General features: G+C 64.1%; 53 protein-coding genes (1 of these 53 running past the window's edge). 26 read left to right on the top strand and 27 right to left on the bottom strand.

The genetic code is table 11. From position 1 onward, the window contains the following. On the top strand, positions 1-678 hold the 3' portion of the coding sequence (locus E1809_RS14275; RefSeq protein ID WP_133204906.1) for an iron ABC transporter substrate-binding protein. 378 nt of this gene lie to the left of the window's left edge; only the last 678 of its 1056 coding nucleotides appear in the window; its start codon lies off the left edge, out of view; its stop codon occupies positions 676-678. Between the two features lie 78 nt (positions 679-756). Here E1809_RS14275 and E1809_RS14270 read toward each other — a convergent pair whose 3' ends face one another. Continuing rightward, positions 757-1389 carry a hypothetical protein gene (locus tag E1809_RS14270; RefSeq protein ID WP_133204905.1) on the bottom strand — a complete coding sequence of 211 codons (633 nt, stop codon included), beginning with the start codon at positions 1387-1389 and terminating at the stop codon, positions 757-759. A gap of 276 nt (positions 1390-1665) precedes the next feature. On the opposite strand from E1809_RS14270, the gene E1809_RS14265 reads away from it, so the two are divergent. Then, positions 1666-1869, top strand: a complete 204-nt coding sequence (locus E1809_RS14265; protein WP_133204904.1) for a cold-shock protein — start codon at positions 1666-1668, stop codon at positions 1867-1869. A gap of 2 nt (positions 1870-1871) precedes the next feature. Here the strand turns inward: E1809_RS14265 and E1809_RS14260 are convergent, their stop codons facing one another. From E1809_RS14260 to mscL, 6 genes are all read right to left on the bottom strand, one after another. After that, complete coding sequence (locus E1809_RS14260; RefSeq protein WP_133204903.1) at positions 1872-2606, bottom strand: maleate cis-trans isomerase family protein; 735 nt, start codon at positions 2604-2606, stop codon at positions 1872-1874. Between the two features lie 8 nt (positions 2607-2614). Next, positions 2615-4042: an amidohydrolase family protein gene (locus E1809_RS14255; protein ID WP_133204902.1), complete on the bottom strand. Its 1428-nt coding sequence runs from the start codon at positions 4040-4042 to the stop codon at positions 2615-2617. Between the two features lie 7 nt (positions 4043-4049). After that, complete coding sequence (locus E1809_RS14250) at positions 4050-4865, bottom strand: aspartate/glutamate racemase family protein (protein WP_133204901.1); 816 nt, start codon at positions 4863-4865, stop codon at positions 4050-4052. A 2-nt stretch (positions 4866-4867) separates the two neighbouring features. Beyond that, positions 4868-5581, bottom strand: coding sequence for a GntR family transcriptional regulator (locus tag E1809_RS14245; protein ID WP_133204900.1), 714 nt, complete (start codon positions 5579-5581; stop codon positions 4868-4870). A gap of 100 nt (positions 5582-5681) precedes the next feature. Then, positions 5682-7040, bottom strand: coding sequence for an MFS transporter (locus tag E1809_RS14240; RefSeq protein WP_133204899.1), 1359 nt, complete (start codon positions 7038-7040; stop codon positions 5682-5684). Positions 7041-7923: 883 nt separating this feature from the next. Continuing rightward, complete coding sequence (gene mscL / locus E1809_RS14235) at positions 7924-8355, bottom strand: large conductance mechanosensitive channel protein MscL (RefSeq protein ID WP_133204898.1); 432 nt, start codon at positions 8353-8355, stop codon at positions 7924-7926. A gap of 286 nt (positions 8356-8641) precedes the next feature. On the opposite strand from mscL, the gene E1809_RS14230 reads away from it, so the two are divergent. After that, positions 8642-9694 carry an FUSC family protein gene (locus E1809_RS14230; protein ID WP_235835605.1) on the top strand — a complete coding sequence of 351 codons (1053 nt, stop codon included), beginning with the start codon at positions 8642-8644 and terminating at the stop codon, positions 9692-9694. A 34-nt stretch (positions 9695-9728) separates the two neighbouring features. On the opposite strand, the gene E1809_RS14225 is transcribed toward E1809_RS14230, so the two are convergent. Both E1809_RS14225 and E1809_RS14220 read right to left on the bottom strand, forming a co-directional pair. Then, complete coding sequence (locus E1809_RS14225; RefSeq protein WP_133204897.1) at positions 9729-14096, bottom strand: bifunctional nitrate reductase/sulfite reductase flavoprotein subunit alpha; 4368 nt, start codon at positions 14094-14096, stop codon at positions 9729-9731. 289 nt (positions 14097-14385) lie between these two features. Beyond that, positions 14386-15942 carry an MDR family MFS transporter gene (locus E1809_RS14220; protein ID WP_205754194.1) on the bottom strand — a complete coding sequence of 519 codons (1557 nt, stop codon included), beginning with the start codon at positions 15940-15942 and terminating at the stop codon, positions 14386-14388. 111 nt (positions 15943-16053) lie between these two features. On the opposite strand from E1809_RS14220, the gene E1809_RS14215 reads away from it, so the two are divergent. From E1809_RS14215 to E1809_RS14205, 3 genes are all read left to right on the top strand, one after another. Beyond that, the gene (locus tag E1809_RS14215; RefSeq protein WP_133204896.1) at positions 16054-16644 is read left to right on the top strand and encodes a TetR/AcrR family transcriptional regulator; all 591 of its coding nucleotides are present in this window, start codon (positions 16054-16056) and stop codon (positions 16642-16644) included. Positions 16645-16652: 8 nt separating this feature from the next. After that, a complete protein-coding gene (locus E1809_RS14210) occupies positions 16653-17393 on the top strand; it encodes an IclR family transcriptional regulator (RefSeq protein WP_133204895.1) in 741 nt (246 codons plus the stop codon). A 113-nt stretch (positions 17394-17506) separates the two neighbouring features. Then, positions 17507-18694 (top strand): 4-hydroxybenzoate 3-monooxygenase, encoded by a 1188-nt coding sequence (locus E1809_RS14205; protein WP_133204894.1) that lies wholly within the window; start codon positions 17507-17509, stop codon positions 18692-18694. Positions 18695-18789: 95 nt separating this feature from the next. On the opposite strand, the gene E1809_RS14200 is transcribed toward E1809_RS14205, so the two are convergent. The 3 genes from E1809_RS14200 to E1809_RS14190 are packed head-to-tail and all read right to left on the bottom strand — an operon-like array spanning position 18790 to position 22328. Further along, positions 18790-19779 carry an aldose 1-epimerase family protein gene (locus tag E1809_RS14200; protein WP_235835601.1) on the bottom strand — a complete coding sequence of 330 codons (990 nt, stop codon included), beginning with the start codon at positions 19777-19779 and terminating at the stop codon, positions 18790-18792. Positions 19780-19816: 37 nt separating this feature from the next. Continuing rightward, complete coding sequence (locus tag E1809_RS14195) at positions 19817-21058, bottom strand: ROK family protein (protein ID WP_133204892.1); 1242 nt, start codon at positions 21056-21058, stop codon at positions 19817-19819. Positions 21059-21068: 10 nt separating this feature from the next. Further along, the gene (locus E1809_RS14190; protein ID WP_235835600.1) at positions 21069-22328 is read right to left on the bottom strand and encodes an FAD-binding protein; all 1260 of its coding nucleotides are present in this window, start codon (positions 22326-22328) and stop codon (positions 21069-21071) included. Positions 22329-22565: 237 nt separating this feature from the next. On the opposite strand from E1809_RS14190, the gene xylA reads away from it, so the two are divergent. Further along, entirely contained in the window at positions 22566-23756 is a 1191-nt protein-coding gene (gene xylA, locus E1809_RS14185) for a xylose isomerase (protein ID WP_133204891.1), read from the top strand. A 4-nt stretch (positions 23757-23760) separates the two neighbouring features. Continuing rightward, positions 23761-25305 (top strand): xylulokinase, encoded by a 1545-nt coding sequence (locus E1809_RS14180; protein ID WP_133204890.1) that lies wholly within the window; start codon positions 23761-23763, stop codon positions 25303-25305. Positions 25306-25466: 161 nt separating this feature from the next. On the opposite strand, the gene E1809_RS14175 is transcribed toward E1809_RS14180, so the two are convergent. From E1809_RS14175 to E1809_RS14145, 7 genes are all read right to left on the bottom strand, one after another. Next, positions 25467-26360 (bottom strand): arginase family protein, encoded by an 894-nt coding sequence (locus tag E1809_RS14175; protein ID WP_133204889.1) that lies wholly within the window; start codon positions 26358-26360, stop codon positions 25467-25469. A 156-nt stretch (positions 26361-26516) separates the two neighbouring features. Further along, on the bottom strand, positions 26517-27659 hold the full coding sequence (locus E1809_RS14170) for a Gfo/Idh/MocA family protein (RefSeq protein ID WP_133204888.1): 1143 nt from the start codon (positions 27657-27659) through the stop codon (positions 26517-26519). Further along, entirely contained in the window at positions 27644-28342 is a 699-nt protein-coding gene (locus E1809_RS14165) for a ThuA domain-containing protein (RefSeq protein ID WP_133204887.1), read from the bottom strand. Before E1809_RS14165 ends, E1809_RS14170 begins: the two co-directional genes overlap by 16 nt. A 12-nt stretch (positions 28343-28354) precedes the next feature. Continuing rightward, positions 28355-29566 carry a Gfo/Idh/MocA family protein gene (locus E1809_RS14160; protein WP_133204886.1) on the bottom strand — a complete coding sequence of 404 codons (1212 nt, stop codon included), beginning with the start codon at positions 29564-29566 and terminating at the stop codon, positions 28355-28357. 12 nt (positions 29567-29578) lie between these two features. After that, positions 29579-30481 (bottom strand): carbohydrate ABC transporter permease, encoded by a 903-nt coding sequence (locus tag E1809_RS14155; RefSeq protein ID WP_133204885.1) that lies wholly within the window; start codon positions 30479-30481, stop codon positions 29579-29581. Continuing rightward, positions 30481-31383 carry a carbohydrate ABC transporter permease gene (locus tag E1809_RS14150; protein WP_133204884.1) on the bottom strand — a complete coding sequence of 301 codons (903 nt, stop codon included), beginning with the start codon at positions 31381-31383 and terminating at the stop codon, positions 30481-30483. Before E1809_RS14150 ends, E1809_RS14155 begins: the two co-directional genes overlap by 1 nt. A gap of 3 nt (positions 31384-31386) precedes the next feature. Further along, the gene (locus tag E1809_RS14145; protein WP_133204883.1) at positions 31387-32706 is read right to left on the bottom strand and encodes an extracellular solute-binding protein; all 1320 of its coding nucleotides are present in this window, start codon (positions 32704-32706) and stop codon (positions 31387-31389) included. Positions 32707-32987: 281 nt separating this feature from the next. On the opposite strand from E1809_RS14145, the gene E1809_RS14140 reads away from it, so the two are divergent. Beyond that, a complete protein-coding gene (locus tag E1809_RS14140; RefSeq protein ID WP_133204882.1) occupies positions 32988-34025 on the top strand; it encodes a LacI family DNA-binding transcriptional regulator in 1038 nt (345 codons plus the stop codon). A 34-nt stretch (positions 34026-34059) separates the two neighbouring features. On the opposite strand, the gene E1809_RS14135 is transcribed toward E1809_RS14140, so the two are convergent. Both E1809_RS14135 and E1809_RS14130 read right to left on the bottom strand, forming a co-directional pair. Then, the gene (locus E1809_RS14135) at positions 34060-34701 is read right to left on the bottom strand and encodes a hypothetical protein (protein ID WP_133204881.1); all 642 of its coding nucleotides are present in this window, start codon (positions 34699-34701) and stop codon (positions 34060-34062) included. Beyond that, the gene (locus E1809_RS14130) at positions 34685-36163 is read right to left on the bottom strand and encodes a L,D-transpeptidase family protein (RefSeq protein WP_133204880.1); all 1479 of its coding nucleotides are present in this window, start codon (positions 36161-36163) and stop codon (positions 34685-34687) included. Before E1809_RS14130 ends, E1809_RS14135 begins: the two co-directional genes overlap by 17 nt. Here E1809_RS14130 and E1809_RS14125 point away from each other — a divergent pair. Then, positions 36120-36419, top strand: a complete 300-nt coding sequence (locus tag E1809_RS14125) for a hypothetical protein (RefSeq protein WP_133204879.1) — start codon at positions 36120-36122, stop codon at positions 36417-36419. The genes E1809_RS14130 and E1809_RS14125 overlap by 44 nt on opposite strands. 520 nt (positions 36420-36939) lie before the next feature. After that, entirely contained in the window at positions 36940-37278 is a 339-nt protein-coding gene (locus E1809_RS27085) for a RodZ family helix-turn-helix domain-containing protein (RefSeq protein WP_133204878.1), read from the top strand. A 37-nt stretch (positions 37279-37315) separates the two neighbouring features. Here E1809_RS27085 and E1809_RS14115 read toward each other — a convergent pair whose 3' ends face one another. Together E1809_RS14115 and E1809_RS14110 are read right to left on the bottom strand one after the other, a co-directional pair. Further along, a complete protein-coding gene (locus E1809_RS14115; protein WP_133204877.1) occupies positions 37316-38020 on the bottom strand; it encodes an alpha/beta fold hydrolase in 705 nt (234 codons plus the stop codon). A gap of 52 nt (positions 38021-38072) precedes the next feature. Continuing rightward, complete coding sequence (locus E1809_RS14110) at positions 38073-39977, bottom strand: FAD-binding monooxygenase (RefSeq protein ID WP_133204876.1); 1905 nt, start codon at positions 39975-39977, stop codon at positions 38073-38075. Positions 39978-40167: 190 nt separating this feature from the next. Between E1809_RS14110 and E1809_RS14105 the strand changes: the two genes are divergently transcribed. From E1809_RS14105 to E1809_RS14075, 7 genes are all read left to right on the top strand, one after another. Beyond that, complete coding sequence (locus tag E1809_RS14105; RefSeq protein WP_133204875.1) at positions 40168-41643, top strand: fumarylacetoacetate hydrolase family protein; 1476 nt, start codon at positions 40168-40170, stop codon at positions 41641-41643. Beyond that, on the top strand, positions 41636-42301 hold the full coding sequence (locus E1809_RS14100; RefSeq protein ID WP_133204874.1) for a GntR family transcriptional regulator: 666 nt from the start codon (positions 41636-41638) through the stop codon (positions 42299-42301). The genes E1809_RS14105 and E1809_RS14100 overlap by 8 nt, the downstream gene beginning before the upstream one ends. A gap of 36 nt (positions 42302-42337) precedes the next feature. Continuing rightward, positions 42338-43885 (top strand): 5-carboxymethyl-2-hydroxymuconate semialdehyde dehydrogenase, encoded by a 1548-nt coding sequence (hpaE, locus tag E1809_RS14095; RefSeq protein WP_133204873.1) that lies wholly within the window; start codon positions 42338-42340, stop codon positions 43883-43885. Positions 43886-43925: 40 nt separating this feature from the next. Then, positions 43926-45029: a 3,4-dihydroxyphenylacetate 2,3-dioxygenase gene (hpaD, locus tag E1809_RS14090; protein ID WP_133204872.1), complete on the top strand. Its 1104-nt coding sequence runs from the start codon at positions 43926-43928 to the stop codon at positions 45027-45029. Between the two features lie 4 nt (positions 45030-45033). Next, the gene (gene hpaH, locus E1809_RS14085; protein ID WP_133204871.1) at positions 45034-45819 is read left to right on the top strand and encodes a 2-oxo-hept-4-ene-1,7-dioate hydratase; all 786 of its coding nucleotides are present in this window, start codon (positions 45034-45036) and stop codon (positions 45817-45819) included. Beyond that, entirely contained in the window at positions 45804-46634 is an 831-nt protein-coding gene (locus E1809_RS14080) for an HpcH/HpaI aldolase family protein (RefSeq protein WP_165962318.1), read from the top strand. Before hpaH ends, E1809_RS14080 begins: the two co-directional genes overlap by 16 nt. A 132-nt stretch (positions 46635-46766) precedes the next feature. Beyond that, positions 46767-47201: a hypothetical protein gene (locus tag E1809_RS14075; RefSeq protein ID WP_133204870.1), complete on the top strand. Its 435-nt coding sequence runs from the start codon at positions 46767-46769 to the stop codon at positions 47199-47201. Between the two features lie 12 nt (positions 47202-47213). Here E1809_RS14075 and E1809_RS14070 read toward each other — a convergent pair whose 3' ends face one another. After that, on the bottom strand, positions 47214-47801 hold the full coding sequence (locus tag E1809_RS14070; RefSeq protein ID WP_133204869.1) for a TetR/AcrR family transcriptional regulator: 588 nt from the start codon (positions 47799-47801) through the stop codon (positions 47214-47216). 110 nt (positions 47802-47911) lie between these two features. Here E1809_RS14070 and E1809_RS14065 point away from each other — a divergent pair, with 110 nt between their 5' ends. Further along, positions 47912-48265 (top strand): cupin domain-containing protein, encoded by a 354-nt coding sequence (locus E1809_RS14065; RefSeq protein WP_133204868.1) that lies wholly within the window; start codon positions 47912-47914, stop codon positions 48263-48265. A gap of 29 nt (positions 48266-48294) precedes the next feature. Further along, complete coding sequence (locus E1809_RS14060) at positions 48295-49650, top strand: flavin monoamine oxidase family protein (RefSeq protein WP_133204867.1); 1356 nt, start codon at positions 48295-48297, stop codon at positions 49648-49650. On the opposite strand, the gene E1809_RS14055 is transcribed toward E1809_RS14060, so the two are convergent. Further along, positions 49647-50255 carry a TetR/AcrR family transcriptional regulator gene (locus tag E1809_RS14055; protein WP_133204866.1) on the bottom strand — a complete coding sequence of 203 codons (609 nt, stop codon included), beginning with the start codon at positions 50253-50255 and terminating at the stop codon, positions 49647-49649. The genes E1809_RS14060 and E1809_RS14055 overlap by 4 nt on opposite strands. A gap of 236 nt (positions 50256-50491) precedes the next feature. Here E1809_RS14055 and E1809_RS14050 point away from each other — a divergent pair, with 236 nt between their 5' ends. The 3 genes from E1809_RS14050 to E1809_RS14040 are packed head-to-tail and all read left to right on the top strand — an operon-like array spanning position 50492 to position 54165. Continuing rightward, positions 50492-51943 carry an APC family permease gene (locus E1809_RS14050; protein WP_235835599.1) on the top strand — a complete coding sequence of 484 codons (1452 nt, stop codon included), beginning with the start codon at positions 50492-50494 and terminating at the stop codon, positions 51941-51943. A 43-nt stretch (positions 51944-51986) separates the two neighbouring features. Continuing rightward, positions 51987-52742, top strand: coding sequence for a MoaF C-terminal domain-containing protein (locus E1809_RS14045; RefSeq protein WP_133204865.1), 756 nt, complete (start codon positions 51987-51989; stop codon positions 52740-52742). Positions 52743-52752: 10 nt separating this feature from the next. Next, on the top strand, positions 52753-54165 hold the full coding sequence (locus E1809_RS14040) for an aldehyde dehydrogenase family protein (protein ID WP_133204864.1): 1413 nt from the start codon (positions 52753-52755) through the stop codon (positions 54163-54165). Here the strand turns inward: E1809_RS14040 and E1809_RS27410 are convergent. Continuing rightward, positions 54162-54704, bottom strand: coding sequence for a hypothetical protein (locus E1809_RS27410; protein ID WP_235835598.1), 543 nt, complete (start codon positions 54702-54704; stop codon positions 54162-54164). The two genes, E1809_RS14040 and E1809_RS27410, sit on opposite strands and share 4 nt — an antisense overlap. 306 nt (positions 54705-55010) lie before the next feature. On the opposite strand from E1809_RS27410, the gene E1809_RS14030 reads away from it, so the two are divergent. After that, positions 55011-56219 (top strand): aspartate transaminase, encoded by a 1209-nt coding sequence (locus tag E1809_RS14030; protein ID WP_133204863.1) that lies wholly within the window; start codon positions 55011-55013, stop codon positions 56217-56219. Positions 56220-56245: 26 nt separating this feature from the next. After that, positions 56246-56929 (top strand): 4-carboxy-4-hydroxy-2-oxoadipate aldolase/oxaloacetate decarboxylase, encoded by a 684-nt coding sequence (locus tag E1809_RS14025; RefSeq protein WP_235835597.1) that lies wholly within the window; start codon positions 56246-56248, stop codon positions 56927-56929. A gap of 158 nt (positions 56930-57087) precedes the next feature. Here E1809_RS14025 and E1809_RS14020 read toward each other — a convergent pair whose 3' ends face one another. Next, positions 57088-57306: a hypothetical protein gene (locus tag E1809_RS14020; protein WP_133204862.1), complete on the bottom strand. Its 219-nt coding sequence runs from the start codon at positions 57304-57306 to the stop codon at positions 57088-57090. A 121-nt stretch (positions 57307-57427) separates the two neighbouring features. On the opposite strand from E1809_RS14020, the gene E1809_RS14015 reads away from it, so the two are divergent. Continuing rightward, positions 57428-57671: helix-turn-helix domain-containing protein (locus E1809_RS14015; RefSeq protein ID WP_133204173.1), on the top strand; the 244-nt coding region annotated here is incomplete at its 3' end.

Raw genomic sequence — 57671 nt, 5'->3', positions numbered from 1 at the left:
CCTTCGCAATACCGGCCTTCCACGGGCAACTGGACGGGCATCGCCGCACGTTCAACCGTGCTCGCGTACAACAAGAACAAACTGAGCGCGGATCAGCTCCCCAAGTCCCTTATGGACCTCGCCGACCCGGCGTGGAAGGGCCGCATCGGCGCGTCAACAGGAGGCGCCGATTTCCAGGCAATCGTCAGCGCGATGCTCGAACTCAAGGGCCAGGACGCTACCGAGAAGTGGCTGGAAGCGGCGAAGACCAACTTCAAGTCCTACAAGGACGACACCCCGGTCCTCGCCGGGGTCAATGCCGGTGAAGTCGACGCGGGAGTGCTGTACCACTACTACTCCTTCGTAGACCAGGCCCAAACCGGCGAGAACAGCAAGAACGTCTCCCTTTACTACTTCAAGAACCAGGATCCGGGCGCATTTGTCAGCGTCTCGGGCGGTGCCGTCCTTGCCTCCAGCAAGAAGCAGGCCGAAGCCCAGGAGTTCCTGAAGTTCATCACGGGCAAGGAGGGCCAGCAGGTCCTGCAGACCGGCGACTCCTTCGAATACACCGTCGGCTCGGACGTGCCCGCGAACCCGAAGCTCGTTCCGCTCAAGGATCTCCAGGCGCCGTCGATCGACCCGGCCAAGCTCAATAGCGACAAAGTGACTGAGCTGATGACCCAGGCGGGGCTGCTCTAGGCTCTGCTGTCTTCCTGGCGCCAGGAAGGCCGGCCTGCACTCGGTGCGGGCCGGCCTTCTGCGTTCCTTGCCTGCGCGTCAGCCGTTCTTGGTCGAAGCGAAAAGGCGTCGAAGGGTGAAGAAGCAGCCCAACGCTGCGAACAACAGCGCCATCAGGAAGTCCCCCATGTATGACGGGACGAAATTCGGGTTGTTGTTGAGGTTGTAGCCGATCAAGTCCCACGGCTCGGAACTGGTGATCAAGGAGAACGGTTGGCTGTTGATGTACTTGGCGGCATCCAGCCAAACACCGGCCGCAAAGGACAGCAGCGCGGTGGCTACGGTAATTCCGGCCACCACCCACACGCCCTTTCGACTCAAGCCCCCGGCGCCCATCACGTAGAAACGGGCTGCGATGGCAGCCGCGACAAACGTGACAATCGAGGAGATCCAGCCAAAGTTCCAAATGATCAGCCAGCAAACGACGCCGATGGGAATCGCCGGGAGCGCGAACAGTGCGCCACGTCCCACGTTCTCGCTACGTCGTGCTGGGAATGGCGGGAACGCTTGGAACGCGGGCTGCGGCGCTGCTTGGGAGCGGCTTGCTTCGGGATGCCAGGAAGGGATCTGGGGGCCGGGGGCCTCCGGGAATCTTTGCCCAAACTCGGGCCGTGGCCCTCCCGGGCCAGCCTCCGGCTGGGTGTTTTCCGGCAGGTTGGTGCTCTCGGTCATAGTCCCCCCAATATTGAACCGCTGTGAGTGTAGGGATCATCCTTGCATGCGCGCAGGGAAATTCGCCAGAGGTGGCGGCGTCCAAACCGCACGGTGGCCATCAAAGCCGCAGACTGACCCCGTTGGCGTGAAGTCCAAGCAAACCGTCCGCCAGGCTCCAAATATCCTTGCGCCTCCGCACCCCGGGCCGTAGGTTTGAGGAAGCGGACGGATGTGTCCGGGGGGCGTCGGGCGTGAGGCCGATGGTCAGTCAGTTTTAGAGAAGGAACATGCGCCGTGGCAACAGGTATTGTCAAATGGTTCAACGCCGAAAAGGGTTTCGGCTTCATTGCCCCCGACGACGGTTCGGCGGACGTCTTTGCCCACTACTCGGCAATCGCCACGAGTGGATACCGGTCGTTGGATGAGAACCAGCGGGTCCAGTTCGACGTCGTCCAGGGACCGAAAGGCCCCCAGGCGGAGAACATCAAGCCCCTCTAGTCCTAGGGGATTTCTGCCAGGAGCCGGCCCCACTGCGGCGAAAGCAAAGGGGCGCCGGCAAGCTTGAGGCAGTGCCACAACGTCACGGCCACTGAATCCAGTACAGCCACGCCGGTGGTTTCCTCCACCTCCGCGGCAATGTTGGCCCCATAGAGGTTCGTGCACAGGTAAATCAGTGCGTCCGGGTTCGAGGCCGCAAGTTCCAAGGACCCGGGCAGCATTTCTGCGTCCGTGACCCGGCCGAACGATTCGTTGTCGCTCAGGTCCAGGTGGCGATGGTCCACGGTCTTGATTCCCTCGCGGGCATAGGCCTCGATGACCGCGTTGTTGACGTCCTCGGTGTAGGGCGTGAACATGCCGATCCGCTCTGCGCCGAATGTCCTGAAGGCCTCCATGTATGCCAGCGTGGAAGTCGTGGCAGGGATACCCGTCGCCTCGGTGATTTCGCGCACCAACTCTTCGTCATGGGCAGCACCAAGCCAGGAACCCGACGTGCCGTTCCACGCGATCACGTCCACGTCGGCCGTCGCAAGCAAACCGGCGGCTTCACGCATGACCGCCGAATCGAATTGTTTGTCCGAGGAATCGTCCAGGGCGATCCGGGTGACCGGAATCCGCGTGAAATGAATCGTGACATCCTTCCGCTCACCCAGGATCCGGTAGCTCTGCGGCTCAAGGCACGTGTTGGAGGACGGCACGATCATGCCGATGCGTACGGGGCGGTTGCTTGAAGGCATGGTGGCTCCTAGAGGGAAATGGCGGACACGCCATCTTGGACAGAGGACAGGGCATCGCGGTGAGCGATGAACCCGTTGCGGGGGACGAAACGGCCAACGGGGCCGGGATCGTGGAAACCGCCGTCGTCGATCACCACGCGCCCACCGGAGACAACGACGGCGGGCCAGCCGCTCAGCGTCTTCCCCTCGAAAGGCGAGAAGTCAGTTCCCATGTGGAGAGCGCCGCCGTCGACCTCGCGTTTTTCGTCCGGGTCGAAGACGACCAGGTCGGCGTCGAATCCTGGCGCGATGGTGCCCTTGCCGGGCACGGCGTTGATGCGCGCCGGGCCGGCTGAGAACACCTCGACGAAGTCCTCCACTGTGCTGCCCGCTGCCATAGCGGTGAACGTAACGGGCATGCGGGTTTCGACGCCAGGCAGCCCGTGCGGCATGAAGCGGATGTCGTCCGTGCGCTCGCGTTTCTGCGAGAGGTCGTAGCAGGAGTGGTCCGAGGAGACCGTGTGGATGGCACCTGCGGCGAGGCGCTCCTTTAGGGCGGCCACGGTTTCGGGGCTGCGCATAGGCGGGCAGCACGCGTACCACTCCGGGAAGGTCGATCCGTAGACGGTGTCGTCCAGCGTGAGGTAGTGCGGGCAAGTTTCGGAGTATGCTTCCTGGCCGCGAACGCGAGCCTCGGTGACGAGGTCCACGGCTCCCGGGGTCGACTGGTGCACGAAGTAGACCGGCGCGCCAGTGTATTCGGCCATGGCGAGGGTTTCCTTAACGGAGATTTCCTCGGCGAGCTCCGGACGGGTGGAATGCAGGTGCTCGATGCCGATCCGGCCGTCGGCGGCGTGCTGTTCGGTGCAGTCAGCGATGATCGGATCGTGCTCGGCGTGGATGTACGTGAGTCCGTCGAGGCGCACCATTTCGCGCATGACTTTCAGGATCGTGTCGCCGTCGGCCATCGTGGAGCCGCGGTTGGTGGTGTACATCTTCACGGATCGGACGCCCTCGGCGGCGAGCTGCTCCAACTGCCAGGGCACTGTCTCGTCCCAACTGACCACGGAGCCATGCAGCGCGACGTCGCAGCGGGACTCCTCCGCGAGCCGCTTCTTGTTGAGGACCGCGTCCAAAGGCGATTCCTGGGCGTCGCGCGGAATGCCGAAGTCGATGATGGTGGTGGTTCCGCCCCACAGCGCCGCGGTGGAGGTGGTGCGGTAGTCGTCCGAGGTCCGGAAGCGGCCGGTCACTTGGGCTACGTGGCAATGGCCGTCCACTCCGCCGGGAATCACGAGTTGGCCGGACGCGTCGATGGTGCGTGCGGCTGCCGGAACCGGCTCGGTGGCGTCGACGAGCTCGGTGACGCGGCCGCCGTCGACCACTACATGGGCGGCCTGCCGCCCGAAGCTGTTGACCACGGTGCCGTGGGCGATGACGAGATCGTGGGTAGTCACGGTCTTCCTACTTTCCGGTCGGAACGGCGCTTGGGGTGCCAGTCGCGGAACTGGCGGCGGCCTGGATGGCGGTCAGGGCGGCGTCGAGGTTTTCGGACAGCCCCTGGCGGCGCTTGACGGGCGGCGGCGCGAACGCGCCTTGGCGGTGGAAACCGGACTGGAGGGCCACGACGGCCTCCGTCATGCGGATCCCCGCGGAAATCCCGTCCACAACCGGCACCGGGATTTGTCCCTCAAGTTCGCGCGCGAGTCCGGCGAGCGGGGCACCTGCGAGGATCACGACGTCGGCACCGTCCTCGGCGACGGCCTGCCGGCTGAGTGTCAGGAGGGTTTCCTTGAAGTCGCGCTGCACGCTGCCGATGCCGTTGAGGCTTTGGTTGATGGAGCGAATTGACGCGAGCCGCCCGCCGAGCCCGAAGTGCTCCACGCAGTCCCGGTACCAGGCAGTAATGCGGTCCGAGATGGCAATGATCGAGAAACGCTGGCCTTGAAGGGCGGCGGCGCACAAGGCGGCTTCGGTGATGCCGATGACGGGGACGTCGCACAGTTCCTTGAGAGCCGGCATTCCCGGATCGCCGAACGCGGCCACCACAACGCCATCTACCCGATCCGCGGCCGGATCGCTGCCGCTGTGTTCGGCGATGATTTCTGCGACGGCGCCTGCGGCGATGAGGGATTCAAAGCGGGTTTCGATGTACTCGACGCCGTGGCCTGCGGTCCGGACGATCAGCTCTGTGTCCGGTCCCGCTGAACGCCGGGCTTCGGCGTCGATCAGCGCGGTGACTTCCTCGCTGATGTTGGGGTTGATGACTAGCAGTTTCATGTTCATTTCCCTTGCAGCTTGAGTCGGTCTTGAAGCTTGGGTCGGGTTTGTGACTTGGGTTGGGCGGCGGGCGGGTTCTCGGGGAACTGCTCGCGGTACTTTCCAATGTGCGACGCCGATTGGGTTGCCGCGCGCCCGGGGTCGCCGCTCGCGATGGCGGCGTAGAGCTCGCGGTGCTCCTGGATGAGTTCGGGGAGGTCACTCACGTGGCGGAAGAGCCAGTGCATGCGGCCTTGGAGTGGTTCGAGGGCGGAGCGAAGGAAATCGTTGTTGGCGATGGCCGTGATGGCGTCGTGGAATTCGCTGTTGGCGCGGTGTGCCTCAAGGATCGAACCCTTGGCTAGGCAGCGTTCAGCTTCCTCGAGGAGCCCGGCCAGGTGTTCGAGATCCTCGTTCGTCGCGCGGGTCGCGGCCAGCCGGCAAGCGAGGACTTCAAGGGATTGGCGGACATCGAACAAGTCCTCGACGTCCTTGGGGCTGAGTCCGGCCACTTCGGAACCCCGCGACGCCCGTTCCTGGATAAGTCCCTCCTGCCGCAGCATGCGCAGTGCTTCGCGGATGGGCAGGCGCGATACGTTGAATTCGGCGGCGAGGTCCCGTTCCACCAGCCGGGTGCCGGGCGCATAGTGGCCCTCGAAGATCCTCGAACGGAGGGTGTCACGCACGGATTCCCGGAGGGGGCGATCCGCGTTGTTCGTGTCTTCTGCGGTAAGCATTTTTAGCTCCATTCGTGGTTCGTGAGGCCGTGCGCCCGGCATTCCCGGTGGCGCCCGGCCCGCGGCGGTTCAGGACCGCGGGCCGGACCGGTCAGGCGAGTTAGACCGGGAGTCGCTTGTTGTAGTCCAAGGCCAGGACGGAGACGGCCATGATGGCCGCGGACCCAACAAACAGCAGGAGTGCCCAGGTGTAGGAGCCCGTGGCTCCGACAATCAGGCCTACCACAATCGGGGTGACAAACCCGGCGATGTTGCCGCTGAAGTTCATGGCGCCGCCCAGCACGCCGGCGTTCGTGCGGCCGCCGAGGAGCGCGGGAATGGACCAGAAGAGGCCCACCCAGCGAAGGAAGAACAGCACCACGGAGAGGAGTACGACGGCGGTGATCGGGTCGGAGACGACCGTCACCCCGACGAGGCCGCCCACCACGACGACGCTGGAGAAACCGAGCAGGGTACGCATGACGAGGTTCGCCGAAGCGCCGGTCGCGCGCCATTTGTCAGCGATGGTTCCGCCGAGGATTTCACCGACGAACCCGGCACCGAAGATCACGAACGTGGACCAGCCGATGGTGTTCAAGTTGAAGCCCTTGGCCTGCGCCAGGTACAGCGGGCCCCAGGTCAGCAGGCCATAGAACACGCCGTTGAAGCCAAGCCAGCCGAAGCACATGGCCCAGAACGAACGGAACTTCAGGTAGGGGAGGAGGGCACGCTTTCCTTTGGCGCCTTCCTTTTGCGCTTCCGCGTCTTCCTCGGCGTGGGATGCCTCTATGTAGTCGGCTTCGGCGTCGTTGACTGCCTTGTGGCTGCGCGGGTTGTCCCGGACGTACCACCACACAGCCACGCCCATGAGGACCGTGGCGAAACCGGCAATGATGAACGAAGAGCGCCAGCTTCCGGTGGAGGCGATGAGCCAAGTGATGAGGATGCCGCCGAGGCCTGCGCCCAGCGGAGCTCCGGCGTCGAGGATGGTGGCGCCGCGGCCGCGTTCCTTGCGGTGCATCCAGATAGCGTTGAGCTTGCCGCCGGACGGCATGACGCCTGCCTCCGTGACGCCGATGCCCAGACGGGCGATGAACATGGTCAGGAAGCCGCCGGCAAAGCCCGAGGCCGCAGTCGCCGCGCCCCAGCCGATGCACGAGGCCGTGATCATCTTGCGGGGACCGAAGCGGTCGATAAGCCAGCCGACGGGGATTTGCATCAGGGCATAGGTCCAGAAGAAAGCAGAGAGCAGGAGTCCGACGAGCTCGGGCGCGAGGTTGAATTCCTTCTGGATGATGGGCAGTGCCACGGAAATCGAACCGCGGTCGATGTAGTTGACGGACACCAGGATCAGCAGCAGGATGAAGAGTTTCCAGCGGACGTTCGTGCGTCGCTGCACGCCGTCCTTGCCGGTTTTTCCTATTGTTTGTGTTGCTTCGTTGGATGTTTCGTTTGCTGTTTCGGTGTTTTGGAGCGACACAGCTTCTCCTTCGTGGGAGTGAGGTGCGGGGGAGCGTCGTGGAGGTATGAGCCGGGCGGGTTTCCGCCGCGATCGGACCCTCGCCGGCGGCAGCTATAGCGGCCTGGTCCTCGTTTCTGGGAGGAAGGACGCTGCCGGTTCATTGAGTCCGTTTTTGGGATCCCGGTTTGGGATCCCAAAAACAAAGTTAGATGTGACCCGAAGCACTGTCAAGGAATTTGGTATGCAAATCGAAGAAACGGAATGTGACTGTGATGGTTTTGGGTTTGCGGTTGCGGGTGCTCGGGGTTGCGTGGTCCAGCTGTGGGATACCAAAGCAGTGTCCGCGGTCCCTCGGTTCGGTGGTTCGGGTTAGTGCCGTGCGACGCAGGTTTCGCCCGGCGACGCGGAGAAAGCCTGGCGATACCGGAATACGGAATATTGGTAGCGTCAGGGATTTCCCGCGTCACTGGACGATTAGGGTGGCGTGGAATGCCCGACGGCGGCGCGGTGCGAGCGGAGCGGTGCTGCGCGCGACGTAGGCCTTACCGCGCGACGCAGGTTTTGCCTGGTGACGCTCGTCCGGCTGTGCGACGCCCAGAAGACCTGGCGATACCGGAATACTTGTCGCGCCAGGGATTTTCCGCGTCGCCGGACGATTAGGGTGGCGTGGAATGCCCGACGGCGTTGCTCGCCTTCAGTGTTGTGCTGCGCGCGACGAGGGTATTGCCAGCAGACGGTGGTAACGCTGCGCGACGAGGGTTTCGCTTGGCGACGCACATCGGGCTACGCGACGCGGAGAAGGCCTGGCGACCTAGGAATACCCTGTGTGTCAGCCCGCCGCCGGGCGCCCCCGACCTAAGTGCACCGGACCTTAGCGCCTTCGACCTTAGCGGGCCGGAGCTTAGCGGACGTTGTCGCTTTGCTTGTTTGCAGCTGCGAGTTCCGTCAGGAGGTCGCGGATTTCCACGAGGAGCGCGGTGTCGGCGGGAATCGGCTCTTCCTCGGGCTCTGCGATGGCGGCGCGGCGCTTGGTCAGTTCGTTGATCTTGTTCATCGGTGCGACGAAGATGAAGTACACCACGGCGGCCGTGATGATGAAGGTCACCATGGCCGTGATTACTGCGCCGAAGTTCACGAATGTCTTGGGGTTGTCGGGCCAGATCGCGAAGCCAAGGCCTTCGGCGTTTACGCCACCGGCGGCCGCGACAACCGGGTTCACGATGTTGGTGGTGAACGCCGCAACCAGAGCGGTGAACGCGGTACCGATGACCACTGCGATGGACAGTTCGATGATGTTGCCGCGAAGGACGAAGTCCTTGAATCCTTTGAGCATGGGTGACCTCCGGGGGTATCGGTACTGGCGTGTCTGTGCCGGTCTATCGGTAAACGGGATGTGGCCGGAATGGTGCTCAGCCCGGCACGGGTAACTGGAACGACCCTATCAATCGAAGCGCCCACGACGCCTCTCCGCCGCTCCCGTGCCATTCCATTGAACGGAAATCCATGCACCCTCGTTGGGCTGCCCAACGTAAGCTCGAAGCGGATGCCAGTGCCGCCGTCGGGCAGTATTATCCGCAGAAAGCGCGTTGCGCGAGACGCAGAGGGAGGCAGGCGATCCATTGGGCGTCCTGGCAGAGATGTTCCGGATCGGTCCGGGCAACAAGGACCATCACCCGGCGCTTCGCTGTGCCGTGGGGGTGTTCGTCCCGCTGATCGCGCTGACGCTGATCGGGCGCCTGGACCTCGCCGTGTTCGCTTCCTTTGGCGCCTTCACCGGGATTTACGGCCGGAACGAACCACATAGCCTGCGCTTCCGGAGCCAACTGCGGGCTGGCGGCCTGATGCTCGTTGTCATCCTGTTGGCGACGTTGACCGCTCGCGTGGCGCAGCAGTGGGGGATCGGCGCCGTCGCTTATTCGTGGTTCCTGACGGCGTCGACGACGGCGGTTGCCGGCGCTTGTTCGCTAATCGCCGCATGGTGGCGGCTCCGTCCGGCTGGATCCCTGTTTCATATCTTCGCCTTCGCGGCAATAGCCTCGATTCCGGCGCAGCCTCCCCTTGCGGAGGCCATGTTGGTCGCCGTGTTGACCACTGTGCTGTGCTTGTTGATCGGCATGTCTGCGCGAGTGGTCAAGAGCCACAGGACTCCATGGAAACGGCCCCCGCGGATCCGGCACACCGGGCCCGAACGGCGGGCGGCGTGGCTTGAAGGCGGTGGTTACCTTGCGGCCGCAGGGCTCGCCGGCACCTTGGCTACGCTGGTTGGCGAACGGCTCGGTTTCGGGCACACCTACTGGGCCATGGTGGCGGCCGTGGTTCCGCTCGTCGGCCATTCCACGCGGCACCGCATCCGCCGCGGCATCCAGAGGATCGCCGGCGCTGTGCTGGGTTTGCTGCTGCTCGCCGGAATTTTGTGGTTGAACCCTGTGCCGTGGGAAATGGTGTTGGTCATCGCGTTGTGCCAGTTTGGCGCCGAGCTGTTCATTGCCCGCCAGTACCTCTTGGCGCAGGTCTTTGTGACGCCGCTTGCCTTGATTTCCACCTTGCTTGTGGCGCGGGTGGATCCGGGCTTGTTGCTGCGGGACCGCATTGTGGAAACGGTGATCGGCGCGGCTGTAGGTGTCGCCGTAGTGGTGGCTCCGGCGGTCTGGCGGCGCTGGGCAAAGCGATGAAAGTGGCGGGCACCGCAGTAGCGGCGTCCTGGCCTCAGTACACGTCGCGCACGTAGCGTTTCTTGGCGGCGAGGTGCTTGAGGTACGCCTTGGCTTCGATTTCGCTTAGCCGGCCGTGGTCCATCGCAATCGCGGCAAGGCTCTTGTCGACGTCCTTGGCCATCCGGCTGGCGTCGCCGCAAACGTAGAAGTGCGCTCCGGCTTCGAGCCACCGCCAGATCTCGGCGCCATGCTCACGCATGCGGTCCTGCACGTAGATCTTCTCTGCCTGATCCCGGGAGAACGCGAGGTCCAGGCGGGTCAGGAACCCGTCGGAGTGCATGGCCGTGATTTCGTCCCTGTAGTAGAAATCGGTCTCGGCGTGTTGCTCGCCGAAGAACAGCCAGTTCGGTCCGGTGTGGCCCAAGGCCTGGCGTTCGTGCAGGAATCCGCGGAACGGGGCGATTCCGGTTCCGGGACCGACCATGATCATCGGGGTTTCGGATGTAGACGGCGGGCGGAAGTTGCTGGCCTTCTGGATGTAGATGGACACGTTGTCGTCTTCAACATGGTCCGCCAGGAATGTGGAACAGACCCCGAAACGAGGCGTGCCTTCGCAGCCGTACCTGACAGCCGAAACGGTGAGTTGGACTTCGCGGGGGTCCGTTTTCGGGCTTGAGGAAATCGAATACAGGCGCGGCTGCAGCGGCTTGAGGACCGTGAGCCATTCGTCGGCGGTGGCCCGCACCTTCAATGACTTCAGGACGTCCGCGGGTTGCCGGGCCCAGAGCCACTCAGCAAGTGCCGCCTTGTTTTCTGGCCGCAGCAAGGAGGCCAGTTCCTTGTCGTGAGTGCGGTCCACGACGAAACGAAGGAAGTCAGGAGTGATCTTGGTGATGTCGAGGCGTTCGCGCAGCGCGGTTTCGAGTGCCATGGTGCCGTGTTCGGGAAGGGTCACCGGCGTGCTCCGGTCCAGTCCCGTGCGCTCAAGCCATTCTGCGACAAGGCGGGGGTTGTTCCTGGGCCAGACGCCAAGGGCATCGCCGGCCTCGTAGCTCAGGGAACCTTCGGGGAGGTGGAAGCCGAATTGGCGGACGTCCTTCGACGCTCCGGGGCGGCTGAGGCTTTCGTTGCGGACCAGGAGCGTGGAAAGCGGTGCTTTGCGAGTGAACCCGGAGGGTTCCGCGGAGCCCGGTTCAACAAGGTGCGGGACTTTCGCGGGAGCGGGCGCTGGCGCGGCTACGGTGGCCCTGCCCTCGGAAGGTACTCCGAGTGGCGCCGCTAGCGCCGTGCCGGGCTCGACGTCGGCCGGGGCCTCGGTAGCGAGGGCCACCTGGATCGTTGCGAGCCAGTTTCCGGCCGGTTCTTCGAAATCGGGTTCGCAATCGGTCCGCGGAGCGATCCGTGTTGCTCCTAGCTCGGCGAGCCGGGCGTCGAGTTTGCGGGCATAGCCGCAGAAATCGTCGTAGCTCGAGTCGCCGAAGCCGAGCACCGAGTAGCGGGTTCCGGCAAGCGTCGGCGCGCTTTCGGCGCTGATCGCATCCCAGAACGACGAACCATTGTCCGGGGCTTCGCCGTCGCCCGTGGTGCTGGTGACGATCAGCAGTTCGGCCGTCCCTGCGAGGGTGGCGACGTCCACGTCGTCCATGCAGCGCATCTCAGCTGGCCGCCCGGCGCCGCTGAGTTCTGCCGCGCATTGGGCGGCGAATTCCTCGGCGTTGCCGGTCTGGGAAGCCCATAGGACCAGGACAGGAGGCGCTGCGGGTTCCTGCTCGGTAGACGACGACGGCGGAGCGGCCGGCGCGGGCGCGGGTGCCGGCATCGCCGGGGTGCTGGTAGCCGTGGCGGCTTGGGGGCGTACGACGGCGGGTCCCAAGGTGCTGGGTTCCAAGGCTTCAGGGCCGGGGACGTAGCTGCGGGAGTACATACCCGCGAGCATGCCGTCAACGAACATGCGCGTGGCGGAGTCGAAGGGTGCGTTGGCTGGCAAGGCCGGAGCGCCTCCCGTGAGGCTTGCAGCTCCTGCGTCCAGCGCGGCGAGCATCCCGGACAGGTAGGCATGCCCTGCAGGGGTGAACTGCGGAGCGGGTTGTGCTTGGTGGCCCAGGATCCGTGCGAGCACTTGTCCTTGTGTCACTGCTGCTACCTCCATGGCTGGTGCCGGACCGATCGGTTCGTGGTTCGAAGCTGGCGTCGCCGGTGCCTCGGCTGCCCCTGCTGCGGCGTATTCCACGGCGGGGGCACTTTTGACCTTGCTCAAGGTGACGGCGCACGCCTTGAACTCGGGTTGCTGGGAGATCGGGTCGATCGCGTCGTTGGTGACGGCATTGATGGACAAGTACTCGCCGAAGACGTCGTTCCAGTGGAACGGTGCGAAGCAGTTGCCTGGCCGGACCCGGTCCGTGACGACGGCGGGCAACACTGCCCTGCCGCGCCGAGAAGCGACCTCCACCTGGTCTTTGTCGACGATTCCCAGCCGATCGGCGTCGTCCGGGTGGATTTCGACGAACGGTCCGGGATTGAGCTTGTTGAGCTTGGCGACCTTTCCCGTCTTGGTCATGGTGTGCCACTGGTGCGCGAGCCGGCCCGTGTTGAGCAGGACCGGATAATCGTCGTCGGGCATCTCCGCCGGGGCCATGTGCGGGCGGGCGAAAAACGAGGCCCGGCCGGACGCCGTCGGGAACGCCAACCGCGGGACGGTGCCGTCCTCCCGGACCAGGAGCTTCTGGCTCACCCCGTCGTTGACGTACCGGATCGGGTTCCGATCGCTGCCGTCGGCAGTGGCTGCGGGCCACTGCACCGGGGTTTCACGCAGCCTCGAATAGCTGACGCCGCGCAGGTCGTAACCGGTCTTCGGGTTCCAGAAGTCCTTGATCTCTTCGAACACCTCCTCGGCGTTCGCGTAGCTGAACGCGTCCGCGAAGCCCATTTCGCAGGCAACCCGGGCAATGATCTGCCAGTCCGGCAACGACTGGCCGGGCGCCTGGGTGGCCGGCTGGAACAGCGTCAGGTTGCGTTCCGAGTTGATCATGACGCCTTCGGACTCGGTCCACAACGCTGCCGGAAGCATGACGTCGGCATATTCGTTGGTTTCGGTCTCGCGGAAGGCGTCCTGGGTGATGACAAGCTCCGCCGCTTCGAGGCCGGCCAGGACGGTCTTCCGGTTCGCCACGGTGGCCACCGGGTTGGTGCAAATGATCCAGCAGGCCTTGATCTGTCCCTCCGCCATGCGCTGGAACATGTCGATGGTCCCGGCCCCGGTTTCGGTACGGATGCTTCCGGCCGGGATGCCCCAGGCCTTTTCGACGAACTCCCGGTCCTCCGCGTTGATGGCCGCGCGTTGCCCGGGAAGGCCGGGTCCCATGTATCCCATTTCGCGGCCGCCCATCGCATTCGGCTGGCCGGTCAAGGAGAACGGGCCGCTGCCCGGACGGCAGATCGCGCCGGTAGCCAAGTGCAGGTTCACGATTGCGTTGGTGTTCCACGTCCCGTGCGTGCTTTGGTTCAAGCCCATCGTCCAGCAGCTCATCCATTCCCCGGCCTCGCCGATCCACTGGGCGGCCTGGCGGATGTCTGCTTCGGGGATGCCGGTGATTCCGGCGACTTTCTCTGGGGTGTAATCGGCCAGGAATTCCGGCATGGCTTCAAAGCCCTCGGTGAATTCGGCGATGAAATCCGCGTCGGTGTGCCCGTTCTCCACCAGGAGGTGCATCAGGCCGTTCAAGAGCGCGAGGTCCGTCCCAGGCTTGATCTGCAGGAAAAGGTCGGCCTTGTCCGCGGTGTTGTTCCGGCGCGGGTCCACGACAATCAGCTTCGCCCCGGCTTTGACCCGGTCCATGAGCCGCAGGAACAGGATCGGGTGGCAATCGGCCATATTCGCCCCGGCCACGAAGAAAACGTCGGCCTTGTCGAAATCCTGGTAGGAGCCCGGAGGGCCGTCCGCGCCGAGGGAGAGTTTGTATCCCGAGCCTGCACTGGCCATGCACAATCGGGAATTGGATTCGATCTGGTTGGTTCCGATGAAGCCCTTGGTGAGCTTGTTGGCCAGATACTGCGCCTCGAGCGACATCTGCCCCGAAACATAGAGGGAAATGGCGTCCGGGCCGTGAGTATCAAGGATGGCCCGCAGTTTCCGTGCGGTATCGCTGATCGCGGCATCGACGTCGAGCGCCTTGGGCTCTTCGCCCCGGGCGCCGCGGATGAACGCTGTTTCCATGCGTCCGGGACCGGCGAGCATGTCCGCCGTCGTGGCACCCTTGGTGCAGAGCCGACCGAAGTTGGTGGGGTGTTCCTTGTTCCCTATGGACTTGATCGCACGGGTACGTCCGGTCTTCGGGTCCTTGCCGATCTCCAGGACCAACCCGCAGCCGACACCGCAGTAGCCGCAGAGCGTCTTGACGGTCTTTTCCGACGTACCAGCCAATGCCCCACTCCCATCCCCGTGCGTGCCTCCGCCCCGGAAAGGGCTTGATCCATTGTCAAATCTGGAGAATGCGTTCCGTTTTCCCTGCCATTGCAAGTTTGTAAACACTTTCAAACCGGGGCGTTGGAGCGGGTGTTAGTGGTGGAGGGTCGTGCGGGGTTGGGGTGCGGGTTTCGGCGGGGCGGCGCTCGCCGCCGGTTGAGGCGGTAGGTGATTTCCGCCGTCGGGCTTAAACAGCGCTGGGGTGCGGGAATGGACATGTCCATTCCCGCACCCCAGGAAAGCGCTCCTAGAAGGCGAGTTCTTCCGCGGTGGCTTCCGCTGCCGCGGTGGGAGTCGGGGCGTGTCCGCGGAGCGGGACGTGGCGGATGAACATCGCCAGGACGAACCCGACGGCGGCCACGATTGCGGCCCACAGGAACACGCTCTGGATGCCGTTGGTCACGGCGGTCTTGAACAGGTCCTGGATGGCCTGGGGCAATTGGTGCAGGGCTGCGGGCGTGATCTGTCCGCTCTGGTGGAGTCCGCCGCCGCCACCGTTGCCCATGGTGTCGGTGAGGCGATTGGCGTAGATCGATCCGAGGACCGAGATTCCGAGGGAGCCGCCCATGTTACGGGCGAAGGTGCTGGTACCGGTTGCGGCGCCGATGTCCGTGATCTGCACGCTGTTCTGGGCGATGAGGTTGGTGGTCTGCATCATGCAGCCCATGCCTGCGCCGAGCACGGCCATGTAGACGCCCGACTGCCACGCCGGAGTGTCCAGGCCCATGGTCGAGAAGAGATACAGTCCAACAGCCATGAGCGCGGACCCGATGACCGGGAGCGACTTGTAGTGCCCGGTGCGGGTGATGACGAGGCCGCCGCTCAGCGAAACCACCATTGCGGCGATCATCATCGGCATCAGCAGGAGGCCGCTGTTGGTAGCGGACTGGCCCTGGACGTACTGCTGGAACTGGGGCAGGAAGGTGATGCCGCCGAACATGGCGAACCCGACGATGAAACCGAGAGCATTCGCGAGCGAGAAGTTGCTGCTGTTGAAGAGGCGAAGCGGGATGACCGGTTCGGCGGCTTTGTTTTCGATCACCAGGAAGACGATGAGCCCGACGGCGGCAATCGCGCCGAGTCCGATGATTTCAGGCGAGTTCCAGTCGTACTGGCTTCCGCCCCAGCTGAGCATGAGCACGAGTGCGGTGATCCAGACGGTCAATACTGCGGAGCCCCACCAGTCGATGCGGACCTTCTCCGTCCGGTTCTGCTTAGGCAATTTGAGGGTGAACCAGCACACCACCAAGGAAAGGATGCCGAGGGGCAGGTTGACGTAGAACGCCCAGCGCCAGGACGCGTTGTCCGTGATGAAACCGCCCAGCAGCGGGCCGCCGATCATGGCCAACGGCATGACGGCCATCATGATGCCCTGGTACTTGCCGCGTTCGCGTGGCGGGACCATGAGCCCGATCGCTGCCATGATTCCGACCATCAGGCCGCCTGCGCCGAGGCCTTGGAATGCGCGGAAACCGATGAGCTGCGCCATGTCCTGGCTCATTCCGCAGAGCGCCGATCCGAGGAGGAACACGGCGATCGACGTCATGAAAGTGCGGCGGTGTCCAAAGATGTCGCCGAGCTTGCCCCAAATCGGCGTAGCTACGGTAGACGCGAGGACATATCCAGTGGTGACCCACGCGAGATGGTCCATTCCACCGAGTTCACCGACGATGGTCGGAAGTGCCGGGGCAACGATCATGTTGTCCAGTTGGGCTAGCAGCATGGCAATGATGAGCCCGCTCATGGCGGTCACGATCTGCCGCGGCGATAGCCGGGCGGGCATTGGATCCTGTTCAGCTTTCATGCGTTGGAGTCCTTAGGAAGATGTCTTTGCGGTCCACTTACCGCTCGGTTAGTATGGTACTTACCGGCCGGTTAGTTGGCAAGCCGGCTGAGTATCAAGGAAAGTACGCACATGACACTTTTGAGCGACGCGACTGTTCCGTCGGTGGGCGGGACCCGTGCAAACATCCAGGCGGTCGCCCTGCGCCTCTTTTCCGAGCAGGGTTACGAGTCGACGTCGATGAGGCAGATCGCCGAGGAACTTGGTTTTACCAAGGCCGCGCTCTACTACCACTTCAAAAGCAAGGAAGACATTGTCCGCGCATTGATGGAAACCATGCGCGGGCAAATTGCCGACCTCGTGGTTTGGGCGCGGACTCAGGAGCCCAGCGCGGAATTGCGCCGGGCCGTGATTGAGCAGTGGACCGCGATCGTGCATGCCCAAGGACTGCGCATGTTCCGTTTCCTCGGCTCCAACTACCGGCTTGTCAGGGAACTCAAGTCCGAAGCCGGACAAGAAGAGGGGATGGCCGCCGTCGTCGCGGAGCTTTTCGCCGTCCTCACTCCTCCCGGTGCCAGCGTGGAAGATCAGTTGAGGGTCCGATTCGCCCTGCTGACCATCAACATGCTTGGGATGGCTGCCCGCGATGTCGACGCCGACGAGGAAGACATCCTCGAGGCCGCCGCCCGGATTTCAATGGGCTTGCTCCCTGCCGGATTCTGAGGGCGTGCGTGGCCAACTCGGCGTCCGGCGATTCCGTGGTGGACCGGATAGTGCGGATCATTGAGGCTTTTCCCGAAGGTTCGTCGTCATTGCGGCTTTCGGAACTGGCTGCGACGGCGGGACTGCCGCTCACCAGCACGCATCGGCTGGTCCGCCAACTCGCCGAACACGGGCTCCTGGAACTCGGTGCCGCCGGCAACGTCCGCTTGGGCATGAGGCTCTGGGAGCTCGTCAACCGCAATTCGCCTACTTTGGCGTTGCGCCAGGCCGCGGTTCCGTTCATGGAAGACATCCAGCAGGTGCTGAACCAGAACGTGAACCTTGCCGTCCTGGATGGTTGGGAGGCATTGTTTGTCGAGCGGTTGTCCCGCAGGGGTTCGGTGGCCAACCGCGCCCGCGTGGCCGGCCGCATGCCCGTCCACATTTCCTCGGTCGGGCTTGCGCTTATGGCCAACCAGCCCCGCGAGCGTCAGGCGGAGTACCTCGAACAGTTCAGCGACCCTGCCGGCAGGGTGACGGCCGACGTCGTGCGCCACCTTCTCGCCGAAACCGCCCAGCAGGGCTATGCCCAGCTGGCGGGCGCGGTGGATCCGGACACGTGGGGGATCGCGGTGCCCGTCCGCAACATGAAGCGGCGAACGGTGGCAGCGCTCGGTGTGGTGGTTCCCCTCGCGGAAATGCGCCTGCAGGCGCTGGTGCCGGCCTTGCAGACGGCGGCTCGAGGAATTGGCCGGCGACTCGCCGAATAATTCCGTTGATCGGAATTCGGCTAACGCCTCGCATGGGGCGCGCGTCACACTGGTGTGCATTACCGGACTCCGGAACCGCACTCCAACCGCACTCCGCAACGAAGCGAGGAACCGTGGCACGCAAAGTCATCACCACCCAAGTGGCCATCATGGGCGCCGGTCCGGCCGGCCTCATGCTCTCCCACTTGCTGGCAACATCGGGCATCGAATCGATCGTGATCGAAGTCCGCAGCCACCAGCAGATCGCCGAAACCGTCCGCGCGGGCATCCTTGAGCACGGCTCCGTGAACCTGCTCGTGGACAGCGGCGTTTCGGACCGGGTGCTGCGCGACGGCGACCGCCACGACGGCATCGAGCTGCGCTTCAATGGCGAAAGCCACCGGATCGATTTCAAGGAACTCGTGGGCGAATCCGTGTGGCTTTACCCGCAGACCGACGTTTTCATCGACCTCGCCGCACGACGGAATATCGACGGCGGCGACGTCCGGTACAGCGTCACGGACACCACCATCGACGATCTTGAGGGCAGGCCGACGGTCCGGTTCACCGATGCTGACGGACAGGACTTCGAGATCCAGGCCGACTTCCTGGTGGGCGCCGACGGTTCACGGAGCCACTGCCGCTCGCAGATTCCCGAAGCGAAGCGTAAGCGGCACTTCCACGAATACCCCTTCGCCTGGTTCGGCATCCTCGCCCAAGCCCCGCGGAGCTCCGACGAACTCATCTACGCGAACTCCGCGAACGGCTTTGCCCTCATCTCCCAACGCACCGAAGACGTGCAACGCATGTACTTCCAGTGCGACCCCAAGGAAAACGTGGCCGATTGGGACGACGAACGCATCTGGTCCGAATTCCGCAAACGCATCAACGGCAACGGCTTCGAAATCAAGGAAGGCCCGGTCCTCGAAAAAATGGTCTTGCCGTTCCGAAGCTTCGTCCAAACCCCCATGCGCCACGGTAACCTGTTCCTCGCCGGCGACGCCGCGCACACCGTCCCTCCGACCGGCGCCAAAGGACTCAACCTCGCGCTTCACGACGTCAAGGTGCTCTTCGAAGGCCTCGATTCCTTCTACGGCAACGGATCTTCTTGGTTGCTGGATTCCTACAGCGACCGCGCCCTGGAACGGGTCTGGAAAGCCCAGCATTTTTCCTACTGGATGACTTCGATGCTCCACACCGCGCCGGACGCCGACGATTTCAGCCGCGCCCGACAGATCGGTGAACTCCACTCCGTAGTCTCCTCCCGGCATGCCCGGGCGTACCTGGCGGAGTCGTACACGGGCTGGCCTGGGGAGGGGTAGGGTTTGCTGGCGACGCGGGGTTTGGCCGGCGACCCGCGCATAAATCTCGCAATTGCCTATATATGCACGGTACTTGGGTTGCCCGCCGTGGGGACCTATGCGAGCCTGGAACCGCCAGGGTGCCGGTGCCGGATGCCCCAACTGGCTTCCCAAACGTCCCCGGGTTCGAGCCAACGAAGCCCTTCACCGCTGTTGAAAGCGTCCGCGGGTGCTGTCATCGGTTCGACGGCGACGGCGGTAACCATGCCGCCGGTGGTGGCGAACTCGGTAGTGGTGAAGGCCTGGATGTACCCGAAGGAGGCGTCCATGAACATCTGGACCTGGCTTCCGTCCGGTGCTTCGAGGTAGTGCACGGAGCGTCCGTCGGCTTCGCGGCGGACGCCACTCCACGCGTCGTCGAGGTCCACACGACCCACCAACTGGCCAGTGCGGAAGTCGTTTTTCGTGCCTTCCACGTCCGTGGTGATGCCGCTCGGGTTGAGGCGTTCGTCCACCTCGATATGGGTATCAGCGTTGATGTACAGCGTGAGCTCTTCTGTCGGCACCGTACCGAGCCGGAGGAACGGGTGCGCACCAATCGCAACCGGCGCCGCATGACTTCCGGTGTTTTCAATCCGATGGGTAACGAGCAGACCGTCCTCGACGAGTTGGTAGCGGACCGACGTCGCGAGTTCGAAGGGGTACCCCGCCTGGGGCGAGATCCCGACGGCGAGGGTGATGCTGTCCGTGGTGCGCGCTGAGACGCGGTAGGGGGCACGTGTCAGCAAGCCATGGAGGGCGTTACCCAGCTCGGGTTCAGTGATCTCCAACTGCTGGACGACGCCGTCGTATGTCCATGCGCCGCCTGCCACTCGATTGGGCCACGGAACCAATACCCACCCCGAGCACCAAGGCGGTTGGGCATCGGTGGGGTAGTCCTGGATGAGTTCGATGCCGTCCACTTGCAGTTCGCGCAGGCTCGCGGCGACCTCAGTGACTACGACCCGCTGGCTTCGGCCGCCAAGGGTGGCCCTGAGTTCGTGATGCTCGCCCATGGGCGATGTAATGCCGGCGCCTACCGGGGACGATGAAGCGGCTGCTGACACTTCGTCGCCTGACGGCGCTGGGGAGGGCGGCGCGGTGTTAGTCGGGGAGGACGGCATGGACAAAGTCGACCTTATTCAAGGGAAGAGCGGACAAGGTGCCGGCAGGGTCAGCGAGGAACTGCGTGAAGGCGAGTTCGGCGGCGCCGATCATCATCAGATCCGAACCGAGGGCGGCGCGGTGGATCTTGACTTCGCCGGACGGGCCGTCCATCGCTTGGGACTCGATGAATGCTTCGAGCGTGCCCGGAGATAAAGAGTGCAGGACGCCAAGAAATCCGCCCAGAACGATCGACTCGGGGTTGAAGGTGTTCACCACATTGCGGAGCGCGATGCCAAGATACTCGAGCTGGCGGTTCACTTCCGCGGCAACGGCTTCGCTCAGGTTCCCACTGAGGGCCGCCTCAAGTTGGCTGGCATCTCCTCCACTGAGCCCGGCTAGTTCAAAGAGGGATGATTGCGAGACTTCGGTTTCGAGGCAGCCGGTGGCGCCGCAATGGCACGGTTTGCCGGACGTGCGTACGAAAGTGTGCCCAAGCTCCCCGGCGTAGCCTGATGCGCCTCGAAGCAACGCGCCACCAGCAATGATTCCACTGCCGATACCGCTGGCCCCGCCGTTGAGGTAGATCAAATTGCGCTGGCCGGCGCCCGCGCCGAAAAGGAGTTCGCCCTCGGCGCCGAGGGAGGCGTCGTTTGCAGCGTGGCAAGGATAGCCGGTGGCCTCGCTGAGCATGCTTGCCACCGGTTCGTTCAGCCAACCCAGATGCGGAGCGTGCCGCACCACCCCGTCCTCAAGGTTGACTAGTCCGGGTACGGCGATGCCCACCCCGGTGATCCTGTAGGCCGTATCGAGCTCGGACCGCATCCCCGCAATGACTGCTGCAGCGATGTTCACAGCTTCCTTGGCCGTGGGGATCCTCTCGGTTTCGAAGCGGATCTTCTTCTGGACTTTTCCGCCGAGCCCGACCAAACCGATAGTTACAGCGTCGATCTCCGGGTTCACCGCCAAAGCCGCGATGGACGGCCGAGGATGGACGATGGGGCTCGGCCTTCCCACTTGGGCCTCCCCGGAGGGTGCTGCCTCATAAACCACTTCGAGATCCACCAGCTGCCCGATCAGCGTGCCTACCGTGGAACGGTTCAGCCCGGTCTGTTTAGTGAGTTGCGCTCGGCTGAGCAGGCCATTGTGATGGATCAATGAAGTGAGCAGGGCCAAGTTGTTGCGGCGTGACGGGTCCGGCTCGCTGGCTAGGGCGGGACTGCGGGTTGGGGAGGGCATCATCGCGACAATATCAGCTCCCGAACACCGTGCGGTCGAGGAAGTCGTTACGGAACTTTCCGGACGGGTCGAGGCGGTTTGCCAAAGCGATGAAGTCGGCGAAGCGCGGATACAAGGGAGCGATTGCGGCAGCGTCCGCGTTGAAGAGTTTGCCCCAGTGCGGCCTTGTTGCGAAGGGCGCCAGCTCTGATTCGATCAGCGGCAGGATGGCCTCGACGGCCGGCTGATCCTGGCGCCACGTGAAGTGAAGTCCAATGCCGTCGCGGCCGTAGTTGGCACTCAACCAGAGGTCGTCAGCTGCCACCGTGCGGATCTCGCCGACGAGGAGCAGGGGAGTGACGACGTCGGAGAGCCTCCGCATGGTTCGCAGGGCCTCGACCGCGTGCTCGCGGGGAACCAGATATTCGCTTTGCAGTTCTTCGCCCTGGCTCGGAGTGAATTCCATCCGGAAATGGGCGAGCCGATCGGACCATTGGCCGGGAACACCAAGCTGCTGCGTGCAGTTACTGCCCGATACGCCCGGAAGAGGGTGGCGGGCTTCGGTGGCGGGGGTGCCGCCGAAGAACACGTCCGGAACCGAATCGCTGCTGCGCCGTTTCAGCCATGCCTGACCGATGGTTTCGCCGCTCCAATCAGTGAAAAGGCTGACGCTGTAAGCGGAGGACGTGACGTTGTCGAAGTCGTCGAGTACACGCTCCCAACTGAGGTTTTCGAAGACATTCTGGGCGACGTCAAAGCTCGGCTGAATGTCCAAAGTCAGTTCGGTGACGATGCCGAGTGCACCCAGTCCCACAACCATGCCGGCGAAGTCTTCGTCCCCGCGGCGTGCGGTGAGGAGATTGCCGTCCGCCGTCACCATTCGGAGGCCAGCGACAGCCGCGGCCAGGTTGGCGTTGGCGTCCCCGGACCCGTGGGTTGCGGTAGCGACGGCGCCGGCGATGGAAATGTGCGGCAGCGAGGCCAAGTTGTGGAGGGCAAAACCTTGGCGCTGAAGTTCCGCCGCGAGCGTCCCGTAACGGGTGCCGCCGCTCACCGTAACTGTCATGTTGGCAGCGTCTATCCGGATGTCCGGCTCCAGACGGTCAAGCACCGTGAGAGTGCCCGCCGAATCCGCAATGGAATTGAATGAATGCCGGGATCCGAGCGCGCGAACTCGTTGCGCGTCGGCCACGAGTGACTGGAGTTCGGCCACGCTCTCCGGATGGACAATCCGAGGTGCCAGGTAGCTGTAGTTTCCTGCCCAGTTGCGTTCCGCCACCAGCTGATCAGTCACGGTTGATTCCTTCGTTCCGAGGACCTGCGTCCCTATTTGATGTCCTCAACAACATAACAGGGTCGGTCCGCGTGCGCCAGGGTTTTTCGGTGATTTTTGATCCTGAAGATTCCGGGACGAAGTGGTTGACATTCGCAGAATACATAATATGTTTGGTAGCGAAACAATTCGTTTTTCGCTAACCCGCTCGTCAATCCACCGACCCGCGGCACCCGACACAACCACCCGGAGCATTCAATGGCGATTCAGCCCACTCGCGAAGACAAGTTCTCATTCGGCCTATGGACAGTTGGGTGGGAGGCCCAGGACCAGTTCGGTTCGGCCACCCGCCCGCCTCTCGACACTGTGGAAGCGGTGAACAGGCTCAGCGACCTCGGTGCCTACGGCATCACCTTCCACGACAATGACCTCTTCCCTTTCGGATGCTCGGCCGCCGACCGCCAGCGTGAGATCGACCGACTGAAGGGTGCCTTGAAGGCGACCGGAATGGTGGTTCCCATGGTTACCACTAATCTGTTCAGCCACCCGGTCTTCAAAGATGGGGGCTTTACGAGCAATGACCGCGGCGTCCGTCGCTTTGCCCTGCGCAAGGTGCTCGACAATATCGACCTCGCGGCGGAACTCGGCGCCGAAACTTTCGTCATGTGGGGTGGCCGCGAAGGCAGTGAATACGACGCAGCAAAGGACATCCGAGGAGCGCTGGAACGCTACCGCGAGGCCGTGAACCTCCTTGGCGACTATGTGACTGACAAGGGCTACAACATCCGTTTCGCCATCGAGCCGAAGCCGAATGAACCCCGCGGTGACATCCTCCTTCCCACCCTCGGCCACGCCCTTGCATTCATCGAAACCTTGGAACGCCCGGAACTCGTGGGCATCAACCCCGAAACGGGACACGAGCAGATGGCCGGCCTTAACTTCACCCACGGAATCGCCCAAGCCCTCTACCAAGGCAAGCTCTTCCACATCGACTTGAACGGCCAGCGAAGCATCAAGTTCGACCAAGACCTTGTGTTCGGCCATGGCGACCTGCAGAATGCGTTCTCCTTGGTCGATCTGCTCGAAAACGGCGGCCCTGACGGTGGCCCGTCTTACCAGGGCCCGCGGCACTTCGACTACAAGCCCAGCCGGACCGAGGACATCAACGGTGTGTGGGACTCCGCTGCGGCGAACATGCAGACCTACCTCCTCCTCAAGGAGCGCTCGAAGGCGTTCCGTGCCGATCCTGAGGTCCAGGCCGCACTTGAGGCTTCGCGCGTCTCGGAAATCAACGAACCCACGCTGAACCCGGGCGAGGGCTACGAGCAGCTGCGGGCCGACAAGTCCTCCTACGAAGACTTCGACGCCGATGCCTACTTCGGTGGCAAAGGCTTCGGATTCGTGAAGCTCCAGCAGCTTTTCATCGAACACCTTCTCGGAGCACGCTGATCTCATGACATTGGTTGCCGGGGTTGATTCCTCTACTCAAAGCTGCAAGGTAGTAGTCCTGGATGCGGAAAACGGTGCGCTGATCCGCGAAGGCCGGGCGAGCCACCCGGACGGTACCGAAGTGCATCCGGAAGAGTGGTGGCGGGCGCTTTCTGAAGCGTTCGACGACGCCGGCGGACTGTCTGATGTCAGTGCACTGTCCGTCGGGGGCCAGCAGCACGGAATGGTGCTGCTGGACCGCGACGGGAACGTGATCCGGCCGGCCCTGCTGTGGAATGACACGCGATCTGCGGGCGCGGCCAACGACCTCATCTCTGAAGTGGGCGCCGAGGACTTATCTCGAAGGACCGGGCTACTTCCGGTTGCGTCCTTCACCATCACCAAAGTCCGGTGGGTACGGGATACCGAACCCGAAAGCGTGGCAAAGGTCGCCGCCGTCGCCTTGCCCCACGACTGGCTAACCTGGCGGCTGCGTGGCTACGGTCCAGCTGGTGTGAGTCCGCTCGGGCCTAACCTCGACGCCCTGACCACGGACCGGTCAGATGCGAGCGGTACCGGATACTGGAGCCCCCTGACCGGCGGCTACGACCTCGACCTCTTCAAACTGGCGTTCGGCCAAGACGCCCGGGAAGCCTCGGGCGGTTCACTCGACGGAGGATCGCCTCAGCCGGGGTCGACGACGGAGCCCGCTGAAGGCATCGTCATCCTGCCACGAGTGCTCGGTCCTGGCGATACCGCAGGCCGCATTCACCCTGACTGCTTCGGACCTTCCGGAACTGGAAGCGGCGACGGCAACGGAATCCTGCTGGGCGTCGGCGCGGGCGACAACGCCGCCGCGGCACTGGGCCTCGGTGCCAAAGCCGGCGACGTCGTTGTTTCCGTGGGAACAAGCGGTACGGTGTTCGCCGTTGACTCTGTTCCAGCACATGATGCGAGCGGGACCGTGGCTGGCTTCGCGGACGCCAGCGGCGAGTACCTCCCGATCACGGTGACGCTGAACGCGGCACGCGTGCTGAGCTCCATTGCCGGAGTGCTCGGCGTGGATTTCGACGAACTCTCCAAGCTCGCCCTCGAGGCCGAACCGAGTGCGGGCGGTGTAGTGCTCGTGCCGTATTTCGAGGGGGAGAGGACTCCTAACCTGCCCCATGTGAAGGCGAGTTTCCACGGCCTCAGCATCGCCTCCACTACCCGGCCGAACATCGCGAGGGCGGCGATTGAAGGAATGCTGTGCGGGCTCGCTGGCGGGTTCGACGCGCTGTGTTCCCAGGGACTGCGCGCCGAACGGCTGCTGCTGATCGGCGGTGCAGTCCAGAATCCTGCGGTGCAACGGATCGCGGCGCAGGTCTTTGAGCTCCCCGTCGTGGTGCCGAGTCCGGGTGAATACGTTGCCCGAGGCGCAGCCGTCCAAGCCGCGTGGGCGCTCGCAGGATCGCGGCCAGACTGGCCCGTGGCGTTGGATGCCGCACCGGAGCCGGACTTCAAGGGCCACATCATTGAGAACTATGCAAAGGCCGCCGCGCTGGTGAGCGCGGGATTTGTAGGGTCGTGAGTAAGTTGGTGGGCGCGGGATTTGTCGGGTGGTGAGCAAATTCGTGAGCCGGGGGGTACCGGCTGGTTGGCAGAGGTCTCCGCTGAGCAGCCACGCGCCTGAGCCAGCCACGCCCCCAACAGACACGCGCCCTAACCAACCCGCCCCAACCAACCCGCGCCTTAACCAATCAGGGGGAATCCCGCGAGGAGCTGCTGGAGATGCATGACTTGGCGCGGTATGTACTCCGCGATCGTGAGGCCGACGACGTCGGCCTCTGAGTTGATGTCGGAGACGACTCGGCGCGCCTGGGCGCTCGTGAGGCCACCTAGGTCAGCGCCGAGTCCGAGCTGGATTTCGTTCGCGTCAATGGTGTCCACATCGAAATGGATGGCAACGCGCGAAGCCTCCGTACTACGCAGCCACTCGAGGAGGGACGTGCTCTCGGGCCGGAGTTGCTCGGGCGGGAACACAGTGATTCCCCATTCCTTGGCTAGCGCAGGCAGGGAATCATCGGTCCAGTCGTGCATTCCCACCAAGGCCATCCTGCTTGCCGGGATGGTCGCGGGGAGCCGGTCGAGGATTTCCTGGTCGCCGTGCCCGGTGAGCGCGGACACCACCATCGCGTGGTACCCCGGGTAAGAGCTCTCTCCTGTGCCCATGTCCGGGTGGGAATCGATCCAGAGGATGGCTATATCGGTTCCATACTTGTCGATCAGTGCGGAGAACGGCGCCATGCTGACCCCGCAGTCACCGCCCAGGGTGGTGATCCGCTCAGGGGAATGGTCACGAATGATCGCAAGAGCGGCATCAAGCTGATCGAGAACCGCGGCCTTCGCTTCGATCCCATCCCGTTCCTCAAGGCCGGAGTTGTCCAGGTCGACGGGCACCACGGCAGTCGGCCCGTCATGTTCCGGCAGTACCGCCTCCAAGACCTTCGTGCCTACCGTGTAACCCCTGCGCGCAACATCGAAGGGAAACTCCGGCGCGAGGTCCCGAACGCTCGAAGTTCCCGCGCCCTGCCACTCCGGCCACACAAGGCGAAGGTGTGTAGCTGGTGAGGAATCACTCTGCATGGTTTGTCTCCTTCAGGGCCCGCCAGCCCCTGAAGGAGCCGCCAGGAAGCGCCACAATCGCCATCAGCATAGAAGAAAAGCGGCGGCGCATTCACGCGCCGCCGCTTCAGGTCGACCGCCGCCTCAGGCAGCAGGCTTCCAGCAAGCCTTACCGGCTCACCCCAGAGCCGAACCAGCCCCACCGGCCGGACCCCCACCAACAGAAACCCCGCCCGCCAGGGCCACCAGCGGGACAGGCTCAGGCCGTGCCACGGTGCTGGCGATGGCGATGGTCGAGCCACTGTGCGCTGATGCGAGCACGGATTCCATGACCTCGAGCGCGTGGTAGGCCAATTGACCGCCCGCCCGAGGCTCGCTCCCGGCGGCAGTCGAGGCGAGGTCGGCGATGCCGTAGCCGCGTCCGGAGTCGAGGTACCCGGCCGAGACCGGCAGGGTCTCCCAGGCGTCGGAGCCGAGCGCGAAGAGCTGCACGTCGCCGTCGAAATGGTTGGGATCGGGTACTGCGAGGCTGCCGTGGGATCCGTGGACCTCGATATTCGCCGACTTCGACTTGACCGCGTCGAAGCTCATGAACAGGGTCGACAAAGCACCGGAGGCATGGACGAGGACGCCGGTGACGTGTGAATCGATGTCCACCGGGATTTCCTCGCCTTCGCGCGGGCCCGAACCGATGACGCGTGTCGGGCGGGTGTGGCTTGCCGCGCCAACAACCGATACCACCGGCCCAAGCAGGGTGACGAGGGCGCTGACGTAGTACGGGCCCATGTCCAGCAGGGGTCCGCCGCCGGGCTGGTAGTAGAAGTCGGGGTTCGGGTGCCAGCGTTCGTGCCCCGGGGTGACCATGGTGGCGGTGGCGGAGATCGGCGCACCGATGAGGCCGTCGTCGATCGCTTTGCGGGCCGTCTGGATCCCGGTGCCGAGCACGGTGTCCGGGGCGCAGCCGACCATCACGCCGGCTTCCCGGGCGGCATCGAGCACCAGCCGCGCTTCGGCAGTAGTGGCGGCCAAGGGCTTTTCGCCGTACACGTGCTTTCCGGCGCCGATCGCTTGCAGGGCAATCGGTCCGTGCGCGGCAGGGATGGTGAGGTTCAGGACGAGTTCGACGTCGTCCGCCGCCAGGAGTTCGTCCACGGACAGGGCGCGAACGCCGTCGTAGGATTCCGCCACGGCTTGCGCCCGTGCAAAGTCGAGATCGGCAACGGCGACCAAATCAATCGCGTCCAGGCGGCGGAAGCTCGCCAGGTACTGGGCGATGATGGCGCCACAGCCGATAATGCCTACTTTCAGCGGCTCGCCCATAGGAGGCCCCTTTCGATGATGGTGCGGACGTTGGCGTCCTGGAGGATTTCGACCCGGTGGCCTGGAGTGCACACGAAGATTCGGCCCGAACCCCATTGCCGGGTCCAGATGGCCGGGGAGGTCACTTCGCGGTGCCACGGATCCCATTCGCGGACCTTCTGCGTTGTGGTGGCCAGGACATCGATGTAGTCATCGGCCAGGACCCAGTACTGTTCGGTGACGAGTTCGAAATCGCTGATCCCTGCGGTGATCGGATGCGAGGCAGCCGCGGGGAGCATGTTCACCGTATAGGGGACGTAATTGTCGGACTGCTCGCCGGTCCGCTCGTCCGGGTGCTTGCCGGGATGGCAGGCGAACTGGCCGCCGATGAGGTGGAGGTAGTCGGAGGTGTTGCGGTAGGAATCCGCGATTCCGCCGTGCCAGCCGGCCAAGCCCGTTCCGTTCTCGACGGCGGTGCGCAGCCCCTCGAACTCGTCCTTCTCGATGGTGGACATCGTCATGCATTGCATGACCAGGTCCACCGAAGCCATATATTCCGTATCGGCATATATCTTGGGTGATTCTTCCACCCTGACCTCGTACCCATTCCCTCGGAGGTATGGAATGAACAGTTCGGTGGCCTCGATCGGCTGATGGCCGTCCCAGCCGCCCCGAACCACGAGGGCGGTCTTCTTCTCAGTCATGCTTCCTCAATTTCAGTTGACTTTGGTCCAGCGGGATTCTTCGCTGGCGCTGGTTTCGACGGCGCTCAGGACGCGCTGGACTTGCAAGGCGTCGGCGAACGACGGCGAGGGCTGCTCGCCTGCGCCGATCGCGGTGACGAGGTCCACGACTTGGTGGGTGAAACCGTGTTCGTAGCCCAGGCCGTGGCCGGTGGGCCACCAGTTGCCGACGTAGGGGTGTTCGGGTTCGGTGACGAAGATCCGCCTGAACCCGGCGTCCGGGGATTCGGCGGCGTCGTAGAAGGACAGCACGTTCATGTCTTCGAAGTCGAAGGCGAGCGAGCCGAGGGAGCCGTTGACTTCCAGTCGCATCGCGTTCTTGCGTCCCAGCGCATACCGGGTGGATTCGAAAACCCCGACGGCGCCGGGCGAGGTGCCGTCGCCGTCGAACCCGTCGGGAGAAAACCGTACGCTGAAGATCGCGGCGTCATCAACGGTGACCGTCCCGCGGGGCGCGTCGGCGTCCGTGTCGCCGTGCCCGCCGAGGCCTACGAGGTTCCCGGCCAGGGGGCGTTCGTGGACGAAGGTTTCCAGCACGGCGGAGACGCCGGTGATGTTCTGCCCGGTGACCCATTGGGCGGCGTCGATCGAGTGGGCGCCGATGTCGCCAAGGGTCCCGGAACCGGACTTGGATTTGTCTAGGCGCCACGTCATGGGCGCGTTCTCGTCGCTGAGCCAGTCCTGCAGGTACTGGGCGCGCACGTGCCTGATCTGCCCGAGCCGGCCTTCGGCGACCATGCGCCGGGCCAGTGCCAGCGCTGGAGTGCGGCGGTAGGAGAACCCGCACATCGAAAACACTCCGCGCGCGGCGGCATCACGGGCAACTTCGGTCATGCGTTCGGCTTCTGCCACTGAGTTCGCCAAGGGTTTTTCGCACAAGACGTGCTTGCCCGCCTCCAAGGCTGCGATCGCGATCTCCGCATGCGTATCCCCGGGAGTACAGATATCGATCAGGTCGATATCGTCGCGCTCGATCAGGCGCCGCCAGTCCGTCTCCACGGAGTCCCAGCCGAGCTTGGCAGCGGCGGCCCGGACGCCGTCGTCGTTCCTTCCACACAGCGCGGTGAGCCGCGGGTCCAAAGGCAAATCGAAAAACCGGGGCGCGGTCCGCCAGGCGTGCGAATGCGCCGCACCCATGAACGCGTAGCCGACCATGCCCACACGCAAAGGTTTGGGGGTAGCCATAGGGAGTCCCTTCTACTTGCTGAAGCCGGCGGTCAGGCCGCTGATCAGTTGGCGCCGGGCCACCACGTAGATGACCAGCAGGGGCAAAGTGGCGAGTACCACCGAAGCCAGGACGGCGGGGATGTTGACGCTGAACTCGCCCTGGAATGTCCACAAGGACAACGGCAGGACGCGGGTGGACGGGCTTTGCGTCAGGATCAGCGGGAAGAGGAAGCCGTTCCAGACGCCGAGCGCGTTGTAGATGCCGACAGTTACGACGGCGGGACGCGTCATGGGCAGCGCGAGTCGCCACATCATCGCCCAGTCCGAGCAGCCGTCCAGCCGCATTGACTCGAACAGTTCGTTGGGAACGTCGCGCATGAAATTGCTCAGGATGAGCACCGAGATGGGAATGGCGAACGCGATGGACGGCAGGATGAGGGCGAGCAAGGTGTCGTAGAGGTGGGCTTTGGTGATCATCCAGTAGATGGGGATGATCGTTGCGTGCAACGGGATAGCCAGGCCCAGGAGGAAGAGCTTGTTGGTCCAGCCCAGGAAGCGGGACTTGCCCCGGACAATCGCATAAGCGGCCATGAACGAGACCAGGAGCGCCGGAACCACGCTGCCCACAGTGACGAGCAGGCTGTTCACGAAATACATGGCGAAGTCGTTCTCGAGCACCAGTTTGTAGTTGTCGAGGGTTGGCTCGGCGGGCGGCAGCATCGGGTTCGAGGTAAAGAAGCCGGCCTGGTTCTTGAGGCTCGTGACCACCACGTAGTAGATGGGAACGATGATGACTGCGAGCCACAGCCAACCGCCCAGGCCTCCCAAGAAGTTGGGACGTGCACGTCCGCGGCCGCGACCCTGTTTGGACGGCTTACTGCTGGGTGCCACGCGGGTTGCCGGCGGCACCGGGATCTGGGTTGTGGAGGCCATCAGGCACCTTCCAATTGGCTTGCGTTGCGGTTCTTTCCACCGAGCCTTTGCAGGATCAGGGCCAAGGCGAGGCCGATCACCACGAGGATGACGCCCAAAGCGCTGGCGGCTCCCATGTCGTTGGCCTTGAATCCCGTGAGGTACATGTGCAGCGGTAGCAGTCGCGTTGAGTAGCCGGGGCCGCCGCCGGTGAGGACGAAGACAAGGTCGAAGTAGGCCAGCGAACCGACCACCATGAGCGTGGACGACGTGATGATCGTGTATTTCAGCTGGGGCAAAGTGATGGCGAAGAACTGCTGGACGCGGCCGGCGCCGTCGATCTGGGCGGCTTCGTAGAGCGAGGCCGGAATCTGCCGGACGCCGCCTTGGTAGATGAGCGTGTGGAACGGGACGAACTGCCAAGCGATGACAAAGACCACCACAAACAGCACCAGGTCCGAGTTCCCGAGCCAGTCCTGGGCCAGGAACGGGATCCCGAGCCCGGGCCCAAGGCCGAAGTTCGGATCAAGCAGGGCCTTGTAGGCGATCGCGACGGCGGCCGAGGACAGCAGCAGCGGAACGAAGTAGAGCACTGCGAGGACTGCCCGGTACTTCTGGGAAGCGGAAGTGAAAACGCCGAGCAGGAGGCTGATGGGTGCTTGGACGATGAACGAGAAGAACATGATTTTGGCTGTGACCCACAGGGCGTTGCCGGTGACCGGATCAGTCAGGACCGTGGTCCAGCTGGAGAAGCCATCCAGCTTGATTTCCCCCAGCCCGTCCCATTTCGTGAAGCTGAGGAAAAAGACGCCCGCCAGCGGAATGATGGCGAACAAAAGGAAGAAGAACAGGGCCGGGGCGGCCAGCCATCCGGACGGGCCCCTTTCGAGGACCCGTCGGGAAGAAGCGGAAGAGACAGACACGGGCTACTTTCCGATCGTCGCGTTCATCGTGGAGACGAACTGATCCGGGCTGATCTTCTTCAGGAAGATCTGGTCGAGGTTCGCGAGCATCGCGTCACCTTGCGCCGGGCTGAGGGCCTGGTCCCAGGAGAGGGTGAACGTTGGCGCGTTCTTGGCCATGCCGTAGAGGTAGCTCAGGAAGTCCTTGTCCGGCGATGCCGCGAGCTTGCTTTCGATGCCGGTGGTGACGGGGACCGCTCCGGAATCGATCAAGGCCTGCGTATCCGCGTCCGTGAACATTCCGCTCTTCACGTAGTCCAGGGCGGCCTTCTTTTGGCTATCGGTGGCCTTGGACGAGATCGACCAGAAGTTGGACGGATTGCCCACAATGTTGGCGGGATCGCCCTTGCCGCCGCTGACGCTCGGGAACGCGGTGAAGCCGAGCTTGCCGTTCTTGACGAAGTCCGCGGCGTCCGTCTTCATGCTTTGGTAGATCCACCCGCCTTGCAGGATCATGGCTGCCTTGCCGGTGTAGAGGAGGGCTTGGTCGGCGTTGCTGTCGGCCGCGATCGAGGAGAAGCCGTTCACGAATCCGCCGGCGTCAACGAGGTCCTGGATCTTGGTGAGGGCTTCCTTCACGGCAGGATCGGACCAGGCATTTGGCTTGTTGGCGGCTATGTTGGCGAAGACTTCGGGTCCGCCGATCCGTTCCACGAGGTATTCGAGCCACATGAGGTCGGGCCATTTGGACTGGCCGCCCAGCGAGAACGGAGCGATCCCGGCAGCCTTGAACTTCGGCACGAGGGCCATCAAGTCGTCCCAGGTCTTGGGGGCTTGGGCGCCGATCTTGTCGAAAACGTCCTTGTTGAAGTAGAGCACCACTGGCTGCACGTTGTTGTTGGGAAGGGCGTAGGTCTTGCCGTCGATGACGCCGTTCTTCAGCACCGACGGCAGGTACCGGCTCTTGACGTCGGGGTTGGACGCGATGAAGTCGGACAGATCGGCCACCTGGCCGGCGTCGACATATGACTTCAGCACTCCGCCGCCCCAACCGTAGATGAAGGTGGGACCCTGTCCGGCCCCGACGGCGGTACGCACCTTCGTCTTGTAGGCGTCGTTCGCGAAGAAGTCGAGTTTGATGGACTCGTCCGGGTGCGCCTTGTTCCAGGCGTCAATGGACTTTTGGAGCACCGGCTGGTTGCCGCCCGTGAGCCCCCACATGGTTGCGGAGTCAGAGCTCGCGGACGCACTCGACGGTCCGCCGGATCCACAGGCGGCGAGGGAGATCGACATTGCCGCGGCGGTGACGGCCATCGCTGCTGAACGCAACGTGAGTTTTACCATTTGCTTTCCATTCGTCCTTCGGGCTCGACGCTGGTTGCCCGGGTTGTTGGTGCGGGAGCGCTTCTGGGGAGGTGGCGCTGCCGCTGGTACTGTTTCTGGAAACGTTCGAAATATTTCGACAGTATTTTCGAATCGGTGAAGTAAATTTAGCTGTGGTGCGCGTCACCGTCAAGCGTCTTTTGGCGAAGTATTTGGCGGACCTGCCGAAAAGCAGTTGACTTCAACACTGCCCAAACCGACACTGGAGTGTGCGAAATATTTCGAAAGACTCGAGGTGATGTGTGGCTAGCAATGAGCGCCCCGCCAAGTTGACGCTGGCCGCCATCGCCCGGGAAGCCGGAGTTTCAGCGCCCACCGTCTCGAAAGTGGTCAATGGGCGCGAGGACGTGGCCGCGGATACGCGGGCCAAAGTCCTCACCGCCTTGGAGCGCACGGGATACAAGTCGCCCCTGCAGCGGAAAAACACCGTCTGGCGCCGGCCCGTCGTCGAGGTGGTGATCGACACCCTGAACTCGGCTTACGGGGTGGAAGTCCTCAACGGCGTGCTTGAGCACGCGGCCGCGTCCGACGTCGAGGTCCTCCTTAACGTCACCGGCCAGCAGCGCGGTTCGCACCTCAGCCCGGAGCAGCGGGCGCAGCGGATGGTCGACGAGGGGCGCAGTGGCATGATCGTTGTGACCTCGGCCTTCAGCGCCGCCGAATTGGAGCCGTTCCACCGCCGGCAGATACCCATCGTGGTCATCGATCCACTCAACCCGCCGCAAGGAGAAGTGGTGAGCGTCGGGGCAAGCAACTGGGCCGGTGGCAAAGCCGCGACGGCGCATCTCCTCGGCCTGGGGCACCGCAGGATCGCATTCCTTGGCGGTCCCGAAGCCGCGGAATGCAACCAGGCCCGCCTCCATGGCTACATGGCCGCGCTCATGGCAGACGGCGTCGCCGTTGAGGAAAGCTACATCTTCTCGGGTCCCTTCCGCCCCGACAACGGAGTGGCCGGAATGAAGTCCATCCTCCAGCTCGAACCGAGACCCACTGCGATCTTTGCCGCGAGCGACAGCATTGCCCTGGGCATCCTCGCCGAAGCCCGCCGGCAAAAAATCCGCATCCCCGAGGACATGAGCGTGGTGGGCTTCGACGGAACATACCAGGCCGAGGAATCCGTCCCGCCGCTGACGTCGGTGTCCCAGCCCCTGCAAGAAATGGGGCGTGCTGCCCTGCGCTTCGTGATGCGCCAATTGCGCGGAGACACCTTGGACTCACACCGCGTGGAACTCGCAACCCACCTGGTGGTCCGCGAATCCACGGCCCCGCCGGCAGGCTAAGGCGCCTGAGCCGAGCGTGCTAGTCTAGCCCGCCTCAGCGGCTCTCGAGGAGGGCGCTCAGTTTGTCCTGCGGCTGATCCATCGGCGCGGCCTGGACTGGAAGGGCGAGCGTGATCCTGGTGACCACGTTTTTCGAAACCGATTCGAGGACGTATTCCGTGCTCGAGGACAGCTGGTTACGGGCATACCAGGCCCGCTCGCCCGCGCCGTCCACCGGGTTGGGGGACATCATCAGCCGGGGCAGCCCGACCTTCGCGAGGGAATCGGCGTCCGGAAAGACATCGGTGGAGACCGTCAGTGCGTTGCCCGGATCCGCATCCTGTCCTTGCGGTACGGGCACCAAGCTGAAGGTGCAGGTCGTTTCCTTCATGCCTTGGTTTTCGGTTGCGGACGCCGTTCCGGTCTGGACCTGAGCCGCCACGTCGCCGAGTTTCTGCCGGATGGCCTCCAACGTCGGCGAGGCGCACGCCTGGCTTCCGGGGGACTCGAGGGTCCTGCCGTCCATCGCCGTCGTGCCCGGGGTTGCCGTCACGTCGGTGCGGGGGGACGCGGGGGCGGCGGCCGTCGTCGTAGTGGAAGCGCCCGACGTCGGGCCGCCCTGGCAGGCGGTCAGCAGCACCGCCGCGACTGCGAGCGACAACGTGACACCCGCGCAGCGGTTACCAGAAGATGTCATAGCCCACTCCCATCACGATCCGGTCGCCCGCTTGCGCGGTTCGCATGAATTGCAACAGGTCCGGGTCGTTGAACGCCAGGCAGCCCCATGTCGGTTTGTTGTTTCCGTGCAGGAAGATCGCAAAACCGGCGTTCATGACGATCGGCGAATCCGGCGGCCGGTTGTAGTTGATCACGACGCCTTGCCGGTAGTCATGCGTGGGTCGGGTAGCGAAGTACCACATGTTCTCGTCGGGGAAGATGTCCGAGCTCGACTCGAAATACTGGTTGTAGTTGGCGTTCAGCCTGCCGCCCCACCGCGAGAACGGGTTCAGGGTCCGGTAGGACAAAGCGGTTCCGGGGTTGCCCAGGCCGAACGCCTCGGTCACCGTGAAGGAACCGGTGGGGGAGAACGCCTGCCACGTGGGACCAGTGGCCACGCCCGGTCCGGCAAACCCCGATTCTCCGGCTGAGCCTATTGCTCCCCATTCCTTGACGTATTGGCCGTCGCCGGGCCGGCGGACGCACGTAATCATGGAAACCTGGGTGGAGCGGTAACCGTCCGCGATGGCCAAGGAAACTCTTTGCGCGCCGGCAGTCGAATACTTCACGGCGCCGGAGTTCAGCGCCGGGCAGTAGCCGTCAGTGGAGATCGTGTAGCGGACGCCGCCTGTGCTGATCCATTGGAGCCGGCCGAACTGGAAGCTCTGGCTGCAGTTCCCGGCTGCGTCGCAAGCCTCTGCGGTCGTCGGATAGCCGATCACGCTGTCCTGTGCGTGCCGGGAGTCGTAGAAGCTGCCGAGTCCTCCCCACACCGGCATGGTGCCGGCACCTACCGCGAAGTAGATCTTGCCGCCGGTGAATTGCTGCGAGCAGCCGCCGAAGCGAAGTCCGCATTGCTCCTCGCCGTGGGGCGCGCCCAAGTAGCCGTTGATACCGCCCAAGCCTTGGTAGCGGCCGTTGATCGCTCCGATGACAGCGAAAGTCCCATATCCAGGGACGAAATAGATCCCGCCGTGCTGGAACTGCTGGGCGCACACGTTTCCGGGAAGCCCGCATTGTTCGCTGCTGCTTGGATAGCCGAGGTACCCGGCGGATCCGCCGAAGCTTTGGTAGCGGCCGTTGATCCCGCCCCACACGGCGAACGTGCCGTATCCCGGGACGAAGTAGATGGGCCCGCCCTGGAATTGCTGCGAGCAAGCGCTTCCGGCCAGTCCGCATTGCTCATCGCTGATCGGGTAGCCCAAGTTGCCGGTGTCCGCGCCGACCATTTGGTAGCGGCCGTTGATCCCTGCCCAGACATAGAACGTGCCTTGGCCGGGGACGTAGTAGATCCAGCCCTTTTGGAACTGCTGCTTGCATGCCCCGCCGGGTAGCCCGCACTGCTGATCTGCGATCGCGGGTCCGAGGGCTCCGGCGTCTCCGCCGAGGCTTTCGTGCTTGGCGCCGATCGCGCCGGGGACCGCGAAGTCGGCCGCCTTCACGGTTGGCTGCGAGGGTACCGGAGCAGGAGTCGACGGCGAAGCGGCCGGCGGGGTCGCCGTCGTCGTCGGTGCCGCTGAGGTGGGCGACGACGTCGGTACGGTCGGTTCGGTTGGCGAGGTCGGTGCGGTTGGCGAGGTGGGCGCCGTCGGGGGTGTCGCCGTCGGGCCCGGTTCCGTGGGGGTCGCTGCGCCCGTCGAGGGCGGCGCGTCGCTTGCGGTTCCCGCGCTCGGGGATGGGGACGGAACCGGTGCTTGAAGGGCGGGGGCCGCAATAGCCTGGGCGGGCAGCAACGCGAGGGACAGGCCGACGGCGATCGCGGCTCCTAGCCGGTGGAAACGCAGGAAGGAAGGGAAATGCCTGCGCCTGCGGGACGTTCTTGGGTGTGCTCCGATGCCAGTAATCGCCTTCTCCTCTACTACCGCATTCAACTGACGCCATAGCCATTGAGGACAAGCGCGGCAGCGATGCGACCGTAAAGAACCTTCCCCCAAGGCACACGGGGATCATACCCCGCAGAATGGTGCTGGTGGGGCTATTGGTGACAGGGGTTTTCGTCGGAAGCATGCGCACAGTGGGTAGAGTCGAACCCATGACTAGCCGAAAGGTCCGAGTTACAGTTAGCGCTTTGGTGTTTTTCGGGTGCCTGATTCTGCTCGTCCCGGCAAGCCCTGCGACGGCTGCACCCTGCAACCAGGGGGGACTTTTGGGCCTGGTGCCCATGTGTTCTCCGGGAAACTCCCCCAGCCCCCGCCCAAGCGGCAAGTCCAGTCCGCCGGTGACTGAGCCGGCACCGCTGCCGCCGCAACCGCAGCCTGATCCGGGAACGGTACGTCCCACTGTTGGCGCGTCCACGCCGCCGCAGATGACAGCGGAACTTCAGCCTGCAGAGACTACTGCCGCGGTGCCCACGCCGGTCCCTTCGCCGCGGACCTCCCTTGCCCCGTCACCCTCAAGCCAAAGCACCATGGCGGTCGCAGTCCCGGGTACCGACGGTCCGAGCCAAGCTGCTCCGACGGTTTCACCGACGTTTTCCGTGGCTGGAATGCTGCTTGCCTTCGGCGGAGCCATGATTGCCGCCGGCGGCGTCGTGGGACTGAGGCGGTATCCGCTCTAAGATCCGTTCCGATTCCGCCCCGGAACAAGCCGTCGGATTAAACAGTCCGATCCACCGCGGCAAGGATAGCTTCGCCAAGCTCTAGGGGTTTCGTGAATTGGGGCCAGTGGCCCGTGGGGAGGTCGACGAATTCGACGTCGTTGATGCGAGCCAGTTCGGCCACGAAAGGATGCCCGGATTCGATCCACTCAGCCAGCAGGCTCGACGGAAATTCGCAGGCAATGATGGTGGCCGGAACATCGTATCGACGGACGTCATGCAAGTGTTGTTTGTCGCTCGTCACGTCCTTCGGTTCCGGGATGGCCCGGGAGCGGAAGGCGGCCCGCAGATCCTCGTTAAGGTCAACAAGGTCCTCATTTTCGAAGAGTTCCCAAGGCGGCAAGGGCACGGCGTCCCCCTGGACGGGCAGCTCATCATTGATGACGCCGCCTTCGCCGAGGGGGCCGCTATCCACATACACCGCCCGCACCACTCGCTCCGGCCGGGCGTCGACGGCGCCATGGATGATGGCGCCTCCGCCCGAATGCCCCACTAAAACCACGGGCCTTCCGACCGCATCCACGGCCTCGACAACCGCTTCAATATGGTCTCGCAACCCGATGCCTGACTTGGGGGCGTCAATGGCCTCCAAACCAGGCATCGTGAGGGGGTGGACCCGGTGGCCCGCCGCCACAAGCGGCGGGGTGACTTCCGACCATGACGAGGCATCCAACCAGAACCCGGGAACCATGATGATGTCCATGCCCGTACATTACGACGAGCTACCGACAGAAGCCACGGCTACTGAGTAATTGTCAGACGGACTCCGGCAACCCCGAACGCAAGAGGGGCGCGAAGAACGCGGCGAGTTCCGTCGTCGCACTCAAAGGCAGCACGTTCGCTACGTACTGGTCCGGACGCACCACCACCACGGCGCCGCCGCGGTCGATGCCACGGAGGTCGAAGATGTCCGCCGCGGGATCGGTGCCGAAGACCTTCTCGAGGTAGTTGAGCTGGAACGGCCCCACCTGCGGCTTGAACACCGGCGGAACGGCGCTGATGTCAACGCCCGCGTGGTTTTGCTGGTAGATCACCTTGACGTCGAACCATGCGTCGGCGTCGGCGTCGGCGCCCGACGGCGTTGCGGCCAGCGGCGAGTCCGGCGAGTTCGCGATCCACTCGGCGAAGTCCGACACGCCTGAGGTTGCGCCCGCGGCCGCCGCGTCTGCGAAGACGTAGATGCGCCAGCGGCCGTCCGCCATTGCGTGGTGGCCAAGGTGCATGGGGTTCGTGTCGCAGACCCGGACGACAGGTGCGGACTTGAAGCGCTTGCCGAGGGGGAAGCCGGTAGCCAGCTCCTGGTGCGTGGGTTCCGCGACGAGCATGGAGGGAGCGTATTCCGTCATGAATCCGGCCGGGAATTCGGCCGTGCGCACGTAGAAGTCCTCGAGTTCGGAGGGGTCGTCGAACTCCTCGGGCTTCTTGGCCATGAGGCTGGACCATTCCTTGTCGAAATCGATGAGGTTCTTCGCGACGACCTGGCGTTCGGCCGAGTAGGTGGACAACAGGGATTCCGGGCTGCGGCCTTCAAGGACGTGCCCGAGCTTCCAGCCCAGGTTGAACCCGTCCTGCATGGAGACGTTCATGCCTTGTCCGGCCTTGGCGCTGTGGGTGTGGCATGCGTCGCCGGTGATGAATACCCTCGGCGAACGGATGCCGCGCTCCTCCGGCAGGACGTCGTCGAAACGGTTGGTGAGGCGGTGGCCTACCTCGTAGACGCTGTGCCACGCGACGTTGCGGACGTCGAGCGTGTACGGGTGGAGGATTTCGTTGGCCTTCGCGATGATCTGCTCGATGGTGGTGTTGCGCACCGCGCGTCCGTCGTCCGCCCCGACTTCGCCGAGGTCAACATACATGCGGAACAGGTGGCCGCCTTCGCGTGGGATGAGCAAGATGCTGCCGGCTTCGCCCTGGATGGCGCACTTGAGGCGGATGTCCGGGAAATCCGTGACCGCGAGGACGTCCATGACGCCCCACGCATGGTTCGCCTGGTCGCCGGCGAGCGTGCAGCCGATCGATTCGCGGACCTTGCTGCGGGCGCCGTCCGCGCCGACGACGTACTTTGCCCGGACAGTCCGTTCCTGGCCTTCGTTGGGGCCGGAGGTGTGGAGAAGGGTCACGGTGACGGGGTATTCGCCTTCGCCGGTGACCTGGAGGTTGCGGAATTCGTAGCCGTAGTCAGGCGTCATGCGGGCGGGGGAGTTCGCCATGAATTCCGCGAAGTAGTCGAGCACGCGGGCCTGGTTGACGATGAGGTGCGGGAACTCGCTGATGCCCATTTCGTCGTCAACGGCGCGGGCGGCGCGGACGATGTTCGCGTGGTCCGCGGGGTCCGGCTTCCAAAAAGCCATCTCCGTGATCTGGTATGCCTCCGCGATGATCCGCTCGGCGAATCCGAACGCCTGGAAGGTCTCGACACTGCGTGCCTGGATGCCGTCGGCCTGCCCGATCGCGAGCCTGCCCGGGCGCCGCTCGACGATGCGTGCGGTGATGCCGGGGAACTGGGAGAGTTGCGCCGCGGTGAGCATGCCCGCTGGTCCGCTGCCGACGATGAGCACGTCAACCTCGTCCGGAAGGTCCGCAGGGCGGTTGATTCCGACGCCGGCAGCTGGCTGGACGCGCGGATCGCCGGATACGTAGCCATGGTGGTGGAACTGCACGGGATTTCCTCACTTCATTGTGTAGTGTTCAAATATAGAACTGAAAATTCTTTATTTGAACTTCAAATTCTGTTCACACTGTACGCCAGATGTGACGAGGGTGACAAGGCTTGGGTTTCGGGGGGTTGACGAGCCGCCATTCCCGCGCCATAGTTTTCGTATACGATTTCGTACTCGATGAGGAGTCCATGTGGAACAGGTCACCGACCACCTCTTGGCCGCGGCCCGCAAGGTCATCGCGGTGCATATCAATTACCCGAGCCGTGCCGCTCAGCGCGGTCGTACCCCGGAACAGCCGTCGTATTTCCTGAAGCCATCGTCCTCCTTGGCGCACAGCGGTTCAACGGTGGAGCGTCCGGCCGGTTGCGAACTGCTCGGTTACGAGGGCGAGATCGCGTTGATCATCGGTAAGCCCGCCCGACGCGTGAGCATCGAGGACGCGTGGAGCCATGTTGAGTGGGTCACCGCCAGCAACGACCTCGGCGTTTACGACCTGCGTTACGCGGACAAGGGCTCCAACCTGCGCTCCAAGGGCGGGGACGGGTTCACCCCGGTGGGTCCGGCGCTGATTCCGGCGTCCGACGTCGACCCCGCCAGCCTGCGCATCCGCACCTGGCATAACGGTGAACTCGTCCAGGACGACACCACCGAGGACCTGCTCTTCCCGTTCGCCCGGGTCGTCGCGGACCTTTCCCAATTGCTCACCCTGGAAGAGGGCGACGTCATCCTGACCGGCACCCCGGCCGGCGCGTCGGTCGCGCAGCCGGGGGACGTCGTCGAGATTGAGGTCACCGGCGGCGGGCTCGGCACCGGCCGGCTGACCACCACGGTGACGGAGGGTACGACGGCGTTCGCGGACTTTGGTGCCCAACCCCGGACCGATGACACCCAGCGGGAGGAAGCCTACGGTTCGCGGGAAGCCGCCGGCCTTCCCGCCGTCGTAAAAGAAAGCGTCCTGACGCCAGAACTGAAGAAGAAACTCGAATCCGTGGCCACGGCCACGTTGTCCAGCCAGCTGCGCAAGCGCGGCTTGAACAACGTGAGCATCGATGGTTTGCAGGCCACCCGTCCGGGCCGCCGCGTCGTCGGGCTCGCGCGGACCCTGCGGTATGTTCCCAACCGCGAAGACTTGTTCAAGACCCACGGGGGCGGTTTCAACGCCCAGAAGCGCGCGATCGATTCCGTGAACGAGGGCGAGATCCTGGTCATGGAAGCCCGCGGCGAGAAGGGCACCGGCACGGTGGGGGACATCCTCGCGCTGCGGGCCCAGACGCGCGGTGCCGCCGCGATCATTACCGACGGCGGTGTCCGGGACTTCTCCGCGGTGGCCGAGCTGGACATGCCCACGTACTTCGCCAATCCGCACCCGGCCGTGCTCGGGCGTCGGCACATCCCGTGGGATACGGACATCACCATCGCGTGTGGCGGGGCGACCGTGCAGCCTGGGGACATCATCGTGGCTGATTCGGATGGAATCCTCGTGATCCCGCCGGCCATCGCGCAGGAACTCGTGGACGAGTGCATCGAGCAGGAAAAAGAAGAGGCCTTCATCTTCGAGATGGTCAAGCAGGGCAACAGCGTGGACGGGCTGTACCCGATGAACGCCTCATGGCGTGCACGCTACGAAGAATGGGTCGAAAGCCCGGAAGGAGCCCAAGGTGACTGACATCGCCGTCGAGAGCAAAACCGGGAGCAAATCCGAGCAGGCCTACGCCGCCGTCAAGGCCCGCATCGTGGAAGGCACCTACACGCCGGGTTACCGGCTGGTACTGGCCAAGATCGCCGAGGACCTGGGCGTGAGCGTGGTCCCGGTCAGGGAAGCCATCCGGCGCCTGGAGGCCGAGGGGCTCGTGAAGTTCGAGCGCAACGTCGGCGCCACGGTGTCCGGGATCGACCCCACCGAGTACCTGTACACCATGCAGACCTTGAGCATTGTGGAGGGCGCCGCGACGGCGTTGTCCGCACCGCTCATCGATCCGGAAGCGATCGCGAGGGCGCGGGCCGTGAACGAGGAGATGCGCGATTGCCTGGAACACTTCGATCCGGTCCGGTTCACCGCCCTTAACCAGGATTTCCACAGCGTCCTCTTTGAACACTGCCCCAATCCGCACATCCTGGATCTCGTGCACCGGGGATGGAACCGGCTGGCGTCGCTGAGGGCCTCGACTTTCCGGTTCATCCCAGGCCGTGCACGGGAATCCGTCGAAGAACACGAGGCGCTCCTGCAGCTCATTGAAGCAGGAGAAGACGCCGACACCATCGAAAAAGCAGCACGCCGGCACCGTACCGCCACCTTGGACGCGTACCTCGCCCAAGCCAAGTAGCAGTGCCCAAGCCAACCACCAGTAAGGATTTCAACGATGACTACCCCTACCGCGACCGAGACCACGCAGCACAACATTCCCGAGAACCTGCCCACCCACATCCAGCACTACATCGACGGTAAGTTCGTGGACTCGATCTCCGGGAAGACCTTCGATGTCCTGGAGCCGGTGTCAAACACCAACTACGCCACCGCTGCCTCTGCTCAAACAGAGGACGTTGACCTCGCCGTCGCAGCCGCGAAGCGCGCCTTCAAGGACGGCCCGTGGCCGAAGATGCTGCCGCGCGAGCGTTCCCGCGTGCTGCACAAGATCGCAGACATCGTCGAATCGCGCGACGACGAACTGGCCCTCCTCGAGAGCTTCGACTCCGGCCTCCCCATCACCCAGGCCAAGGGCCAGGCCCGCCGCGCAGCCGAGAACTTCCGGTTCTTCGCCGACCTGATCGTGGCGCAGGAAGACAACGCGTTCAAGGTGCCCGGCCGCCAGCTCAACTACGTGAACCGCAAGCCGATCGGCGTCGCCGCACTGATCACGCCGTGGAACGTTCCGTTCATGCAGGAATCGTGGAAGCTCGCCCCGGCCATCGCCACCGGCAACACCGTGGTCATGAAGCCGGCCAGCTACACCCCGCTCTCGGCCGGACTGTGGCCGGAGATCTTCAGCGAAGCCGGCCTGCCGGACGGTGTCTTCAACCTGATCTTCGGTTCCGGCAGTGTCGCCGGCGACTACCTCGTCAAGCACCCCGACGTGCCGCTGGTTTCCTTCACGGGCGACAGCTCCACCGGGGCCACGATCTCGACGGCGGCCGCTCCCCAGTTCAAGAGCCTCTCGCTCGAGCTTGGCGGCAAGAGCCCGGCGGTCGTTTTCGCCGACGCCGACATCGAGTCCGCTCTCGACGCCACCGTTTTCGGTGTGTTCAGCTTGAACGGCGAGCGTTGCACCGCCGGTAGCCGCGTGCTCGTGCAGCGGGACATCTACGACGACTTCGTGGCCCGTTTCGCCGAGCGTGCGAAGAACATCGTGGTGGGCCTCCCGAGCGATCCCGCCACCGAGGTTGGCTCGCTCGTGCACCCGAACCACTTCGACAAGGTCATGAGCTACATCGAGATCGGCAAGTCCGAGGGTCGGCTCCTCGCCGGCGGCGGCCGCGCCGATGGCTTCCCCACGGGCAACTACGTGGCACCCACGGTTTTCGCCGACGTCGCACCGGACGCCCGGATCTTCCAGGAGGAGATCTTCGGTCCCGTCGTCGCCATCACGCCCTTCGACACCGACGAAGAGGCACTCGAGCTGGCGAACAACACCAAGTACGGCCTCGCCGCCTACGTGTGGACTTCGAACCTGAAACGCGCTCACAACTTCGCGCACGGCATCGAGTCGGGCATGGTCTGGCTGAACTCGAACAACGTCCGCGACCTGCGCACCCCGTTCGGCGGCGTCAAGGCTTCCGGTCTTGGCCGCGAGGGCGGCTACCGCTCGGTGGACTTCTACACCACCCAGCAATCGGTGCAGATCACCCTCAACGAAGCCCACTCGCCCAAGTTCGGCAACGTCGTAGACGCTGCAGAAACCAGCGACAGCTAATCCCCGCAAACTCCAAGCCTTTCAAAGAAGAGAGAACATCATGAGCAACGCCTTCACCGGCCCGATCCCTACCCCATCAGTTCCGGCTCCGGACATTGTCCGCTGCGCTTACATGGAGATCGTGGTCACGGACCTCGCGAAGTCCCGCGCGTTTTACGTGGACCTGCTCGGCCTGCATGTGACCGAAGAGGACGAGAACACGATTTACCTGCGCTCCTTCGAGGAGTTCATCCACCACAACCTGGTCCTGCGCAAGGGCCCGATCGCCGCCGTCGCAGCGTTCGCGTACCGGGTGAAGTCCCCGGCCGAAGTGGACGCCGCCGAGGCGTACTACAAGGAACTGGGCTGCCGCACCGAGCGCCGCAAGGAAGGCTTCACCAAGGGCGTGGGCGATTCGGTCCGGGTGGAGGACCCGCTGGGCTTCCCGTACGAGTTCTTCTACGAAGTGGAGCACGTCGAGCGCCTCACCCAGCGCTACGACCTCTACTCCGCCGGTGAACTCGTCCGCCTGGACCACTTCAACCAGGTCACCCCGGACGTGCCGCGGGGACGGAAGTACCTCGAGGACCTCGGCTTCCGCGTCTCCGAAGACATTAAAGATTCCGACGGCGTCACGTACGCCGCGTGGATGCACCGCAAGCAGACCGTGCACGATACCGCCCTGACCGGCGGCAACGGTCCGCGCATGCACCACGTCGCGTTCGCCACGCACGAGAAGCACAACATCATCCAGATCTGCGACAAGATGGGTGCCCTGCGCATCAGCGACCGGATCGAACGCGGCCCCGGACGCCATGGCGTGTCCAACGCGTTCTACCTCTACATCCTGGACCCGGACGGGCACCGCATCGAGATCTACACCCAGGACTACTACACCGGGGACCCGGACAACCCCACGGTCACCTGGGACGTGCACGACAACCAGCGCCGCGACTGGTGGGGCAACCCCGTGGTCCCGTCCTGGTACACCGAGGCCTCCCTCGTCCTGGACCTGGACGGCAACCCGCAGCCGGTCATCGAACGCGTTGACAAGTCCGAAATGGCCGTCACGATCGGCGCCGACGGCTTCTCCTACACCCGCAAGACCGACGACGGCGGCGACACGACCGCCGTCGAAGGCTTCAAGCTCGGCGCACAGGTCTAAGCCGATGCTGGACGCGAAGACGATCGAGGCCATTGCCGACGAGCTCGTGGAGGCCGGCCGGAACCGCAAACCGGTGCCCCGGCTGACCGCGCGCTACCCGGAGATGACCGTGGAGGATTCCTACGCGGTGCAGCAGTTGTGGCGCCGCCGGAACGAGGAAGCCGGACGCACGCTGGTGGGGCGCAAGATCGGACTCACGTCCAAAGCCATGCAGGCCGCCACGGGCATCACCGAGCCGGATTATGGCGCGATTTTCGATGACATGGTCCTGGAAACGGGCTGCTCGGTGGCCTGGGACCAGTACACCCACCCGCGGGTGGAGGTCGAGCTGGCGTTCGTGCTCAAGGACGGCCTCAAAGGCCCCGGCTGCACGATCTTCGATGTCCTCAACGCGACCGACTACGTGGTTCCGGCCCTGGAGATCCTGGATTCCAGGATCGAAATGGAGGGCCGGACCATCGTGGACACCATCTCGGACAACGCCGCGATGGGCGCGATGGTGGTCGGCGGGCGCCCGGTCAAGCCGGACGCGGTGGACCTGCGCTGGGTCTCGGCGATCCTGTACAAGAACCAGACCGTGGAGGAAACCGGCGTCGCCGCCGGCGTCCTGGACCACCCGGCCAACGGCGTGCATTGGCTCGCCAACAAGATCGCCGCGCACGGGGACTCGATGAAGGCCGGCGACATCATCCTCGCCGGCTCCTTCACCCGTCCCCTCTGGGTGTACAAGGGCGATACCGTCCACGCCGACTACGGACCCTTGGGAGCAGTGACGTGCCATTTCAACTAGGCCCGACCTTCCCCGAAGCACTCGCACAGGCCGGCCACCCCCTCGCTGGCATGTGGGTGTGCTCAGCCAGCCCGCTCGTGGCCGAGATCTGCGCCGGGTCCGGACTGGACTGGCTGCTCATCGACGCCGAGCACAGCCCCAACGGCCTCGAATCGGTCCTGGCCCAGCTCCAGGCCGTGCACGGCTACCCCGTGCAGGCTCTGGTGCGGCCACCCGTGAACGACACCGTGCTCATCAAGCAATACCTGGATTTGGGCGTGCAGAACCTGCTCATCCCCATGGTGAACTCCGCCGCGGAAGCCGAGGCCGCCGTCGCCGCGATCCGCTACCCGCCCCACGGGGTCCGGGGCGTCGGTTCGGCGCTGGCCCGCGCCGCGCGCTGGAACCGCATCCCGGACTACCTCGCCCGGGCCGCCGAAACCATCAGCCTCACGGTGCAGATCGAGTCCGAAGCCGCGGTTTCCGCCGTCGAACAGATCCTCGCGGTCGACGGCGTCGATGCCATCTTCCTCGGCCCCTCCGACCTCGCCGCGTCCATGGGCCTGCTCGGCCAGCAGGAACACCCCAAGGTGCGCGCCGCCGTCGAGCACTGCCTCGCCGCCGCCGCGGCAGCCGGGAAACCGGCCGGCGTCAACGCCTTCGTCGCCGCCACCGCGAAGGCCTATCTCGACGCAGGTGCCTCCTTCGTCCTGGTCGGCGCCGACGTTTCACTCCTCGCCCGCGGCAGCGAAGCACTCGCCGCTGCGTTCGTCCCGCAAGCGCCCGACGGCGGAACGGCCGTACCTGGGGCAGGTCCTACGCCGTCGAGCTACTGAGCGGAAATGTGGGCGGGCCTTCGCGGCCCGACCCCTTTCCGGGATGCTTGGACGGCGTTACATTGGAGGTTACCCCGGGTCCGCCCGGGGGCGGTCGAGGAGGGGACCGTCCATAATTCAACGGAGCAAGTCGTGTCCACGCAACCAGATGTCAACCCACAAGAAGCCGCAGCTTTTGAGCAGCAGCCAGCTGATGGCCGTCCAGCCCGCCCTGAATATGACCTTCGGGCGGTTTACGTCCCGCAGTCCGGGCTGTTCAGAGACGACGAGGGACGCGAGTTCTTCGTGACCGCAGTGGAATTCTGGGAGCATGCAACCGTTGTCAGCTTGTGCTGGAAGCGCAGGCCGATGGTAGGGCAGGGGAGCCCGCCCTTGCTTGTCACGGATGAGAAGGACCACGTGCTTGGCGTGAAGCGCATTTGGAATGTTGGTGCGCGGTCCATCCAGCATTATGAGCCGATGCCGCCGTCGGCCCGCTCGTTGACAGTGCTCATCGAGCGGAGAAACGGGCCCCAGGAACTGTTCAGCTGCCGGACGCCTCCGGCGAAGAAGGAACCGATGATGTGACCGGCTCCGGGATCACGGGCGCTCTGAACTGGCCGGGGTCTCGGTAGCCCGGGCCAGCGCCGCCCACAGGACCCGGATGGATCGCTCCACCCCGTCTTCGTCCATGCCTGCAATGAGCTGGAGGACAAGACCGTCGAGCGCTGCGAACGCGGCCTGGGCCACGCCTGTGTCACCACTGATTCCGATGTGCCCAAGCCCGGTGGAGATCGCGGAAATGTAGCTTTTGTAGAGGCGCCGGACTGCGCCTGCGAGTTCCGGGCGCCTTCTCGCTTCCAGGATCATTTCGTACTGAAAGGTCTGGATATCCGGGTTTTCGCGGATAAGTGCCATGAGCCTGCCGCAAAAATCCTCTTCATTGGTGGGCAGGTTCTCAAGTCCCGACAATCCAATCGAGCGGTTGACTGACCAATCCAAGGCCGCTTCGATCAATGCATCGCGGCTTCCAAAGTGGTGCGCCACAAGTGAGTTGTTGACGCCCGCGATTTCTGCGACGGCGCGATATGTCAGGCCTCGCAGCCCCTTCCGCGCCACGACGTGGACCGTTGCCGCGAGCAGGGCTTCTTTGCCTGTGCCATAGCCTCCGCTGACGTGCTCTCCCATGGATCCGAGTTTAGCGGGTCTTGACGCGAGAACTAAGCAAATGCTTAGATGTGACACACGGCACTACTGAGCATTTGCTCAATTTCGCCACCGACTGCAATGGAGAAGCCATGTCCACCCCGACGTCTGAACTCGAATTCACCATCCACGAGGCCTTCAACCCCGCAAAATACGAGCCGTTCGAGCTTGGCCAGGTGCAATGGGTGCGCCGGCCAGGCGACGGCAATCGCCCGGCCCTGTCCGCCGGGTTCTGGCACGTCACGCCCGAAGAAGCCCCGGCGCCGTTCGAGCTGCTCATCGAGGCCGACGAAACAATCCACATCATCGAGGGGCATCTGCATATCGAGGTCATCGGCGGTGACAGCTTCGACCTGCAGCCGGGATCGGCGGCCTCGTTCAACAAGGGAGCGCGCACCCGCTGGACCGTGGTTGAAGCCACCACTGAGTTCTTCGTCTACTCCTGAACCCGCTGAGAATCACCAGAGGCTTGATCATGATTGAAAACACCCGCCAGCCTGAAGGCCAGCGCGAACGCCAGCCAAAACGCCAGCCAAAACGCCAGCCTGAGCAGGCCGACGTCGTCATCATCGGCGCCGGTTTCGCCGGACTCACTGCCGCACGCGAACTGCGCCAAGCCGGACGCTCCGTCATCGTCGTGGAAGCCCGGGACCGCATCGGCGGGCGCACGTGGCTCGATACCCGGCTGGGGAGGCCGCTCGAGATCGGCGGAACCTGGGTGCACTGGACCCAGCCGTACGTCTGGGCCGAAATGAAGCGGTACGGGATAGGGACCGTGCAAAGCCCCGTCCCGGAAACCGCGTTTTGGTGGGCGGACGGAAAGAGCCACCAAGGCAGCCCGGAACAACTCCTGAACGAGATCGACGCCTCCAACCGCCAGCTGATGGAGGACTCGCGACTGTACTTCCCTGAGCCGTTCTCGCCCCTCGCGCATTTGGGCGCCAGCGATATCGATGCGACGTCGCTGGCGAAAAAGATCGCGGACTTGCGCATCGCGGATTACTCGAAAGACATCCTCGAATCGTTCTGGGCCCTGAACTTCAACGGTCCTATCGACGATGCCGCGTTCACCCAGGCGCTCCGTTGGGTCGCGCTCACCAATGGGGACTGGAAGATCTGCTTCGAAGCCTGCGCCACCTACAAGCTCCAAGGCGGAACCCTGGCCCTTTTGCAGGAAATTGCCGCCGGTTCCGACGTCCGGCTTAACACGACCGTCGTCGCCGTCGAGCACGATGAAAACGGCGCCACCATCAAAGCGGCCGACGGTTCGGTTTTCCAGGCCGACCACGTGGTCTGCACCCTCCCGCTCGGAGCGCTGCCGGGCGTATCCTTCGAACCGCCGCTGCCGGATTCAAGCCGCAAGGCCGTCTCCGACGGGCAGGTCTCAAAGGGAACCAAAGCTTGGATCAAGGTCAAAGGAACGCCGCAGCCCTTTGTTGCGCTGGGGTCGGCCGATTGGCCGCTCAACTTTGCCCAGACCGAGTACGAGGCGGATGGGGACACTATCCTCGTGGCGTTCGGACCCGACGCTTCGCGGCTGGACACGACGGATTTGGTCCAGGTGCAAGCTGCCCTCGAATTGCTCGTGCCCGGCCAGGAGGTCCTGGAGGTCGCAAGCCATGACTGGACGGCGGATCCGCTTTCGGGAGAGACGTGGCCCATGCATCGACCCGGATTCCTCAGCGAGGCGTTGGCCGCATTCCAAGCATCGCAGGGGCGTTTGTTTTTCGCGGGTTCCGGTTTTGCGAACGGTTGGGGAGGCTTCATCGACGGCGCCATCGAAAGCGGACTTGAGGCCGCACGCGCCATTCAGGACGGTTCCCTGGCCTAGGCGCTTTCCGTGGCGGCGGGGTTCGGCGTATCACCCGGGGTATCCGGGAGTCCGGAAACGAGCCTTCCCACCTGGATCAGGGCCGACCTGACCTTTGCCGGGCTGGTGATCGTCAGGAATTGAAGCATCAAACCGTCCAGGGCGGCGAAGATCGCCCGGGAGGCTTCGCCGCTTGTATCAAGGCCGCGCTGTGCCAAGGCCTCTTCGACAGCTTCCACATACGTGTCGTAGAGCCCTTCCACCATTGGCAGGATCTTCGGGTTGCGCCTGGACTCCAGGAGCATTTCGAACTGGAAAAGCTGCAGCTCCGGCTCGGCGGATACCGTTGCCATGAGCGAATCGGCGAAGCCTTCGTCGAAATCGGCGATCCCGGCCAGCCCCGTCTCCTGGATGGAGCGTTGGACGGCCCATTCCATGGTGGCGGCCAGGAGTCCTTCGATGGAACCGAAATGATGGGTGACCAGCGTGTGGTTCACTCCGGCCCGGGCCGCCACGGCACGGTACGTGACACCCCTCAGCCCTTTTTCGGCGACGACGTCGATCACGGCCGCGAGCAATGCCTCGCGGCCGTCTCCGTACTGTAATTTCCGCGAAGGCTGGCCCATAAGCCGAGTCTAGCTTCGTCCGATTGTTTGCAGAGACCCGTTGACACCAGAAACTAAACAAACGTATAGTTCTTTTTGTGGCCGGGATCACTATCCCGGCTGAAGACCTAAACGGAAGGCCTCAAGAGCACTTCCGGTCCCGCGAGATCGTTGCAAAGATGCGCGACGGCAGGGCGTTCATAACCTCATCAGCAGCGGCGATTCCGCCATTTGAGCTTCCGAAAGAGGAGCCTCCCTTGAATCAAGAACCACGAGACGCAGTCGGCGTCGGATTAGCAGAGCCCGTGTTGGAAACATCGGCAGTCCGGTTGCGACCGAACAAACTCGGCGTCCTGGCCATCGCGTTTTTCTCCATCGCCGCAGCGGCGCCCATGGCCGCCGTCGTCGGAGCAAGTCCTGTCCTCTTCTCGGCGAGCGGCCCCGGAACTCCGGTGATTTACACCATCGCCGCCCTCCTGGTCGCACTCTTCTCGGTCGGATACCTCCGGATGAGCCACCACATCACCAACGCCGGCGGCTTCGTCGCGTACATTGCCAAGGGACTCGGCAACAAGTGGGCTACGGCCGGCGCCGGCATCGCGATACTTACCTACCTCAGCCTCCAGATCGGGCTGTGGTCCCAATTCGGGGTGTTCGCCCAGCAGCTCGTTCAAAGCCTCACCGGCGTCGGGATCCCCGTCTATGTGTGGATCATCGTGGTCCTGGCTTTGACCGCCGGACTGACGATGCGGGGCGTGGACGCAAGCCTGAAAGTGCTCGGGGTGTTGATCCTCGGTGAAACATTCGTGGTCGGCGCGCTCGTTGTTTCCCTTATTGCCCAGAAGGGATGGGGGATCTTCACGTTCGGAGGCTTCACGGCCTCGAGTGTCTTCGGCCCCGGGCTGGGCATCTCAATGTTGTTCGCCTTCGCCTGCTTCACGAGTTTCGAGGCGACGGTGGTCTTCGCCGAAGAGGCGAAGAATCCGCGGCGGACCATTCCCCGGGCAGCGTACCTGGTCATTGCCTTCGTCGGAGTCTTCTACACCTTGTCCACGTGGGCCATCAGCGGTTCGATCGGCATCGACCATATCCAGGCTGAGGCAACCGGCAATCCCTCCGGCATGATCTTCGACCTCGCCAATGCCAGCGCCGGTCCGTGGCTGAGCGTCGCCATGCAGGTCCTTGTTGTCACAAGTTTCATCGCCATGCTCCTCGGCCTGTCCAACATGTTCTCCCGGTACCTCTTTGCCCTCGGCCGTGCCGGCGCACTGCCTGCCAAGCTCTCTTCGGTTTCCAGGACAGGAGCGCCATCCTTCGCCGGCTTGGTCAACGCAATCGTGGTCCTGGCCGTAATCACCGTGTTCCTCCTGGCCGGAGCCGACCCCATCGCCACCGTTTTCTCCTGGTTCGTGGCCTTGGGAACGGCGGGCTTCATAACCATCCTGCTGCTCACGTCAGCCGCCATCGTTGTGTTCTTCGCCCGGAACCGCATCCGCGACAATCTATGGGTCACGGTCATCGCCCCATCACTGTCCTTCCTGGCATTCATCGTCATCGGTTACCTGACGCTGGATAACTACGACGCGCTCCTGGGCGGCGCAGGCGGAATCGCACGCTGGCTCCTCCTTGGCATTCCGATCGTCGTCGTGGCAGGCCTCGCCCGAGGAACCCAAAAACCCTCCATTGACTACGCCGCCGAAATTCTCTAACACCCCAAGACACGCCCTCCGTGAACTCGAAAAGGACTCAACCATGACTTCAACCGATATCCAGGACTACATCCCCGAAGACCAGTGGCCCCCGGTGTCCGCGATGCTGGACGGATTCGGCGATCAAACCCTCCCCGCCTCTCCCGCGCTCGCCGGCACAACGCTGAGCATCCCAACACAAGGCGGGACCGCCGTCGAGCACGTCTTCACGGACCCGGCGACGGTCGCATGGGACGGCGGCTCAGCCGCGTACAAGGCCATCGAAGCGCGTCCGGACATCTTCATCATTGACTTCGTCCGAGGCGAAGGCGTCGACGGCGAGAACGTCACCATCATCTGGGACCGCAACACCGGAGCAGTCACCACCGGCATTTCGCGGTTCGTCACTGTGGACGGCAGGATCCGGAGCACCACCGATTTCACCGCCGCCCACGAGCGCTCCTCCGGGCTGGTGGGAAAGCGGATCTTCTACCGCTACAGCGATCTGGAAAGTTACGAGCACATCTACCTGAACCCCGGGACTTTCACATGGAACTGCGTCCGGGGCGGCGAGGCAGGGCTCGCCGACACAGACCGCTGCATGATGTGGGACGTGGCCGAGGACCTCTACATCTTCTTCTGGACGGAAAAGGTCATGACGGTCGAAGCCGTGTTGTTGATCGACCTCCGCGAACAGCGCTCGATCGGGCGAATGTTCGGCTGGGACGATCCCGCCGGCGAACCCGTAATCCTGCCGTTCAATTCGCGGCTCAGCGTGCTGAACACCACCGAATACCCGCAAGACACCCACAAGCACTGAGGAGCTTTTCTTGGAGACGTACGATTCGTTGTTGGCTTCGGTAACCGCTGCCCCCGGCCAGGCCAGCCGCACGATTTTTGATCCGGCGACTGGTGAGGCGGTCGGTGAAGCGCCCGTGCACACGGTCGCGGATCTGGACGCGGCGGTCGCGGCCGCTGCTGCCGCGCAACCCGCGTGGGCTGCTGCCGGGCACGAGGCCAGGTCCGCGGCGCTGCTGAAGGCCGCCGACGCCGTCGAACGCTCCGCCGAGGAACTCGCCCGGCTGCTCTCCCGCGAGCAAGGCAAACCCCTGAACGGCCCGAACGCCCGCTTCGAAGTCGGCGCGTGCGCGGCGTGGCTGCGCGCCGCCGCCACCACACCCCTGGAACCTGAAACGGTCGTCGACGACGGGACCACCCGGGCCGTGCTGCACTACCGCCCCATCGGGGTCGTCGGCGCGATCGGGCCCTGGAACTGGCCCATGATGATCACCGTCTGGCAGATCGGCCCCGCCCTGCGCATGGGCAACACCGTGGTGGTCAAACCCTCCGAATACACGCCCCTGTCCGTGCTCGCCCTGATCCACGTCCTCAACCAGGAACTCCCCGAGGGGCTGCTCACCGTGGTCTCCGGCGGGCGGGACGTCGGCGAAGCCCTCGCCACCCACCCCGGGGTCGGGAAAATCATGTTCACCGGCTCCACCGCCACCGGCAAGGCGATCATCCGCTCCAGTGCGGACACCGTCAAACGCCTCACCCTGGAACTCGGAGGCAACGACGCCGGCATCGTCCTGCCCGACGCCGACCCCAAAGCCATCGCCCAGGACCTGTTCTGGGGCGCGTTCATCAACACCGGCCAAACCTGCGCGGCATTGAAGCGCCTCTACGTCCCCGACTCGTTGTACGAGGCCGTCTGTACCGAGCTGACCAGCGTGGCCGCCGCGATGCCCATGGGTGTCGGCCTGGACGAGGCCAACGTCCTGGGACCCTTGCAGAACCGCGCCCAGTACGAGATCGTCGCCCGCCTCGTGGACGCCGCACGCGACGCCGGTGCCCGGATCCTGACCGGCGGGAACCCGGACACCAGCAAACCCGGCAACTTCTACCCCGCCACCCTCGTCGCGGACATCGAGAACACCAACCCGCTCGTGACCGAGGAGCAGTTCGGACCCGCCCTGCCCATCATCCGCTACAGCACCATTGAGGAAGCCATCACCATGGCGAACGCCCTCGACGTCGGACTCGGGGCCTCCGTCTGGTCCCCCGACCTGGACGCCGCCCGCAACGTCGCCGCCCGGCTCCAGGCCGGGACCGTGTGGATCAACAAACACGGCGCCGTGGACCCCCGCATCCCCTTCGGCGGCGCCAAACAATCCGGCTACGGCCTCGAATTCGGCACCGAAGGCCTCAAACACCTCGGCGTGCCACAAGTGATCAACGGCTAGCCCGCCTGCCGGACCTTCCGGGTAGTCCTGCGGATGTGGTCCGGCGTCAGGCCTGTCAGGGAAGCGAGTTCGATGTCGTCGCAGGCCTTGGTGCGGAAGGCCATCAGGATCAGGGCCTCCCTACGCTCGAGGATCTGGTCCCGGTGGCGTTCCGCGCCAAGCAGTTCTTCGCTCTTGGCTTTCAGCGCCTCCAAATGGGCGCTGCGGGAAAATCCGCTCGGATGCAGTTCGTCATAAGCCAATGCGATGGTTCGGACGCTACGGAGGTTCTCCCGGGTCACCGCGGAAATGGTAGCGAGCGTGAGCCCGTCGGCCACGGCCTGGGCGATCATTTCGTTTCGCGCTGAAGTCAGTGTCCTGATGGCGCTCGAGGCGTGCGTAAGGAGCTGCCGATGTGCTGCGAGGGCGTCCGTTAGCTTGGCGTGTTCCTTGTTGGCAGTGGACTGGGACCGTGGTGCCTTCGCGCGGTACGTATACCTTCCGGTGGCCGACCGGCTTTGGACTGGTCCAGCCTGGACTGACCCGGAATGGGCTGGCATTGGCTTCCTTTCGGACTCTGCATGCGGACTTGGCGTGAACGGTTGATCAGTCGAATTTAGGCACCTCGCACTGCCCGGCGGAAATACCAATACCGCGTGAACCCATAAGCAAAGCGCATGGAAGATGGCCATTTGCGCCGGGAACTCGACGATTCGGCACCCAAAGCGTCCAAAACGCGAACCCGTCATAAGGTCCGCTTATCAATCCACGCACATTATGTCTTATCCACGACGTCCTGCAGTCCCTAGTCTCGAAATGGGGGATTCGGTAAGCGAATCCTGAGTTCCATGTTTCTGGAGGAGACAATGTCCGACTACCTGCCGGCGTCGAGGGTCACCCGCATCAAGTCCTCAGCCAGCGTCGCGGCCGCCGCCCGCGTCCGCGAACTTCGAGCTGAAGGCATTCCGATCATCGACCTGACCGTCGGAGAACCGGATTTCGATACACCGGAGCACATCAAGGCGGCCGCGATCGCCGCGATCGGCGCCGGAGAAACCAAATACACTTCCGTCACCGGAACGGTGGAGCTGCAGACAGCGATCCTCCGCCGCATCGAAAGCCACACCGGCGTGCGCTACGAATCGAACCAGCTCACCATCGGCGGTGGAGCGAAGCAAGTCCTCTACGTCGCTCTCATGGCGTCACTCAACGAAGGCGACGAAGTCATCGTCCCGGCACCGTACTGGGTCTCCTACCCGGACATGGTCCTCGCCAATGACGGGACTCCCGTGATTGTTCCGTGCAGTGAGGAGGCCGGCTTCAAGCTCACGCCGGACGCCCTGCGCGACGCCATCACTCCCAAAACCAAGTGGCTCATCCTCAACGCCCCGTCCAACCCGACCGGCGCCGTCTACTCGCGCGAAGAACTGCAAGCATTGGGCGCGGTCCTCGAGGAATATCCGCATGTCTACATCTTGACCGACGAGATCTACGACGAAATCCACTTCGGCGACGGCCGGGTGACCAGCCTCGTGACCGCAGTGCCCGCGCTCCGGGACCGCATCCTGTTGGTCAACGGCGTGTCCAAGGCTTACGCAATGACCGGCTGGCGCCTCGGATACGGCGTGGGGCCGGCCCCGTTGATCGCCGCCATGAACAAGCTGCAGTCGCAGACGTCGTCGTGCCCGTCGTCGATCAGCCAGGCGGCTGCCGCCGCTGCCCTCAACGGCGACCAGTCGTTCGTGCGCGACAGCGTCGAGGTCTACCGCAAGCGCCGTGACGCCGCCGTCGAGGGCCTCAACGCCATCGAAGGGCTGTCAGTGGCGCCCGCCGACGGTGCTTTCTACGCCTACGTGAACTGCAGCGGAGTCATTGGCAAGACGGCCCCGGACGGCAGCGTCATCGGGAATGACCAGGACTTCACCCTGTACTTGCTCAACGAAGCTTCCGTTGCCGTGATCCAAGGCTCTGCTTACGGACTCGGCCCCTACTTCCGGATCTCCTTCGCGACATCGCTGGAGACCATCAACGCCGGCGTGGACGCGATCCGCAACGCCGTCAGCGCCCTCAACTAACGCCCAGCGGACAGAAAAGAAGAAAGATGCAGGAAATGATCCACGTCAAGACCAAGTTCCAGAGGCCGGATGCCGACGTCGTGAGCCGGCTCGCCGCGTTCTCCTCGGCAACCATCCACGAAGCCCAGGGCCGCAAAGGCGCCTTGAGCTCGAAAATCAAGCCGATCGACCGCTCGATGTCCTTCTGCGGCCCGGCTGTCACCGTCCGGTGTGCACCGCAGGACAACCTCATGCTGCAGGTTGCCATCCACTACGCCCAGGCCGGCGACGTTGTGCTCGTTGGCGCGCAGGAATTCTCCGACGCGGGCATCTTCGGCGACGTCCTGGGCAACGCCATGAAGGCGAAGGGGATCGCTGCGATGGTTACGGATTCCGGCGTGCGCGACACCCAGGACCTGATCGAACTCGGCCTGCCCGTCTTCTCCGGAAGCACCTGCATCAAAGGCACGGTCAAGGAAACCCTCGGACCCATCAACCACCCGCTCGTTTTCGGCGACGAAATCATCTACCCCGGCGACATCCTGCGCGGTGACGCTGACGGCGTCGTCGTAGTGCGGCGTGAAGAAGCAGAAGAAGTCATCGCCCTTTCGCAGGCGCGTGACGACGCTGAACGCGAGCTCATCAAGCAGTACCACGCAGGCGGAACCACCATCGAGCTGTGCGGACTGACGGAGAAGCTCAAGGCCAAGGGCCTCCTGGTCGAAGACTAAGAGTACGACGGCGGGCCGGTCACCGAACGCGGTGGCCGGCCCTCTGGCGTTCCGCCGGTTTCCGGACACAACAGGTTTCCGACACGAAAAAGGCGCCTTGCCAATGGCAGGGCGCCTTGCGTGGTTTGCTTGCGTGGTTTTCCGGGTCGCGGGGAAGCTCAGTCCAGTCCGAAGTGGCCCTGGGCGTCGACCAAGTGCCACTCGATGCTGTTTCCGGCGTGGGTGGGCATGATGCTTCCTTCGAAAACGAAAAGCGGCTCCACGAGGCTACCCAGCGGGCGCCAGAAGCCATTCCTGGGGCAGTGGAATCCGGTTCGCGCAGTCAATGATCCGCGGGTGGGATGCGAAATCCAGCTGGTTTGGCCGATCTTTTTCACCGAAGTTTCCTTTGAACGGGTCCACGGAATCCGTGGGCCTCTTTTCGAATTATTTGCTAATTCGATCCTAGTGTCGCGTGTCGTTAATAGCTAGACGTTTGGGTGTTTGGGAGGATTGGTTATGGCCAATCGTCCTGCTGCTGCCCTGGGTCTTCGTGATGGTGATTTTGAGGCGTTGAATCGTCTGTCCAGGTCCTCGGCGGGACGGGCGGGACTCGCCCAGCGGGCGCGGATCGTGCTGCTGGCCGCGGAGGGGCTGTCGAACACCGTGATCGCCGAGCGTGTCGGGGCGACACGGACGACGGTCATAGGGTGGCGCAGCCGGTACGAGTCCGCAGGGATTGCCGGGCTGCATGATCAGGACC

The organism is Arthrobacter terricola (genome assembly GCF_004354015.1).
Classification (GTDB): domain Bacteria; phylum Actinomycetota; class Actinomycetes; order Actinomycetales; family Micrococcaceae; genus Arthrobacter; species Arthrobacter terricola.
The sequence above is the reverse complement of the archived record's forward strand: the minus strand, read 5'-3'. Positions and strand labels throughout refer to the sequence as shown.

Coding starts and splice junctions, on each gene's coding strand:
- E1809_RS14270 (WP_133204905.1), bottom strand. CDS start 1,389: ATGACCGAGAGCACCAACCTGCCGGAAAACACCCAGCCGGAGGCTGGC.
- E1809_RS14260 (WP_133204903.1), bottom strand. CDS start 2,606: ATGCCTTCAAGCAACCGCCCCGTACGCATCGGCATGATCGTGCCGTCC.
- E1809_RS14250 (WP_133204901.1), bottom strand. CDS start 4,865: ATGAAACTGCTAGTCATCAACCCCAACATCAGCGAGGAAGTCACCGCG.
- E1809_RS14245 (WP_133204900.1), bottom strand. CDS start 5,581: ATGCTTACCGCAGAAGACACGAACAACGCGGATCGCCCCCTCCGGGAA.
- mscL (WP_133204898.1), bottom strand. CDS start 8,355: ATGCTCAAAGGATTCAAGGACTTCGTCCTTCGCGGCAACATCATCGAA.
- E1809_RS14220 (WP_205754194.1), bottom strand. CDS start 15,942: ATGAAAGCTGAACAGGATCCAATGCCCGCCCGGCTATCGCCGCGGCAG.
- E1809_RS14215 (WP_133204896.1), top strand. CDS start 16,054: ATGACACTTTTGAGCGACGCGACTGTTCCGTCGGTGGGCGGGACCCGT.
- E1809_RS14195 (WP_133204892.1), bottom strand. CDS start 21,058: ATGATGCCCTCCCCAACCCGCAGTCCCGCCCTAGCCAGCGAGCCGGAC.
- xylA (WP_133204891.1), top strand. CDS start 22,566: ATGGCGATTCAGCCCACTCGCGAAGACAAGTTCTCATTCGGCCTATGG.
- E1809_RS14180 (WP_133204890.1), top strand. CDS start 23,761: ATGACATTGGTTGCCGGGGTTGATTCCTCTACTCAAAGCTGCAAGGTA.
- E1809_RS14175 (WP_133204889.1), bottom strand. CDS start 26,360: ATGCAGAGTGATTCCTCACCAGCTACACACCTTCGCCTTGTGTGGCCG.
- E1809_RS14170 (WP_133204888.1), bottom strand. CDS start 27,659: ATGGGCGAGCCGCTGAAAGTAGGCATTATCGGCTGTGGCGCCATCATC.
- E1809_RS14165 (WP_133204887.1), bottom strand. CDS start 28,342: ATGACTGAGAAGAAGACCGCCCTCGTGGTTCGGGGCGGCTGGGACGGC.
- E1809_RS14160 (WP_133204886.1), bottom strand. CDS start 29,566: ATGGCTACCCCCAAACCTTTGCGTGTGGGCATGGTCGGCTACGCGTTC.
- E1809_RS14155 (WP_133204885.1), bottom strand. CDS start 30,481: ATGGCCTCCACAACCCAGATCCCGGTGCCGCCGGCAACCCGCGTGGCA.
- E1809_RS14145 (WP_133204883.1), bottom strand. CDS start 32,706: ATGGTAAAACTCACGTTGCGTTCAGCAGCGATGGCCGTCACCGCCGCG.
- E1809_RS14135 (WP_133204881.1), bottom strand. CDS start 34,701: ATGACATCTTCTGGTAACCGCTGCGCGGGTGTCACGTTGTCGCTCGCA.
- E1809_RS14115 (WP_133204877.1), bottom strand. CDS start 38,020: ATGGACATCATCATGGTTCCCGGGTTCTGGTTGGATGCCTCGTCATGG.
- hpaE (WP_133204873.1), top strand. CDS start 42,338: ATGACTACCCCTACCGCGACCGAGACCACGCAGCACAACATTCCCGAG.
- hpaD (WP_133204872.1), top strand. CDS start 43,926: ATGAGCAACGCCTTCACCGGCCCGATCCCTACCCCATCAGTTCCGGCT.
- hpaH (WP_133204871.1), top strand. CDS start 45,034: ATGCTGGACGCGAAGACGATCGAGGCCATTGCCGACGAGCTCGTGGAG.
- E1809_RS14070 (WP_133204869.1), bottom strand. CDS start 47,801: ATGGGAGAGCACGTCAGCGGAGGCTATGGCACAGGCAAAGAAGCCCTG.
- E1809_RS14065 (WP_133204868.1), top strand. CDS start 47,912: ATGTCCACCCCGACGTCTGAACTCGAATTCACCATCCACGAGGCCTTC.
- E1809_RS14060 (WP_133204867.1), top strand. CDS start 48,295: ATGATTGAAAACACCCGCCAGCCTGAAGGCCAGCGCGAACGCCAGCCA.
- E1809_RS14055 (WP_133204866.1), bottom strand. CDS start 50,255: ATGGGCCAGCCTTCGCGGAAATTACAGTACGGAGACGGCCGCGAGGCA.
- E1809_RS14045 (WP_133204865.1), top strand. CDS start 51,987: ATGACTTCAACCGATATCCAGGACTACATCCCCGAAGACCAGTGGCCC.
- E1809_RS27410 (WP_235835598.1), bottom strand. CDS start 54,704: ATGCCAGCCCATTCCGGGTCAGTCCAGGCTGGACCAGTCCAAAGCCGG.
- E1809_RS14030 (WP_133204863.1), top strand. CDS start 55,011: ATGTCCGACTACCTGCCGGCGTCGAGGGTCACCCGCATCAAGTCCTCA.
- E1809_RS14025 (WP_235835597.1), top strand. CDS start 56,246: ATGCAGGAAATGATCCACGTCAAGACCAAGTTCCAGAGGCCGGATGCC.